This is a genomic window from Paenibacillus xylanilyticus (assembly GCF_013359935.1).
In the GTDB taxonomy this organism is placed as follows: Bacteria; Bacillota; Bacilli; order Paenibacillales; family Paenibacillaceae; genus Paenibacillus; species Paenibacillus xylanilyticus.
This window is the reverse complement of sequence record NZ_JABMCB010000178.1, coordinates 1-57,671: the sequence shown is the minus strand read 5'-3', so window position 1 is coordinate 57,671 and position 57,671 is coordinate 1. Positions and strand designations below refer to the sequence as shown.

The following is a 57,671-nucleotide window of genomic DNA, read 5'->3' as shown; positions in this document are numbered from 1 at the left end:
TTAATCTCATCGAAAAAACCTCCTGAAAACTAATGGTATTAGTAATATAACTAATGGGATTAGTTTTTGCAAGATCTTTGGGAAAATAAAAATATTTGAGGGAATGCACTTCTTTACAAAAAAAGCGTTTTCAAAATGATGATTACCGATTATAATGATGACGTAAGCCCTTTCATATGTCTATCTTTTTTGGAGCCATTCGCGATTGCGATTGGCTCACTTTTTTGTTCATTTTGAATAGAAACACGAAGGGTTTCGTATAATGACCTTGTTCTTTTCAAGTCCACAAGTACTGATGTAGCAGGGAAATCAGGCTATAGAAGTCCTGAAGAGCAGAAGTTGACAAACATAACTGTTATTCCTATAATAACAGTTGAACTTACCTTGGTTGAAGCACATCGGTGATTGCTGCCGGGAAAGGGAGTAAGTGATGAACAGTGAATTTACCATTGCCGTCCATTGTCTTGTCTTTCTGTCCATGAAGGATGAATGCATGGCGAACAGTGAAGACTTGTCCCAGAGTGTGGGTACACATCCGGCGAGAGTACGCAAGGTCCTTAGTGTGCTCCGAAAGAATGGTTATCTGACCACGAAGGAAGGCGCTCACGGCGGATACTTGCTCAGTCGGCCGAGCGATGAGATTAAGCTTGGGGAACTGTACCGATTGGTTGCGGGCGGCTCGCTTGGCCCCAATTGGTGTTCCGGAGAGTCGGGCTCCAATTGTATCGTCTCCTCTAACATGCAGGATGTCATGGGGAGCATTTACGATGGCGGTGAGGAAGCGCTGACTTCCTATTTCGACAGTATATCGATTGAGGATGTGAAGCATCGTATCGGAGATGGGGGAGCATGCTCTTCGTCCAAGAATGAATTGTCGTCGAACGGTTAATTGGCATGGACGTTGTCCCGGTGAAATGAGATTCATGGATGTTTCAGAAGATTCCGGGCATAACGTGAACACAGATGGGTGCGATCGTCTGCGCTGATGTTATTTTCGGAAGGTGGGTACCTCGTAGAGATCACTTGATATGGCCTTGCGAACATAAAATGAAATCATAGGAATGGCAAGATATAATAAAAAAACATTTGGGGAGTGGAATGAATGTCCAGTATTGAAAACAATGAAACACTGCGCGTGATTAACGAACGTCATTCAGTCAAGAAATACGAAGCCGGTTTTGTTATGCCAGAGGAGGATCTCACAGCAATCCTGACTGCAGCTTCCGAAGCGCCGTCGGCATGGAACCTGCAGCACTGGAAATTCCTCGTGATTGAATCCGAGGCGGATAAGGCAAAATTGCTGCCGATCGCCTATGGCCAAAGTCAAATCACAGACAGCTCCGTTACGATCGCCGTACTCGGAGACCTCGAAGCCAATCGCAATGCCGTGATCTATGATCAGGCTGTCGAAGCAGGCCACTTAAAGCCTGAAATTCGCGACGCATTGGTTGGCCAAATCAACGGTGCTTATCAAAGCCCGCAAATAGCTCGTGATGAAGCCATCCGCAACGCTTCTTTTGCTTCGCAAAACATTATGCTGGCTGCACGTTCCCTTGGCTATGATACATGCCCAATGGGTGGTTATAACCCGCAGCAACTGATCGAAACATTCAACATTCCTGCACGCTACATACCTACATTGTTAATCACGGTAGGTAAAGCAGCACAACCAGCTCGTCCGGCGGGTCGTTTCCCGTTGTCTGACGTAGTGGTTAGAGGCTCTTTCTAAAAGAAAACCTTGTATTCGTCTAAGGTATAGACTTAATATAAACAGCCGCATGTTCCTTCGGGGAGCATGCGGCTGTTTGCTATGGAAGGCGAGGAAGGGTTTCATGGCTCAGGCGAGCAATCTTCAATGCTTTCCGTTGACTTTATGTTCTACTTTTCAGGTGTTTCCGGGATCTTCGGTGCGTTAAAATTTTCCATATACTCAATGGCGTTGTACATCATGACCGCAGCTTCTGCACGGGTAATGGTTTTCTTCGGATTGAAGCTGCCGTCCGCATCGAGCGTATTGATTTTTAGTACCAAAGAACGCTGAATGGCGCCCTGATATTCAGGAGTAAGCTCCTGTTCATCTGTAATATCCACCGGTTTGATGTTAATCATCGGCAGACCGCCTTTGGCTTCAATGCCCTGCATCAGGAAGAGGGTGAATTGTTCACGCGTCAGTTCCTTGGCTGGATCAATGTCCTCAGCCATTTGAATTCCATTATACTGGGCACGAACGAAGGCATCACTGTACCATACGCCGTCCTTGACGTTGCTGAAGGTATCACTCGGGAGCGGCTGTTTGACAAAACGGATTGCATCCAGGTTCAGATCGAGTCCATCTGCAATAAGCTGTACTCCTTGCGCGGTATTTAATTGCTGTTCCGGCTTGAACAAGCTTTGGCTCACTCCCTTGATCAATCCGTCCTGATGCAGGGCTTCTATTTTGTCGCCCCCCGCAATACCCTGAACGTCAGTAAATCCAGCTTGAGCAGCGCTAATCGGGCCAGCACTCAGAGAGAGAGTGAGCAGTGCTCCGGCAGTTAAAGTGGCTATCATATTTTTGTTCATGTTGGAGTCGCCTCACTTTTCCAGGGGATTTCCCTTTGTATAAAAGCTATTTGCCCCTATAGACGACCCCTATCTTCAAAAGGTTGCTTCAATTTTCCAATGAATTTAGATTGAATCTCAGGTAACAGGGGCTGCCGATCTAACCTTTGGTTTTGTTGCGATATTCTGTGGGCGAACGTCCCATCATTTTGCTGAACAAGCGAGAGAAATAGTAGGGATCCTTGAACCCCAGCTCCGAACTGATTTGTTTAACGGTCCAATCGGTAAAATCAAGATAACGGCAGGAATGCTGGATTTTGAGTCGCAGAAAATAATCGATGGGTGAATGTCCGGTTGCCTGTTTGAACAACTGTGAATAATGGGGTGCCGATAATTGGGCCTGTGCGGCAAGCTCTTTCAAAGTCACTGCGCGCTCCAGGTGCTCCATCATATACTGGACAGACTGTTCTGCCGCCCGTTTGCTGCTGACCATAATGACACCTGTGCTCTGACCATAGGCCAGCATTCCGAGCATGTAGCCCATAATCTGCGAGGCATATGTCATGGCTTGCAGGGAGTACCCGGTTTCCAGTGCATCATAACATTCATGGAACAGCTCCAGCCATTTGGGGGCCTTGGAAGGGGGGATGGCCGAAATTTTGCTCGACATCAGCGGTTCGATGTATGTGAGCGCTTGTTCACCGCGCAGATGAATCCAATAGATGCTCCAGGGTTCAGCCGCATTAGCCCCGTATACATGGGGCATATGTGCAGGCAATATAACCAGGTCACCTGCATGTACAACATGGGGTTTGCTGCCATCTAATTCGTACCATCCGGTTCCTTGAACGCAATACATCAGAATATGGGAGGCACATCCTTCAGGCCGATCCCGGTAGTGGTGATCCGCTTCATGAAAATATCCGATATCGGTAACATATAGCCCTGAAGTGACAGGGTATCTTGCGGCTTCTGCAAGTAGAGGATCAGGCAGTACAATGAGTTTTTGCATAGGGAATCCAACGGATTTGCGCAGTGTGGTTATTCGCTTGTAAGGTCTCATACTTGTATTATGGTGAGGGAGGTTGGGCGAGTCAATGATAGATCTGCAAGCGTTCACAAAATCATCATGGTATTCATGGTGCAGCGTATAATCGAGTGAAGCAGAAGCCGATGAATTGGGTAAGTACATCATAGTGGAGCCGACAATCCAGAGTATGCATCATAGTGAAGCGGACAATCTAGAGTGTGCGTCGAATCATGAAGCAAGATAGACATAGAATTATATGAGATGAAGGAGAGATGAGAGATATGGAACCAACAGTAACCAATGAAACATTTTTCTATACAGGAACTTATGCGTCAGCGGATCAACCAGGTATCGTTCTGTGTGCGCTGGATGCAGATACAGGCGAGATGAGGATCGTCAGTCACACAGAGGGTGTGGACAATCCATCGTATCTCGCATTATGTCCGGATGCTGACTGCTTGTACGCCGCGAGTGAGACCGATGAGGGAGAGGTATTGGTATATCGCAGGGATGCGGCAACGAGTGAACTGCATCTGATGGATCGCAAGCTGACCAAAGGGGCTTCTCCCTGCTATGTATCAGTCACGAATGATGGTAAATGGGTTCTGACTTCGAACTACAGCAGCGGAAGTGTGAACGTCTTCCCGGTAGGGGATCAAGGAACGCTTGAAGAGATGAGCGCACTCGTTGAACATACCGGTAGAGGGAAGAATGATGATCGTCAGGAAGGACCTCATGCTCATTCCATACAGCCGGACCCGTCCGGACAGTATGCCGTCGTATGTGACCTTGGTCTGGATCAGATCATCGTTTACCGGATGGAAGAAGGGCGTCTGGTGACACACCGTGAGACGAATCAGCCTCCTGGTTCCGGCCCGAGACATTTGGTTTTCCATCCAAGCGGGAAGTGGGCATATGTCGTTAACGAGCTGAACAACACGGTTTCCGCATTCATGTATGATGAGCGGAGAGGCGAATTCAATACGCTGCAGCATATCTCCACACTGCCTGAAGGGCATTCGGGAGAAGGAACGGCTGCAGATATTCGGGTATCCCCTTGTGGCCGCTTCCTGTATGCTTCGAACCGCGGCGATGACAGTATCGTGCTGTATCATATTGATCAGGAATCCGGGAAATTGGAAGCCGTGGAGTGGACTTCGACGATCGGTCAGACACCTCGTAACTTCAATTTGCTGCCAGGTGGCATCCTGCTCGTGGCGAATCAGGATAGCAACAACATTGTTGCGTTCCAGATCAATGAGGAAGATGGGCGTCTGACGCACAATGGATTCAAGCTTGAAGTGTCCCGTCCGGTATGCATTACCCCTGTGGTATAAACGCAGCATGGAAGATTAGTTTGATATGAAAAGGATTAACCTCAAGGTCATGCATGGATCCGATTCCTGCATGGCCTTGCCATTTTTTAAATGGAAACATCCTAAAGGAATTTCTGATCTGTATTATAAAATTACTAATTTAGACCTATAGATGGGATTATATGTTTAATTTAAAATAAATGTATTAAAGCGCTTACATAAAGATGACGCTATTGGGACAACGGGCTTACCAATCTATTTGGGGAGGCTTCTATTCTATGTTAAATCGATCATGGAGACGTGCCTTACGGACAGCGGGAATATCCCTGCTGAGCTCAGCGATGTTGATTACTTCGTTTGGGTTGGGTAACGCCCCTGTAACTCAGGCGGCGGGTACGCGTCAGATGGAGTTTCTGGACCGTGGGGTGGTTGCGGTGAAGACGGGCACAGGTGTATTTGTCAGTTGGCGTCTTCTGGGTACGGAAGGATCCAACGTTTCGTTCAATGTGTATAGGGATGGAACCAAAGTAAACGCATCACCCGTAACCAACAGCACGAATCTTCAGGATGCAAGCGGGACAAGCAGTTCCAAATATACGGTTCGAGCCGTAGTAAACGGAACCGAACAAGCTGCTTCGGCGGCAGCCAGCGTTTGGGGTAACAACTACCTGTCTGTACCCCTCAGTGTACCAGCTGGCGGGACTACACCGGATGGAGTAGCGTACACGTACAGCGCCAATGATGCCAGTGCAGGCGATCTCGACGGAGACGGTGAGTATGAATTGATCGTGAAGTGGGACCCTTCCAACGCCAAGGATAATTCCCAGAGCGGCTATACCGGGGAAGTATTTATCGATGCCTATAAATTGAACGGGACACGCTTATGGCGGATCAGTCTCGGCAAAAATATCCGCGCTGGTGCTCATTACACCCAGTTCATGGTGTATGACCTGGATGGAGACGGTAAAGCCGAGGTGGCGATGAAAACGGCTGATGGCAGCAAGGATGGTACGGGCGCGGTTATCGGCGATGCCAGCAAGGATTACCGCAACTCAAGCGGTTATGTTTTATCCGGGCCCGAGTTCCTGACCATCTTCAATGGTCAGACGGGCAAAGCCCTCTCCACGGTGAACTATGAACCGGCGCGTGGAAATGTTTCCGATTGGGGAGACAATTATGGCAACCGGGTAGATCGTTTTCTTGCAGCGATTGCCTATTTGGATGGAGAACGTCCAAGTCTGGTTATGGCACGTGGATATTACACGCGTACGGTGCTCGTCGCCTACAACTGGCGGAACGGGCAGCTGACGAAGCAGTGGACATTTGATTCCAACACGTCCGGGAACTCGGGTTATGCCGGGCAGGGCAACCATAATCTGAGTGTGGCAGACGTGGATGGCGATGGCAAAGATGAGATCATTTACGGTGCAATGGCAGTGGATGATAACGGAAAGGGATTATACACGACAGGACTCAAACATGGGGACGCGATGCATCTGAGTGATCTGGACCCGGATCGTGCGGGGCTTGAAGTATTCCAGGTCCATGAGACACCATCCAATGCGGGAGTTGAATTCCGTGATGCACGTACAGGGCAGCTGATCTGGGGCATACCAACAACGAAGGATATCGGACGCGGCATGGCAGCGGATATTGATCCAAGGTACAAAGGTGCCGAAGTTTGGGCAGACGGCGGATTGTATACGGCCAAAGGACAGAAGATTGGGACAACCTTGCCTTCATCCACGAATTTTGGCATCTGGTGGGATGGGGATCTGCTGCGGGAGCTGCTGGACAGCAACCGAATCGACAAATGGGACTATGCGAACAGTAAAACCGTTAATCTGCTGACGGCCTCAGGTGTTTCCTCCAATAATGGAACGAAGTCTACACCGAATCTGCAGGCTGACCTGTTCGGGGATTGGAGAGAGGAAGTGGTTTGGCGTACTAATGATAGCTCTGCTCTGCGGATCTACACCACAACGGCGGTTACGGATAAACGCATCTACACCCTGATGCATGACCCGGTGTACCGGCTGGGTATTGCTTGGCAAAATGTGGCATACAACCAACCGCCGCACACTGGTTTTTATTTGGGAGAGGGCATGAGTACACCTCCGGCACCCAATATTCATTATGCAGGCAGATAAGAGAAAAGAGAAAAGAGAAAAGAGTGATCCATGGCAGGCACGGAAGGGCAGGGCAGGTAGCTATTCAAGATAAGTTATTTTGCTGACAGGGAGGACAACGGCATTCGTCTGTTGTTCTTTTTTTTGCCTACTGCAAATCGTCTGTGAATTCGGTAGAAATCGGAAAAAACGTTTGACAGGGCAATGGGCTGCCCTTATGATATGCATATAACTTACTAAACAGGTAGGAATAATAAAAATGATTGCTTTAACCATTGCGGAAGCGGTCATTTACAGTCAGATGAGAGCAACCTGAACAGAATAACGTTCTAACCGTATGGACGGAGGAACACCGCAGCACATCATCTCTGGATGAAGCATGCACGACCGAGTGTCGGCATGACTTTGTGAGGGAGAAGTGTGCGGGTGGTTCCTCCGTCTTTTGTTTTTTTTCGGTGCGTTCCATGCTGTTCAGCCTGCCTGAGGTAGTCATTGCAGATCCATTCTGGGGGGGAGTGTTGTTTATGAAAAAGAGAATTCATAAGGGTATTCTGGTTGGTCTGGCACTGGTGTTAACAGGGGTACTGGCGGCATGCGGGGCAGAAAGTGGTGGCTCCAATGCGGCTGGAACATCAGGGGGGCAGGACAGTGGTAAAGAAGGTGTAAAAGCCATCGAGCTGCTGAATGTGTCCTATGATCCGACGCGGGAGCTGTATGAGCAGTATAACAAGGCGTTTGCAGCGTATTGGCAAAAAGAGAAAGGCCAGGAAGTGACGTTCAAGCAGTCGCACGGCGGTTCAGGCAAACAGAGTCGTTCCGTGATTGACGGTTTGGATGCGGATATCGTTACGCTGGCATTGGGATATGATATCGATGCAATCGAAGATAAAGGGCTGATCAATGCGGGTTGGCAGGATAAATATGAGCATAACAGCTCCCCGTATACCTCAACCATTGTATTCTTGGTGCGCAAGGGCAACCCGAAAGGCATCAAGGACTGGGATGATCTTATCAAGGGGGATACCCAGGTAATTACTCCGAACCCGAAGACCTCCGGCGGAGCACGTTGGAACTACCTGGCGGCATGGGGATATGCGCTGAAGAAGAACAACAATGACGAGGAGAAGGCAAAGGAATTCGTTGGTGAACTCTTCAAGCATGCACCTGTACTTGATTCCGGGGCACGCGGGTCTACGACAACGTTTGTAGAGCGTGGGATCGGTGATGTGCTGCTTGCCTGGGAGAATGAAGCTTTTTTATCGGTAAAAGAACTGGGTCCGGACAAATTCGATATCGTTGTGCCTTCCGTTAGTATATTGGCTGAACCTCCGGTTGCGATTGTGGACAAAAATGCAGACAAAAAGGGCAGCCGTGAAGTGGCAGACGCCTATCTGAAATACCTGTATAGCGAAGAGGGGCAGACGATTGCCGCGGAGAATTATTATCGCCCAACGCTGGATAGTGTGAAGGAGAAATTCAAAGACCAGTTCCCGGAGGTTGAATTGTTTACCCTGAAGGATGTATTCGGCACATGGCGGGATACCCAGGCCAAACATTTTAATGACGGTGGGATTTTTGATCAGATTTACGTTCCAGGCAGCTAATGCTTGATACAAACAAAGCGCACGACCATGTAAGCGGCCAACCAGCCCTACCGGCTGAAGGCAGAGAGGATGAACGTCCATGAGCAAGTTGATGGTGGCCCGAAGACGCACACTGCCGGGTTTTGGATTAACCATGGGGTACAGTGTGTTCTACCTGAGCCTGGTTGTACTTATTCCACTGGCAGCGCTGATCTTCAACTCCACGGGACTGACGTGGGCCACGCTGATTGAAACGGCAAGTAACCCTCGGGTGATTGCTTCTTTCAAGGTCAGCTTCCTGACTGCAGGCACGGCTGCCTTGATTAATCTGGTCCTTGGGCTGCTCCTGGCTTGGGTGCTGGTCCGGTATGAGTTTCCAGGCAAGCGTCTGTTTGACGCGGTAATTGACCTGCCATTTGCATTGCCTACTGCAGTGGCGGGTGTTGCTCTTACGGCACTGTATGCAGGGAATGGCTGGATTGGGCAGCTTGTGGAGCCCCTGGGCATCAAGCTGGCCTATTCGCAGGCAGGTATTACCCTGGCGCTGATGTTTATCGGCATCCCGTTTGTTGTACGTACGGTGCAGCCGATTTTGGAGGAGCTGGAGGCAGAGGTGGAAGAGGCTGCGGCTACGCTGGGAGCGGGAAGGTGGCGAATCTTTCGGACCATTTTGCTTCCCGACCTGATCCCGCCGCTGCTGACCGGATTTGCGCTGGCGTTCGCCCGAGGTATAGGTGAATATGGTTCGGTCGTGTTTATTTCGGGCAACATGCCGATGAAAACGGAGATTGCACCTCTGCTGATTATGGCGAAGCTGGAGCAGTTCGATTACGCGGGAGCTACGGCTGTAGCTCTGCTGCTGCTGCTGGTTTCTTTTGTCCTGCTGCTGGTGATCAACTCTCTTCAGCGATGGAGCAGGAAGGCAGGCCGGGCCTAGATTAACGTAGGCTAACCTATATATAAGTTGAACTTAATATTTACACCATAACGGGTTGGACAGAAAAATCTGGAGAAGCGGAGCGTTCGCCTAAAAGCTTTCTGAAAGAAAGCTACTTCGGAAGCATACGCTATCCCCGGATTTCTCCCTTTTTAGGAGTGGTTCATAAAAATCAGGGGATAACAGCGATCGGAAGATGTTCTGGCCGTGCAGTGGTCCAGTGTAAAATCGTTAGTTCAACTTATATAAACCAAAAGGAGGAACAGATTATGGCGGGTTCCGTTCCATTAACGCCTGCCCCCCGCGTGCGAAGCGGGCCGGAGAGAAACCGGGCAACTACGGAGGCTCCATGGGTCAAATGGCTTCTGATTGGACTGGCAAGTCTGGTGCTGCTTTGGCTTCTCATTTTGCCATTAATTATGGTGATGATGGAAGCACTGAAACAGGGGTGGGGCGTGTACATCGCAGCTCTTACTGAACCGGATGCCATGTCGGCGTTGAAGCTCACACTGCTGGTTGCGGCAATTACCGTACCGCTGAATACGATATTTGGTGTAGCTGCTGCGTGGGTCATTACCAAGTTCCAGTTCAAGGGAAAGGGACTCATGATCACGCTGATTGATCTACCCTTTTCGATCTCGCCTGTTGTGGGCGGGTTGATCTTTGTGCTGGTATTTGGTTCAAATGGCTGGTTTGGACCGTGGCTTGCAGAGCATGATATCAAAATTATTTTTGCCTTGCCCGGCATTGTGATTGCGACGTTGTTTATTACCTTTCCCTTCGTTGCGAGGGAACTCATTCCGTTAATGGAGGATCAGGGTACGCGGGAGGAGGAAGCAGCCGTTACACTCGGAGCTTCCGGCTGGCGAATCTTCTGGAATGTCACATTGCCCAACATCAAATGGGGTCTGCTGTATGGCATCATTCTGTGTAATGCCCGTGCGATGGGCGAGTTCGGAGCCGTATCTGTGGTCTCGGGACATATTCGCGGAGAGACGAATACATTGCCGCTCCATGTCGAGATTTTGTATAACGAGTATCAGTTCTCGGCATCATTTGCTGTCGCCTCCCTGCTGCTGATCCTGGCTTTGGCTACGTTGCTGCTCAAGAGCTGGCTGGGACATAGAACAGTTTCAGAGAAGTGACCGAGAGCTTGAAAACGGGAGCCAATCCAACTTTTTCGGGCGAGCTGCTGAGGTCTTGAAAATTCAGTTAGGTTTCTTGGAAATACAGATTGACAGCTACTGGAAGCCCTGCTAATGTATAAACCAAGTATATGGGTTGGATAAGAATGAATTATAATTCGAACGAATGATGAAGTGTTAATATTATAGTGGGCAGCAGCCCGGGAAGAGGAGGCGGCTCAATATGGCTAAGCCGTTAAAAGTGGATGAGGTTTGGATGGATCGAATTGCCGGACAACTGAATGACATGGAGTTTGGCTCGCTTCACATCGTTGTACATGAAGGTCAGATTGTGCAGATGGAGCGGACGGAACGCAAGCGATTTGAAAACACGCCCTCTGGCAGCGCCTCCAAATCCGGCAGCACTCCACGAAGTACCTCACCCCGTTCTTTGCGCGGATCCAATGCGAACGCCAAGGGGTAGAGAGTGAGGCGGGATCAGGGAGCAGGGATGGTGGCAGAGAATGTCTTGGTGTGAATTACCCATATATTTTCCGAAACACAAACGTACGCTTTCAGAAAACCATGGGAAGTTCATGCTTATAATACCGCCAACCTATTGCGCGGGACTTGTCTCCATATGGCCGTTATACCATTCATTTGCTTCAGTCAGCACCTGTTCACCACCTGCTTCGAGGAAGTCCTTCACGAAGGTATCAAAACTCCCGACAGGCTGATCGCCGGTGATGATGGAAATGTATGCCCTGTCTCTCATGCTGATTAACTCCGTTGAATATTGAATCAGGGCAGGGGTTGCTACCTGCAGCTGATTATAAATACCGTTTTCCGTCAGTCCCTCAGATGCAGCCCACTGCTCCCGTTTGCCGGAGGGTACACCTGGAACAGTCATGCCAATATTGGAGCCGATCATATTGGTGTAATTCTCCATACGGTTATATGGGGGGAGAATATGAAACTCCCCTGAAGATGCAGTGCTCCAGTCCCAGTGCTTGCCTTGAAGTCCATGCTCCATTTGGATCTGCTCCAGCGGATCGGAGTTGGCACTGACATAGTCGAGTATTTCAAGAATTTTTTCCAGTTTACCAGGCTCGTTCGCCGCATCCGCTCCAATCGTAATAAAACTCATCAGCAGATTGTAACCTTTTGAGCCGCTGAGTCCATCAGGCCCTGTAACAGGAGGACCGAATTCAATGCTTGCGGATGCGTTCTTCTGTAGGAGTTCATGAACGTTAAACATGGCTCCTACGGGGATTTCTTCGCCCCTTTCATTGAGGATGCTATAATCTCCGTCTTGAGTCCAATGATAATAATTCCCCATGGAGGTCATCCCAATTTTGCCTTTAATAAAAGCATGAGACAAATGCTTATAGCCCCCTTTATTTTCTCCAGTTATAAACTCAGGGTCGATAATCCCGTCCTGATACCACTTTTGCAGATAAGCCAAGGCTTGCTTCATCTCAGGCTCCAAAGCGCCGATCACGAGTTGGTTATCTTTTTCATTAAAATACAGCTGTTCGGTAAAAACGGACTGTCCAAAGGCGCCAAACACGACATTCAAACCCTCTTTGGATAACCCATACGTATCCTCTTTCCCATTTCCGTCAGGGTCACCTTTGGCAAAAGCATACATGACCGTTTCGAATTCCTCTAATGTTGTCGGAATATCCAGTCCGAGTTGCTCCAGCCAGTCTTTTCGATATACGACAGGGGTCCGGTAGATGTTGGTCTGATTGACGACCGGAACTCCATATAAGGCACCGTCTATTTTTCCGTACTCCAAGTAACGTGAATCATAATCACGGATTCGCTTTACAATGTTAGGTGCATGTTCTTCAAGTACGTCCTGGGGAATTTCTGCTAACACCCCTTGCATTTGATATTTAAGCAAATCTTGTGGCTGCCTGATCCGGAACAGATCCGGTATGTTCCCTTGAGCAAGCTCTAGGTCCAACAGATCCTCATAGCGCTTGTTCTCAAGGTTCCACACTTCCAGATTGACATCAAAAAGATCCTCAATATATGCAATCATCTCTGCATCCTCAGGAACAGGCGCATTTTGATGCATTGTCCAGGACATGGTGTAACGTGGCTCGGTCTCCTTCTCAGAGTTCTCCACATGATTCGGCAGCTGTACTTGTGGACCTTGTTCCCCTATATCGGCACAGCCGCTTATGAATACGATGAGGACAAGGGATGTAATAAATAGACATAGAGCTCTCGAAAGGTTGGGGTTCATAGCAGCTCCTTCTCATGTTTGAATTTCTGGATAATGTCCAATGACGTGATGACTTATCGGCGCATCAATGCATCAGGCTGCGCATGAAGTTTTTCGGCGTGCAGCCGTGAATTTCTTTGAACTTCTTGATGAAATAAGCGGGCGTACGGTAACCGACTGTACTCGCGACCTGTTCGATGGTAAATTCTCGTTGTGCAATGAGTTCCCGTGCACGTTCCATTCTCTGATTCGTAACATATTCGGAATAGGTGATACCGGTTTCTTCCTTGAAAATCTTACTGAGATATTTGGGGCTGATAAACACTTGTTCAGACACATGATCCAGGGTGAGGTCACCCGAAAGATGCTCGCGGATATAGGCTTTAACGGCCGAGATCGTGTCAACGCTTCTTACCTCGCTTCGCTTCTCCATATGCGTAACAAACTCGGTTACGAGATGAATCAGCCATTCCGAATACCGGTCGATATTGTAGAGCGATGAATACTGCTTGTACAAATTCATTGAGCTGGCCTCAGCGGGCTGCCAACGCACCTGACTGATGCAGTCAGCGTAAATGGAAATCATTTTTAACAAAATAATGTGACTGTATTCGGCTGAATACATGCCTTCCTTGATGGTTGATACCACGTCCTGAATGGCCAGGATCGTACCATCCACATCACGGGACTGCAATTTCCTTTCAACGTTTGCAAGGTACGAGTCTGGTATTTCCAAGGTGCTGGTTTCCCGGTTCAGAAGATCAAGATCCTGTATGGCAGACAGAGCCGGAAAGAAATAGCTGTATTTAATTAGGATGTTGGCCTCATGGTAGCTTGTATGAATCTTCGTGAAATGGTCTACCCAACCGCCTAATGATAATGCAAATTCGAGATCGAATTTGCTTTTCCCCTCAGCGTGAATAGATCCCACAATGTGATCGGTGAGAGGTTCCCCAGGCTGGTTGGTACAGATGATCACCGCTATTTTATGATCCTGCAATTCCTCTGCCAGCAGCCTAGTTTCATCGATATTTGTTATCTCCAGCTGCTGGATGATCGTGTACAACGTATGCTGCAGCTGTCGCGGCTGAAGTTTTTTCCACTTTTCACTCACGGGGTCAATGACGATACAGCGGAAGCGGGAGTATGCCATTGAAATTTGAACCGATTGCAGCTGCTCAGCAAGCTCCTCCGGTGTGAATCGGTTATGTAACATATTCAGCATGATACTGTGCTTAATCATTCTGTGATTGGCCTGCAGGGTTTCCTCAAGACTATCGACTTTACTGGACAGACTGTTGATCGCTGTATCGATAAACCGGTATTCGTCCTGCTTTAAGCTGGTTGGGCTATCCATCCGGCTCTTAATATTGTTCAGGAGTCGCTTCAAAGGGCTATAGTTGGCAGCTGTAAAGATGGACGACATGGCAATCCCGACCGCAACAGCGAGTAAGCAAAGAATGACCGAGACCTCCTTCAAGCTGTCCAGTTTATAATAGAAGTTTTTATTGGGTGTAGTCGTGTAAATCCTCCATCCAGTGCCTTTAAATTGATCTTGGGAGATGACATAAGAGCCATGGTCAATTATAGGCGAAAAGCTCCCGTCCGAAGAATGATCAGAAAGCAGCGACTGAACCGGATTCTCTGTATTCGAGCTGCCCAGCAAGGATTTATCCGCTGCAGAAATAACGATTCCATCCCGATCGATGATAAATGTACTTTCATAGTCAGCAGGAAGCATATTTTTAATGATCTGACTTATCGCAGATTCTTTGATATCAATGGCAATCATGACCTTACTGTCTTGTCCTGAAGATTGAAATGGGTAACTGTGGACATAGGAGATTAGAGAGTTCATGTTGTTTGGTTCAGGTGATTGGATATAAACATCCTGAGGAACCATGCGAGTCTGCATCCATAAAGAATTCCCTTCGGTCTCTTTCATCGCAACAATCCAATCGGCCATATTAGCCTCACTGGAGGATGAACTCTCATAGAGCAGGAGTCCGTGTACAGATGAGATCATGAAATGATTCTCCGTATCGTACAAATGAATGGCTTGGATCAGGTCGGAATAATTTTGGACCTGTTTTTTGAGTAACTGCTCAATGTCCAGAATTTTGCCATGGTTTCCTTGTAATCGATCCAGATCAATATTGACAGAGCTGCCCAATGCCAGGGACAGATAGACCTGATTCACCTTCTGGATGACGGAACTTTCTATGTAATTGACGGTATTTTTGAGCGAAAGCTGCTTGGCGTTTCTAATCTCTTTGCTGTATTGATTGGAGAAGAAGAGATACAGGATTGAACCGAAAAGAAGCGCGATCACGAGGACGATGGCAAGATAGGAAAGAACCATCCTAAATCTCACGGACTGGAAGTATTTGCGCATCCTTTTTCCTCCTTCACAATGGGTTTCTGGACAACTTCATCATTATATAATAGGCCGAGGATGAGAATTCATGTTGATCGAAATTTAACAAAATCAGTCCTGAAAATTTACCTTCAGTTAATGAAAATTTACAAACAACTACAGTCTAGATGACTAATGTGATATTCACTCTATTTTTCTTGGAAAAAGAGCTTCAAATCGTACGATTTTGATATAAAACGGAATTTGTTCTATAGATTCAAGACTCCCCCGAATGCTACAGTAACGGCAGATCAGACATCTGAATGGAGACTTTCTCATCAGTTGCTGGTGCAATCGAAAAAATAATTAACGATAATGGGAGCGTGTCTTGCAGGCTATGAGAAAACCACTAAAAAAATCACTCGCATTACTTCTAATGTTGTCTATGGTGAGCCCGACGTTTGCCGATCAGAGTTATGCAGCCAATTCGAATATTCAGTTCTCTGATATTAAGGGACACTGGGCAGAAGCAAACATTCAGGCTTGGGGTGATAAAGGACTGATTCAAGGTTATTTGGATCGTTCCTTCAAACCGAACAACTTCATTACGAGAGCAGAATTTATGAATTTGGTGAATGGTGCTTTTGGATATACAGGACAAGCTACAATTAACTTTAACGATGTTTCTGAGAATGCATGGTATTACCAGACTGTTTCCGCAGCTAATGCGGCTGGATATATGGATGGCTATGCGGATCAAACGATGAAGCCTCAAAATCCGATCACACGTCAAGAAGCGGCAAAGATTATAGTTGAAATTCTCAACCTGGAACTGAATGAGGAAGCTGCGAATGCCTTCAGTGATTCTTCTTCTATTGCGGAATGGAGCAAAGGAGCTGTAGGTGGAGCTGCAGCGGCAGAAATTATAGCTGGATATGCAGATGGAAGCTTCAAACCTCTTCAATCGATCACTCGTGCAGAAGCCGTAAGTGCACTTGTGAATGCTCTGGAAATGGACGCCAATACGGATGCTAAACCATCTAAGCCAAAGGGAACAACAAGCGTGCTGAATGTTGAAGCCCCTGCCGAAGAGGCACGTTTATCTGCAGTCAAGGATGGAGCCAATGCGGAAGACAGCACGTTGAAAAATATCGCGGCAACGAATCCGTTTATTGATATTTTGGACGGTTTTGAACAAGTCTGGTCCATGAACCAGTCGGATTGGAGAGATGGGACAGCAGCAACGAAGCCGGGAGCAAAGGGAGAGGTTGCCAAGTATGGAGATGGACCGACCCCTTATTATGATGGCTTTAAAAATGATCCAAAAACAGCCGTCGCAGACCAGAAAACATTTGCGAACGAAGAGATCCGTAATAAGGCGACTTGGGTGGCTAATATCAAATATGTAGAAGATGTTACGCAAAATCGCACGGATGAAGAAGCGTTAGCCGCCTATTATGATGATCAAAGAGATAAGATCTACAGTATGATGGAAGCTTTCGGGCCGCTGGCCAACACATATGTAGACATCGTCAAGCCAACGACAAGTGTCGAAAGAGATATCAATGAGATGGATGTTGTATTGACGGAAGAAACGGCGGAAGATCAAAGCCAGGGAATTGGAAGTGATTGGGCGAAGACGGAGCTTGCAGACATGGTAGCTCTGGTGGATTTGGTTCGATTCAAAATCCCTTCCTCCTCTAATCCTTCGAAATACTTCTACTCGTCTCCAAGACCGTGGAGAATGAATTCAAAAGGAGAAGTGAAAGAGGTAGTCGATGAGAATGGTTTGGCCGTGTGGGAAACTTTAGGTAAAGGTGAAGTAACAGAAGAGCCTTTGGCTTCAGGAGGAACCAAAACAACGGGAGAAAAGCATTTCCAACAATACGAAAGCAACGTTGAAATTATTCCTGCATTAAGCTATGTAAGGAGAATAGCGGAGGATGGACGAGGAAAGGACGGAGCATATCCAAGCGGACATACGAGTGCTTCGTACTTATCAGTACTTCCTTTTGCCTACGCTACACCAGAACGATTCTCTGAATTCTTAACAAGAGCAGCCCAAATGGGTGAAAATCGAATTGTAACGGGGATGCACTCGCCGCTTGATGTGATCGGTGCAAGAATACAGGCTACAGCCATGACTGCCTATGCATTCAATAAGAAAGAGAACCAGGAATTGATGGAAAAGGCATATGAAAATGCTGGAGAGGTATTTGGAGCACTAGCACAGGAAGAAAATATGAGTTTGTATGAATATGCACACACAGTAACAGAGGATTATACGTTCAAAAGTGCATATGATGAAAAGAAATGGGAAGATCATGATGCGAATAAAGCCTTCTACAGAGAAAAGCTCACGTATGGTCTGCCGCAAACAGGAATCAAAGGTTTAGCTCCCGTGGTACCGCAAGGTGCAGAGGCTCTATTAAAAACACGTCAGCCTTATTTGACCGATGAGCAGCGCAGAGAAGTATTGTATACCACATCCATTGACTCCGGTTATCCGGTACTGGACGAATCAAAAGGTTGGGGCAGACTGGATTTAGTGACGGCAGCGGATGGCTACGGTGCATTCTTGGACAACGTAACCGTGAATATGGATGCTTCCAAAGGGCGCTTTAATGCAGAGGATTGGTGGAGAAACGACATCTCCGGCAGTGGAATGCTGACGAAAAAGGGAACAGGAACACTTACAATGACAGGGAGCAACAGTTACACAGGCGGAACTTTGCTGCAAGCAGGAACACTGGTGGCTGAGTCTGCAACTGCCTTTGGTCAGGGTGATCTTTATGTGGAAAATGGAACGGTTGTCGTTAATGCAGATGGCGCATTAAAATTAAATAGAAACTTTACCATGGACAGTGGAACGTTGGAACTGGTTATGGACGATGATCACAGTCAAATTCATGTTGGCAAAAAGCTGTATCTCGATGGAGGAAGCCTACATCTGGACTTGTCCAACGATAAGATTGAAGGTTCCAAAGATATCACGTTGATTACGGCTAATGCAATCCAAGGTGAATTCGATCAAGTAACTGCGGATGGTTATGACGTTCAAGTCACTTACGAAAGGGATCGTATCATTGCACATGTTGTAGCAAAATAAAATAAAGTGCTGAACTACGTTGTAGTTCAGCACTTTTTGCATGCGATATGCGTAAGTTATTCGCCGGTATAGGCACCAGATTTACGTAATGGCTTCACTTCAATCTCCGTAGAGAGTTCCTTCGTTGGTTCGAGCTCGGCATGTCCTGCGTAAGGGCGATCACTTCGAGGGCGGGTTCCGGTAAGCCTGAAACCCGAAATGAACAGGACGAGCTGTAATCCCAAGGCATAGGGAGCAGCCTCAAGACCAATCAGATGGAGCAGCGAGCACAGCGCAATCAGCAAGGAGAGCATTCTGGTTACTGTACCTCGTGTACCCCGGCGCGGGCTGGCCCAGAGCAGATAACCATACATTATGGTGATCATCAGGGAAACCACACGTAACCACGGCAGCGTGTTCTCCCATGATTCGACGGAAACGTCCAACAGTCGCTGACGGAACATGAGATCAGCGAGCAGAAACCATGCAGCTGCCAGTGCGGCCGGTTCAGCTGCAGGCCGAAGGATCGTCCAGATTGCTTTGCCCCAATGATCGTCTTGGGTATTTTGGCCGAGTTCATCTGATAATGCTGTACACTCTCGTTCCAATGCTTTGTGCATCAGTGCGAGTCTGGCAGGATCATGATCCTTGATGCAGTCCCGGATCTGATCCTGTAACGGAGAGGAGAGGCAAGCTGCCGATTTGCAGGCCAACATGGCAGTTAACAGTTCATTATGTTCGTTTTCTGACCATTCATATTTTCGATTTTCATGAATGGTAAGTTGTCCCAAAAGGGTTGTGCTTATGTATAATGTATCTCGTATCCTGTGCATTCGCCTTTCATGGCTGCGACGAACTTCAGTGGCAGACCATATGTATATGACCAGGAGCAAAGCCAAGACTCCAAGCAGCACAGTTTCAGCGCCTGGGCGAGATGCTAGATCTTCCATCCAACGTGGAAACACACTTGTTCCTCCTTTGCGCGAACTTGACGTATCTTTGAAACACGCTTCACGTAAGCTTTCTCTCACTATTACACAGGAAGTAGATGAATTCAAGCAGAAAGGGGCACAATTCAATGGAGCATGTAAATATTGAACACACACCACCTGCAGCAGAGGAGTATCTTGCCTTGCGGCAGATTGCTGGCCTTAGTCCGATGAGCAGACAGGGGGCAGAGATTGGGCTGCCGAACAGTCTGTTTGCTGTATGTTTGCGGGAAGAGAAGGGGCTTGTAGGAATGGGCCGGGTCATTGGCGATGGCGGCTGCTTCTTTCAGGTGGTGGATATCGCTGTACACCCGGAATACCAGGGCAGGGGGTATGGCAAATTAATCATGGGCGAGATCATGGATTATTTACGTAGGCATGTGCCTGCTCGTGGTCTGGTTAGTCTGCTCGCTGATGTTCCTGCAGATCGCTTATACTCCCAATTTGGCTTCGTTTATACTAGTCCGAAATCAGAAGGCATGTGGTGGAGACAAGGGGAATAGGTGATAAGAAATCTGGGTCAAACCTATTTAAATAAAACAAGTCTTGGGTATGTGAAATAGCCTGAGCACACTCCATCTATTATTTAACTCTTCAACCTTTGGTTTCCCAAAGGTTATTTTTGCTTTACATCCATTATTATACAGTTATAATATGATGTAAATACAATTTACGATTTACAAATTACAATAATCTCAATATAAGCAACAGAATGGAGGAGACCGAAGTTGGACAAAGACCAGCGGACTCAATTTAATCGAATGGTAGAACGATCCATGGATCAAGCGAGCAAAAATCTTTCGGGAACTAAAGGGGTTGTCTCCGTGAGATTAAGTCAGGAAGAAATTGATATTATTGATCAGCTTGTATTCCTTGAACTGGCCAAAAACCGTTCAGATGCAACGGCGATGTTAATCAGGGAAGGAATTCGGGCACATCAATCGTTATTGAGCGAGATTCAGGAGTATACCGCAGAACTTGAGCGGGTAAAGGCCAAAATGCAACAGTCCATTCGCAATTCAGGGTTGTTGACACGTCTGCAAAGTGAAACTGGAAGCGAGATTAAGGGAAAAGGAGAGGGAACGGATGAAACAAACGAAAAATGAAATCCATAACGACAGTTACGGATCCATTCTGCGCATTCCATCCTTTTGTGTACTTCTTGTAGGCAGACTGATATCCGGTGCAGGCCAGATTCTATTTTCTATGGCTACGATGTGGTATATTCTTCAGCTGACCGAGTCTGCACTCGCAGCAGCGCTGATTCCTATGTTACCTTACTTTATCTATGCTTTCCTGGGTATACCTCTCGCTACGATCAGTGATCGGCTGCCCAAGAAGCAGCTCTTAATCTGGACAGATATACTGAGAGCCTGCGTGGCTTGCATATTGGCGCTTTTATTCATGAGTGGTCAGATGGTACCGTGGCATATCTATGCTGCCAATTTGCTCATTGCCATTCTTGGATTTTTGTTCAATCCGGCAACCCAGACCGTCATCCCCGCCATTCTGCCCAACCCATCGAAACAGCTGGCACCAGCCAATGCACTCCTTAACTCATCTTCCAAAACGATTGAATTGCTTGGATATGCTATAGGTGGCATACTCGTAGCGTTCATCTCTGTTCAGTCGATCCTGTTCATCTACGCGCTCACCTTTCTCGTCTCTTCTCTCTCCATTGTCTTTATTCATATCCCGGTGACCAAAGTAGTGAAACAAAAAGGAATCTCCGGCTTTATGAGGGACAGTATACAAGGGATTACCTTTTTGTTCTCGCGTAAAATTCTGGCCTGCTGCATCATTTTTGGAGCTATTATCAACTTCGCTGGCGCGCCTCTGCACATCTTTACTCCGATCTTTGCCAACATGGTGCTTCATGCCGGACCGCAAGGGTACGGTCTTCTCCAATCCGCTTTTGCTGCCGGCAGTATTGCAGGCTCTCTGCTCAGTGGGAAGTATGCCAAACGGCTTTCGCTCGCCCGATGGTTTCTGATCAGTTATCTGATCTCGGGAGCAAGCTTGTTACTTATGCCCATGTTTCCTAATCTGTACATCGCTATTGCCTGTTCGTTCCTGTTAATGCTGGGGCTTGCCCTCGTTAATGTACCTTTGGTTACCTCGATTCTTCTATCCACACCGGAGGAAAAGAGAGGGCGTGTCATGAACAGCATGGGGGTCTTAATGAGTGGCATCAGCAATCCACTCGGTTTATTGCTGGGAGGGTGGTTCATTGAAACGTATAATCCATCCTGGGTGTACATGGGGATCGGTGTATTTGTAGTGATTATGGGCTTGACCAGCCTGTTCGTACGTCCTTTTCGAGAGGAGCAGGGTACACATAGCAGGACACAGAAAGCTTCCATCTCGTCAGAAGTTTAATTTCATATTTTTCCTTTTTAAATAGAAATGATATCACAGGATTGCGAAGAGTAAATGGGCAGGGAGAGTGTATGCATATAAGGACCAAGTGGTTCAAAGTGCGGAGTGGGTACATACGTCATATCCCTATCCAGTCATGGACAAGCAGGGGGATCTCATTGGGGTGTCCATTCCTTCAGAGCAGGGATTTACAGCGGGGGGGTTGAAACAGGGCGAGAATTCTGTGCATGAATTGCCCTCGATTGGTGAAGGGTTCTCTGAACTGGTTCGCGTTCAGATTGATACGGATGCACAGAAAATCCTCTGTGAAGGCATAACCTGTGGCAGATGGCATTATGTGCAGTATGTATTGCAGGAGAAGAAAGAAGTATTACAGCTTCGAGACTATCCAGGGACGCTGACACAGGCTGTGCTCAGCAGGGACAAGCAGGGACTGGTGGGCAAATACGAGTTTATCGCGATCGACCCGGTACCCGCTCTGTTTCGGTTCCAAGATCAAACCCGTGCCATCATTCGGATTCAAGGGGATGAGCAGGAAGCTGTAAATAGCTTCCGCAATATTGGGGAGTCGGAGATGAAATATGGAGAAACGTACTATAGATCTGAGATCATACCTTATTTGGATATGCATCCAAAGGGCGCGGAACAAGCCGTTATTTATCTGCATGGAGGGCCGCATAACTGCCTGTTCGACAGCTATAGTCCGGTAATGAAACGGTTATCCGAGGCTGGCATACGGGTGATTGGTATCAACTATCCGGGCAGCTCCGGCTTCGATTCCGAATACAGGAGTCGCAATGAGAACGACTGGGGCGGCGTGGATGCAGAGGTGGTCCGGTTTATCCGGGAAGAGGTGTTACCCGCTTATTCAGACGTAGCTCTGTATGGAGTCAGTTATGGAGCTTATCTTGCATTGCTTGCTGCGGGCAGAGACCCAGTCCTGTGGAGTGCCGTGGTGGCCTGTGCTCCTTTTACGGATTTGGGCAAGCTGTATGAAGGGAGAGGGGCAAAGCTCAGGTCTTTTTTGCAAAAAGAGATCGGTGTACTGCTTGAGAATGAATCCGCCTTGAGGAGCCGAAGCCCGATAACATACGCTTCTGCGTTAAGCGGAATCGATGTCCTGATCATTCACGGCCAGGCAGATCAGCTCTGTCCGGTGGAACAGACGGTACGGTTATATCAGGAAATACGGGAATACAAGCTGGCGTTGGGCGAACCATCAGGCAGACTGGAACTTCATATCATTGATGATTTAGAGCATGAAATGTATTCGGAACGGTTCTGGGCACAGAAAGCGGTCGAATTTATGACCTTTGCCAAGGTGGGTCAGGCAAAATAGAAGTAAGCTGCCGAGGCCGCGTATGCGGCTTTTTTGGGTGGTTCGCGTTTCTTTTACTGAACGGAAAAGGAGTTGTGGTTACTTATTTGAATACAGCATGTATAGGGGAATGGGCAGTTGAGCCAGACTCGTGGTTTACAAGTAGCTACATACGGTTTAAGATGGCGTGAGCCGTTTAAGGTATATAACAATGGGATTAAGTATTACAATAACGGTATAATGACTGGATGACATCTACTGAAAAGAGGGATTGCATATGAAAGTAGCGATTTTTGGAGCAACCGGAGCAATTGGAAAGACGATACTTTGGGAGCTGATGGACCGTGGGCATGAGGTGACTGCGATTGTGCGGGATCCGTCCAAAGTTGAAATGGTTCACGAACGTTTGCGTGTGGAAAAGGGAGATTTGCTGAATCCGGATCAAGTGGCTGATTTTACAGCGGGTCAGGAAGCTGTTGTGAGTGCCTATGGACCGAAATTCGGGGAAGAGGAAGAACTGCTGGAAGTTACACGTTCGCTGATTGAGGGTGTTCGCCGCGGCAAAGCGAGCCGTCTGGTTGTCGTTGGCGGAGCCGGCAGTTTGCTAACCGATTCCGGTGAGATGCTGATGGATACACCGGGGTTCCCGGAAGAAGTCAGAACACTCGCTAAGGCCCATCTGGACGCCTATGGTTTGATTGAGGAATCGGATATTCATTGGACTTATATGAGTCCTGCTGCAACGATCACTTCTGGACCGCGGACAGGCCATTTCCGTATCGGCATGAACCGTTTGGTGACAGATGATCTGGGAGAGAGCACGATTTCGGTGGGTGACTTTGCCGCAGCATTGGTGGACGAACTGGATGATCCGCAATTTATTGGTTCGCGTTTTACGGTAGCCTATTAAGGGAACATTTTACCTCGAGCCAGAAGAATCGAGTGATGCAACAAGCTGAACTGGAACGAACACTGGGGAGGGATAGACGTTGTTTATCGTCACCGCTGAACAGATGAGGGCAGTAGATGAGCACACCATCCACAAGCTGGGTATTCCTGCTGCGAGCCTGATGGAGAACGCGGGCAGGGCCATAGCGGAGGAAGTCATCGCCTTGTGCCGGGAAGAGGGAATGGGCAGCAAGGCTGCTGACCGGAAGGGACATCGGGAGCCGGGAAAAGCTGAACGGGCACACACCGGGCCCGGTGATCTGCAAGGTTATGGGGGCGACATCATCGCCGATCCGGCGCTGGTGATGGCGCGCCCCGGAGATCAGCATTGGTACATGCTGATTGGCAAGGGCAATAATGGCGGTGACGGGCTGGTTGCGGCCCGCCATTTGCTTGAGGCGGGGCTCGGCGTGACGTTGGTCTACGCCGAGGGGCCCGAGTCACTGCGGGGCGAAGCCGCAGTGCAGCGGGATGCCGCTGCGCAGCTCGGCATCCCTGCCCTGGTCCACGGGCGTGAAGCCGTGGACTTCAGCCGGTGCACAGGCATCGTGGATGCGCTGCTGGGCACCGGCTCGCGGGGGGCGCCGCTGGGAGCGTACGCGGCGCTGATTGAAGCGGTGAACGACAGCGGCAAGCCGGTCGTGTCCGCGGATGTGCCAAGCGGGCTGAATGCCGACACCGGGGAGGTATACGAGCCCTGCATTCAGGCCCGGGTGACTGTATGCCTTGCGCTGTTGAAGCGCGGGCTTGTGCAGTACCCGGGCGCGTCAGCCGCGGGGCGCATCGTGGTGCGCTCCATCGGCATTCCTGCGCGGCTTGTGCCAGAGCATGGTCCCTCCGTCCGGCTGCTGACTGAGGAAGTGCTGCGCAGCTCCCTGCACGTGGACACAGACCGCCTCCGGGCACCAGACGGCCACAAGGGAACCTACGGCCACGTACTGCTGGCTGCAGGCAGCCTGCCGATGAGCGGCGCTGGCCTGCTCTCGGCCAAGGCCGCGCTGCGCGCCGGGTGCGGGCTTGCTACATGGGCGCTGCCCGCGGCTCTGCTGCCGCATATCATCGGCAGCGTGCCCGAGCTCATGCTCGCTGTCGCTGCAGAGGGCGACAGCGGCGAATGGAACGCGGCTTCCGCGGACGCCGTGCTGCGTCTCGCGGAGAGCCGCGACGTCATCGCGACCGGACCGGGCCTCGGCCGCTTCGAGGGCGACACCGGCTGGCTGCGCCGCCTGTGGCAGCAGACGGATCGTCCGCTCGTTATCGATGCGGACGCCCTCAACATGCTCGCAGACGCTGGCAGAGCCGGGCCTCGCGACTGGGGCCAGCGAAGTGCGGCGACCATCCTGACGCCGCACCCCGGAGAGATGGGCCGGCTGCTGGGCATGCCGACCCCCGAAGTGCAGCGTGACCGGATTGGACACGCTGCACGATACGCCCGCGAGCAGGGCGTGACCCTTGTGCTCAAGGGAGCACGAACGGTCATCGCAACGCCTTCCGGCGAGGCGTACATCAACACCACCGGGCACGCCGGCATGGCGACTGGCGGTGCCGGAGACGTCTTGACCGGCATCATCGCCGGTCTGCTCGCCCAAGGACTCAGCGCGGAGCAAGCCGCCGCGTTTGGTGTATATCTGCACGGCCAGGCGGCAGAGCAGGCTGCGCTGCGGCGTGGAGATCCGGCGTCCCTGCTGGCGGGAGACATCATCGACGCGCTCTAACGGGGTTCTGTCGAGAATTTTATCCTATGAAGGATAAGTCCGATCAATACGCTCCGTTATCAAAAAACCTCCGTTTCTCTCATAACAAGAGAAATGGAGGTTTTTTATGCTCTGAAATGTTCGTCCCATCAGTTATAGACGGAAACGCTGCAGCTCCTGATGCATTTCCTCACTGATATCTCGCAGCGATTTAACCTTGCTGCTGGCCTCTTCGAATGAACGCTGCTGCTCAGCCGTTGAAGCCGTAATCTCTTCACTGCTGGCTGCCGACTGTTCCGTAATGGCACTTATGTTTTCGATGGCCTGCTGTACTTGGGTACTCAGCTGGCTTGATTGCTGCATGTCTTCAGCAAGCTGGTTGATGCCTGTGCTAATTTGTTCCACGCTGTCACGAATGGCAGAGAAGGAGTCCCGGGTTTGCCCAGTCGCCTGCTCTTGTTCCGCGAAGAGCTGCATGCTCTGTGCCACAGAACCTTTCACCTTATCCATGGCGCTTGTGATCTCACCTACGGCTGCATAGATGTGCTGGACGGATTGTGCGGACTGTTCTGCGAGCTTGTTGACTTCTCCTGCCACAACGGCAAAACCTCGACCGGCTTCTCCCGCTCGAGCGGCTTCAATGGAAGCGTTCAGGGACAGTAGCGTTGTCTGCTTGGCGATCTCCGACACATAGCCGGTCATGGTTGTAATGCGGGCCGCGCTTTCCTCCAGCTCCAGCACCGTTTGTTCAACCTCCGACATGGCTGTCCGATTCACTTCAGCCAGACGCAGCTGCTCTTGAATGGCTGTGTGTCCTTCTTGAACCGTGTTCAAAACCTCATTGCCATGAATCGCTGATTGGGAGGTGGCATGAAGGTTACTCTCGAAGGTCTGCTGCATTTTGTCCACGACCATAACGGTTTCACTCAAGTCCTCCGCAATTTTCTGGCTGCCAATCGACAGCTCTTCTGTCGTCCGGGAGACTTGCTGCACAATGGCTTGCATGGTGTCATTGCCACGATCGATGTCCTGAGCCATTCCATCTACCCGTTTTCCGGCGTGGTCAATCGATTGAATGATGTTACGGATGTTATTTGTCATGAGACGGAAGGAGCGGTTCAGCTCATCCAGTTCATCCTTGCCCCGGGTTTCGGGCAGCTGCTGGGTAAGGTCACCGTCTGCGATCTGTCCGGCAGCTTCCTTCAGCACCCGGATACGTTTGGCTAACTTCCGTGAAGTATACATATTGAACAGCATGGCTGCGACGAGCAGGAAGGCAGCGCCGCCCAGCGCAATTTGCCAGGTCTGCTGGATATCCTGCTCCAGATGGATCGTGTACTGGTCATATCGTTCCTTGGTTATTTCATCGAGCATGTAAATATCATTCTGAATGCCTTGAACACGTGTGCTGTATCGCTTGGCTTCCGAACTGTCCAGGGCCGTCATTGCTTCAGTGGCACCCTGGTCCAGGGCAGTCAGTTTCGTTTGGATGGACCCGATCAGCTGAAGCTGTTTATCGGTTTCCAGCAAGCCTTCGGTAAGCTGCTGAATCATCGTTTTTCCTTCGTCCAATAAACGGAGTACGGCATCCTGATTGCCTGCCGTCATGGAGAAAGAGAACACATCCAGCGCCTGCTGGGTCTGAATTTGATTGGCTTTAAGTTCACTGACCTTAAGCATGGCAGGTACCAGGTTTTGATTTTTGGCATTAATGCCCAACAGCTGATAAATGATATAGGCTACCAGTACGAGACATAAAAGTAATGAAATTAACGCATTAATGATCAGTTTGCCTTGCAATTTCATAAGCGTATCTCCTCTGATCCGTTGAATTATGGTTCAAGCGTAATTTTGGTTTTGCTGGATATGATCTGTGCTTTCAAGTCTTCGAAGGTTTGCTGCTGTTCCTCACTGAGTGTGATGTTATGTAGAGCGGTCAGACCTACGGCATCTTCAGCCAGTCCCTCAATCATGGTTTTCTCCGGGAAAGAGTGATTATTTTTAGTGAACGTGTTAACGGCGTTATAGATGGATACATTGACATTTTTCAGCATGGACGTGAGGATTGCTTTTTCCGCCAAAAAGAACTGATCGGTATCCACGCCAATGGCGTATTTTCCTAATTTCTGGATTTCTGTAAGTGAGCCTACCCCAGTGAGGCCTGCTGCAACATAAATGACATCCGTACCTTGTTCCTGAATCATCTGTGCGGCCAGTTCCTCACCGAGCTTTGAATTCCCAAAGTCTCCAGCGTAAACGACATGAACAGTTGCATCGGGATTAACGGCATGAACTCCCTGTTCAAAGCCCTGCTGGAAATCGCGAAGAAGGGGAATCTCCATTCCACCCAAAAAGCCTACGTGATCGTCTTTGGTCGCAAAGCCGGCAATCATACCAGCAAGATAGCTGCCTTCTTCACTGCGGAATGACATGGAAGTCACGTTGGGCAGCTCCGAGTGACCATCGACAATAAGGAATTGCTGATCCGGATATTTCTGAGCGACCTTCTCCAGGTCAGGCAGAAGGGTGTCGCTAAGGCCGATAATCAAATCCACACCCTGTTGTGCGAATTGCTCAAATGCAGTTTGGGTGGTTAAGTCGTCCCCGGGTTCCTTATAGTCAAACAAAATCGTGTTCTCATTTCTGGCCTGAACCAGTCCTTCAAAAGCAGCATCATTAAATGAACGGTCGCCAAGGCCGACCTCGGTAAGAACAATGCCCACTTTGGTCCGCTGGTCAGCTGGAGTTTCGTTTTCTGTGGATGAACATGCTCCCAGCATCAAAACCATTAAAACCAAAATCACGGTCAATACAACTTGAGTGCCCCTTTTTGTTTTCATGTGTAATACCCTCATTTCTATATAAGTAGTGATGTGTGAGGTGAGCCTTTTGCCCCATATTTATGTCGGCCAGAAGAAGGGTCGATATTATGGTTAATGATGAAAATTTACGAAAATCTTAATTGATTTCATGAATTATACATTGTTGTTACAAATGCTGGTGGAATTCAGAGCAATGTGTGCCGTATCCCATACCGATCTCCTAACCAAAACAGGCAAAGAAATGATCCATGTGAGGATCTCTTCTTTGCCTGTTTTGTATGATTAAAATATAAGGTGAGGACAGCAGCGATTACCATCCTCTATATATCAACGGTTACTCTCCTGCTGCCGAAGCACATGAACAGCATGTGATTGCTTCTGTCCGCACACTGCCCAAACCCCGTTTTACTGGATCACCATGCAGCAATCGATCCGTCTGCCCGGCTTTCGGTGCCTGCGCATAATACTCCACTGCCTCGGTCACGCCATATAATTTGGCCGCGCCCAAACATGGATGGGTCGAGAGCAACCTGAATATCATGCCCTTTACGGGCAAGTGCTTGTGCAATATGCTGCGGGAAGCCGGTCTCCACCAGTATTGTTTTGCTTTTTGTCCATTGCCACCGCGGAGAATCCAGTGCTGCCTGGGGATTCAAGTGAAAGTCCACCGTATTCATGACGACCTGCACATGGCCTTGCGGCTGCATGAAACCACCCATGACCCCAAATGGCCCGACTGCCTCATCTCCGCGCGTAAGAAATCCCGGAATGATCGTATGATATGTCCGTTTGCCTGGCTCCAGCGCGTTTGCCTGGTCCGGATCAAGCGAGAAATTATGACCTCGATTCTGCAGAGCGATGCCTGTTCCGGGGACAACCAGCCCGGAGCCGAAGCCCATATAATTACTTTGAATGAAGGAAACCATATTGCCTTCCCCGTCTGCCGTCGCCAGATAGACGGTTCCACTTGCCCGCGGATCTCCTGCCTCAGGGGAACGTGCTGCATCACCAATTAGCTTGCGCCGCTCTTCCGCATACGCTTCGGACAGAAGCTCCTCTACGGTAACGCCCATTTTCCGCTCTTCGGTAATATACTTCTCTCCGTCGGCAAATGCGAGCTTCATTGCTTCCATCTGTCTGTGGTACGCGATTACGGATTCCTTTTCTTCAAAATCAAAGCCCTTTAGCAGATTGAGCGCTGCCAGGGCAATCAGGCCCTGACCGTTCGGCGGAATCTCCCAGACATCATAGCCGCGATAGGAGACCGAGATCGGATCGACCCATTCGGGCTGAAATGCTGCCAGATCGTCTTTGGTCAGGTAGCCGCCATGCTCTGCCATAAACGAATGAATGCGCTCTGCCAGCTCTCCTTCATAAAAGTCGCGCGCGCTGCTCTCGCCGATTCGGCGCAGCGTAGCCGCGTGATCCGGCGAACGCCACATCTCGCCCGCAGCTGGGACACGCCCGCCTGGAGCGAATGTCTCAAACCACGCACGCCCGGCAGCTGCATCGCCCTGGCGTGCATAAATGTCCGCTGCCCGTGCCCAGTGGCGGGCCAGCCCCGGCGCAAGCGGATAACCTTCCTCCGCGTAGCGGACAGCCGGTTCCAGTGCTTCCGCCAGCGTGAGCCGCCCGAAGCGGCGGCTCAGCTCAGCCCAACCTGCCGGTGCGCCAGGCACCGTCACCGGGATGACCCCAAGCTTCGGCATCTCCGAATGGCCTGCCGCCTTGAGCGCCTTAATGGATATGCCCTGAGGCGCAGGACCGCTGGCATTCAGGCCGTGCAGCTTGCCCCCGGTCCAGACGAGGGCAAAGGCATCGCCCCCGATGCCGTTGGACGTTGGCTCCAGCACGGTGAGTGCAGCAGCGGTTGCAATGGCGGCATCAATGGCATTGCCGCCCTTTTTTAACACATCCAGCCCTGCTTGTGCTGCGAGAGGCTGCGAAGTGGCGACGACGCCCTTTTTGGCATAAACAGGCACGCGATAAGAAGGATACGGTTGATAGAGTGGATCGTAGTTCATCAGACGGCTCAGCTCCTTGTCCCAAGATGTCAGGTTCCGGTTTGACCGGTTCGTATACTCCTAACCCTCATTCGGAACGAGGCAGCCAATCTCCTGCTGAACTTGCCAAATCCAACCTGACATAAGCGAACAAGCGGGATGGACACATTTTTTTGGTGCCCGATTGCTTAATCACTACGCGTTCTGTTAGGTGGTCACCATATCGCCGCCGTTTACATGAATGCATTCACCGGTTACATAAGAGGAGTCGCGCGAGGCGAGATAGACATAGGCGGCAGCCAGTTCATACGGCTGGCCTGCACGCCCCATCGGCGTTTCTGTTCCGAATACCTGTACATCTTCGGCAGAGAAGCTGGAGGGAATGAGCGGCGTCCAGATGGGTCCGGGAGCTACGCAATTGACCCGGATTCCCTGAGATGCGAGCGATTTGGCGAGTACACGAGTCAGCGAGACAACAGCCCCTTTGGTGGAGGAGTAGTCGATCAGCTGCACATTGCCTTTATAGGCTGTAATGGAAGCGGTGTTGATGATGGAAGCCCCTTTGCACATATGCGGGAGAGCAGACTGGATCAGAAAAAAATAGGAAAATACATTCGTCTGAAACGTATGGTAGAGCTGTTCCTCCGTAATGTCGACAATACTTGGCTGCACATACTGCACTGCGTGATTATTGACCAGAATATCAATTTTCCCGAAGGTCTCCATCGTCGTACGGATGACAGCATCACAGTTTTTCTTCAGCCGAAGATCAATCTCAATGAGCAGACAGCGCTGTCCCAGCTCTACAATGCGATTACGAGTCCACTCGGCGTCTGTCCGTTCATATAGATAAGCAATGACAACATCGGCACCTTCCTTGGCAAAAGCAATAGCTGCTGCTCTGCCGATTCCGCTGTCCCCGCCAGTGATGATGGCCACTTTGCCGTCCAGTTTGCAGCTGCCGATATAGGCGGGGTCCTCACTGATGGGTTCAGGCACCATGAGCGTTTCCAGACCTGGCTGCTGGTCCTGATGCTGGGGTGGGAATGCCAGTTTTTGCTCTTTGCAGACCGTCTTTTCACCGTAAAAAGGGTAGACAGGATTCATTCGCTTTACATCCTCCTCGAACATTCATTGATACGCCTAAACTATGCATTCGCCCAGAAGAACGTGCGGCTGAGGAAAGAAGTCATTTGTTTTTTGAATAGGAAATATACCATAATAAGGATGTGGGTGAACAAAATAATGGAGGTGTCAGGAGTCCAATGAATATTCAAGGAATCAATCATCTGTGCTTTTCCGTATCCAATCTGGAACGGTCCATTACCTTCTATGAACAGGCTCTCGGTGCCCGAATTCAGGTGAAGGGACGCAAGCTCGCGTATTTCGATCTGGCAGGTCTCTGGATTGCTTTGAATCAGGAGGAGGATGTTATTCGCAATTATACGGAACGAACCTATACACATATTGCATTCACGGTAAAAGAAGAGGAGTTCGACGCATCTGTACAGCAGCTGCGAGCTGCCGGGGCGGATATTCTTCCTGGCAGAGCACGCGATCCTAGAGATGCACGCTCGGTTTATTTTAGCGATCCCGATGGTCATCTGTTTGAACTGCACACAGGTACCATGAAGCAAAGGCTGGATTATTATCGTGAAGATAAACCTCACATGACCTTTTATACGTAACATGTTAGAACCTGTATTGGGAAACCTGACATAACCATTGTGTAAACACTGGAATTTCCTGTAATATGAACAAATGGGCCCTTAATTTACCATTGTTAAATACTTTTGTTCATTCTCAAGGAGGTTTGTCATGATTCAGTTTCCCAAACCGGATGTAGAGCAATATTTCCAAACGTATCGAATTTCGCACTTTGCTGTATCGGCTGACGAGAAACGTTTATTTTTTGACAGCAATCTGAACGGTGAACCAAATATCTGGGCTATGGATTTACCAGGTGGATACCCGTATCCATTGACGTATTTGAACCAGAGCAGTCAGTTTATCAAACCCGACCCGAAAGGACGTCACATCCTTACGGCGTTTGATCGGGACGGCGACGAAAATTATCACCTATATGCGCTTAAACCGGAAGGCGGCGTGCCGCTGCAGATCGTATCGGCAGAGCCGAATGACCGCTGTTATTTCTCTGAGTTGTCCAAGGACGGACAGCGCCTTTATTACGTGACCAGTGCGGGTAACCCGAATTATCTGAATTCACGCCGAATTGACCTGGAGACGGGTGAAGATGTGCTTTTATACAGCGGGGAAGAGGTAACAAGCCACTTGATGGCGGTAAGTCCCAATGAGAAGAGCTTTGTTATTTTGAAAGTGTATTCCAATACGTATCAGACGGCACATCTGCATCGGGATGGTGAGGTGGAGCTGATTCTGCCCGTCTCGGGGCGTCAGAGTCAGGTGACGGATGTCCTGTTTGCAGATGATGATCGGCTTCTGATGGTTACCAATGATAATGAAGCTTATTCCTATGTGGCCGAGTACCGAATGGATACCCGCGAGTTCCGACCTTTGTGCAAAATCGATGGCGAGGACGTGGAGATGATCCGCTGGCATGAGGCATCGGAGACGCTGTATTTCTGGACGCTCACAGGTACGGAGAATCGGATGTATATGCTGGGCAAAGATGCGGAGCAACCGCGTCGTCTGGATATGCCATTGGACACGGTAGAACACACGCACTTAACCAAAGCTGGTAATGTGTACATCCTTGGTCGGGGAGCAATTCAGCCGCATAATATTTATCGTCTGTCTGCTGGCGGCGATTCCTGGGAAGCCCTGACTGCCAACCGGGTAACAGGGCTTGATCCGAGTGATTTGGTTTATCCTGAAGTGATTCGGTATAAGTCATATGACGGGCTGGAAATCGAGGCTCTCTTCTTCAAGGCCAAGCCGGATCAAGCCAATGGTTACACAGTGTTTTGGCCGCATGGCGGGCCACAGGCTTCGGAAGCGAAGTTTTTCCGGCCCATGTTCCAGCTGATGCTGGCCCAGGGCTACCATATCTTCGCACCAAACTTCCGAGGCAGCACAGGGTATGGTGCAGAGTTCGTGAAAATGGTGGAGAGAGACTGGGGCGAGGGACCAAGGCTCGACTGTGTTGCCGGAATTCACTGGCTGTTTGATCAGGGCATCTCTTCGGCAGATCGCCTGTTTGTCGTGGGAGGCAGTTACGGCGGGTATATGACTCTGCTGCTTGCAGGTCGTCATCCGGAATTGTTCCGTGCAGCAGTCGATATCTTTGGGCCAAGCAACCTGTTTACGTTTCTGGAATCAGTACCGGAGGATTGGAAACCGATGATGGATAACTGGCTGGGGGACCCGGTCCGCGACCGTGAGCGGCTAACGAAAGATTCACCGATCACTTATCTCGATCAGATGGTGAACCCGATGCTGGTTATTCAAGGAGCGAATGATCCACGGGTCGTAAAAGCTGAATCGGATCAGATTGTGGCGGCGCTGCAGGACAAAGGCGTTGATGTGGAATATATCGTTCTGGATGATGAGGGACATGGCTTCTCCAGAAGAGCGAATGAGGTCCTGGTTTATCGGCGAATGCTGGAGTTTTTGCAAAAGCATCAGGAAGCAGCGGTTCCTCAAGCTTAAACGATTGATAAAGAACCAGTTTAATGGAATCGAAATGAAAACAAAACGGCCGAATGAGAGAGAGATCTCTCCCATTCGGCCGTTTTTTTTGGTGTCATGGATTTTCATTGTGCTGAGATACGTGTGGTTTTATTCGAGCAGTTCAAGCACCGAGTCCACATATTGCTGTGCCCAGGCCGCAAAAGGCAAATCTGCTTCCCACGTGACCCGATTGGTTGCTTTGGCTTCGCCCCATAACAAGATACGCTGATACAGCAGATGTATCCCTAGGCGGGCAGCAAATTGTTTACATCGTTCCTCATCGTTTGCGCAGACCACTTCCCGGTAGCTGAATAGAAAGCGTTTAGCAAGTTCAGGCTGATTTTTTTGTATGTACATGGCTGTCATTTTGGTGAGATCTGCTGTACCGTCTCCAAAATACGAGGTAGTAAAATCTAACAGGCCGCTAATTCGCCAATCGGAGGCATGATCGCCTTCCTTTTGAATAACAAAGTTCTCTACCTTGAAATCTCCCATAACAAATCCAGGAACAGGCATGGCCTGGAACGCGGTTTCTGCATTCATGAGCTGCTTATCCACCCACTCGATATCCTCATCCGTGATGACAGAGTACTTCTGCGCGTCCAGCAGCCAGTGACGGATAGTTCCGTACAGCCAGTCAAGATAAGTTCCGGCAAATGGAACGATCCGTTCCGCTACAGGGTCATATTCACCAGCATCCGGCACTTTCCATCGATGTAGTTCAATCAGGCTATGTGCGAGCATGGTGGCAATCTCTTCGTGCTCATCCTGTCCGAGTGCAGTCTGGACTGCTGGATCATACAGGTGTTTTCCCGGTAAACGAGGCATGATCGCGTAGCTCCAACCCAGCAAGTCCGTGTCTTTTTGCAGCAGGTAGGGGACGGGGACAGGAATAGTGGTGTGCTCCGATAGCTGTTCAACGAAAAATTGTTCTTCCAGAAGCTGTCCAACATACAATGGATTGCCTTTCAGAATGTATTCCCCTTGAGAAGTGCGGACAAGCAGTGTCTGTCCCATTACTCCCTCGTCGGTTCGTTTATACTCCTCAAGGGTTCCCAGGTCGAATTCATGTAGTGCCTCCTGCAGTGAAGAGAATGCAACGTCGCCAAGTTTGTTGGTTGCAAAATAAATTCGGGTTGTCATAAGGGCCTCCTGCGTTTTTAGTCCTCATCCTCTTCTTCCAGGTCGAACGCTTCCTCATCTACCAGTCCACGGATAAATGCTTCAAAGTTGGGTGCCAGGTAGGTTATCTCATAATCATCCTCCTGGTCAACATGTACAACGCATGGCTCGCCTTGCGGACCACAGAAACGATAATCAAGCATAACGACGTCATGACCCGCAGATGGACAATCACAGATCACAATGCCCAGATCAGGGTATCCCCAATCCTCAATCATAAAGCGACTTCCCATATCTCCAGTAAGAGAATAGGACTTCACGTTTCCAATGCCTAGAATGCTAGTAATGGCAATATGATCCTCTGCCCACGAAGTGGCTTCCTCTGTAGGGAAAACGGTACGTGCAGGAACACCGCCGTTTTGAGTGTTCATTAATTGAATATAGGAAGCAGGCAATTTGTAGCCCAGTTCCTGCTCGGTAGAGACAATTTCGTTCTCAGCAAAAGGCGGGGATACATAACTGCTCAGCGCATAGTCACTCTGCTCCCAAAATGTGGAGGGATGATAGGAGCCTGAAGCAGCTCTAAGATGGTTCTGCATCCCGCTTTGTTCCCACTCAGCCAGTTTTTCTTGATGGCGCTGCCGATCACGCTGCATTTTTGCAGCTTTGGGACGCGTCCACTTCAAAAAATCGAGTGTTGATTCGTCATAAGGCTGAAGCCGATCAGCCTGTTCAAAGGCTTGCAATGCCAGATCATACAAGGCCATATGATAATAGGCATAACCCAGTCGGAACTGCCACAGGGGATCCCATTTGCCTTGCTCTTCAATGGATTGGAGCTGCTGAGTGGCCTCACGGTAAAGTGCTCTATTGTTATATGCTCTCGCAAGATGACCTGTCAGGTCGTAATCCCGATCAGATACGGGAATCTGTTCAATACGTTCAACAATGAGACCGAACTGATCCTGCTCATGCCAGGAGTTCAATTGATCCAACAGTTCTTGTTCCATACGATGCCTCATTTCAATAGAAAAATATGAACCTCTTCCATTATATCCTAGAAGTTTCAGCAATGGGGCAGAGGGTACAAAACGTAACAAAAACACTCCCGTGAAGGGAGTGTTTTATAAGATATGCTGTTTTCTGCACCGTATGATTAAACTTACAAATCGTCAAATCCGTTGTCGTCGCCGACTTTACCATAGTTGCGGGACTTAGCTTCGAAGAAGTCTGTTTTGGTAGCATTGAGTGCTTCATCGGAGAAAGGTTTGATCCAAGGCATGCAGTTAACATCCACACCTTCGTATGCTTTATCCATGCCCATCAGACGCAGGCGTTTGTTGGCGATGTACTTGATGTAATCTTCCAGCTCGTTCAGATCGATACCACGGACATTGCTGAGTGTGTAATGTGCCCAGTTGGTTTCCAGCTCCACGGCACGGTCGATGGTTTTGTAGACATAGTCCATGTTCTCAGGTGTGTTCAGCTCTGGGAAATCAACAAGCAGCTGTTTGAACACTTCAGCGAAGAAGTAGCAGTGCTGATTCTCGTCACGCTGGATATAAGAAATCATTTGGCTGGTTGCCATCATCTTCTGGTCACGGGCCAGGTTGTAGAAGAAGGCGAATGTGCTGTAGAAGAAAATACCTTCGAGCACCAGATCGGCTACCATGGCCTGGAAGAATGTCTGTGGTGATGGCTCATCCCGGAAGCTTTGATAGATATCAGCAATGAACCGGTTACGGTCGAGCAGTACAGGATCATGTTTCCAATATTCAAAGATCTCTTTTTGCTCCCGATCAGACACGATGGAGGACAGAACGTAAGAATACGATTGGTTATGAACCACTTCCTGTTGTCCAATGATCGCCGAGATTGCTTCGAGCGAAGAATCGGTAAAGTAACGTTTTACGTCACCCACAAACATCGTTTGCATGGAATCAAGTACGGCCAGCAGGGAGATGTTGATTTTGAATGTACGCTGTTCTTCCGGATCCAGTTGGGCGAATTGGGATGCATCCTTGGACATTGGAATTTCATCTGCGATCCAGTGGTTGAGCAGCAGTACTTTGTAAAGCTTGTACATATGAGGCATGCGAATGTCATTCCAGTTCAGGATCCCGGAGCATTCACCTTCAATAATTCGGGTGGATTGGTTAGGCGCTTCGGTATTGAAAATTTTCTGTACTTGCATATTCCGTTCACTCCTTAAATTAAAACTTTTTATGTCAGGTGAAGTAATAAGGCATCTATATCAACATCGGTTGGATGCTGTGATCGTATTTTGGGCAAAAAAGTACCAGGGCAACGCCATTTTGCAATCAAAACAGGATGCCCTGGTGGTCATCGTGAAACTAATAATATATCGATCAGCTTGCGCAGGAGTCACATTCTTCAATGGTCAATGCACGGCTGCGAACGTAATAAGTCGATTTCAGACCTGCTCTCCAAGCGTGCAGGTGTAGTTCCAGGAACTCCGTTGCCTTGATATCAGGACGAACGTACAGGTTGAAGCTTTGTCCCTGATCGACGTGACGTTGGCGGGCAGCAGCCATGTTGATGGAAGCATGCTGGTCCACCAGGAAGGCCGTTTTGTAGTACCAGATTGTTTTGTCCGACAGATCCGGTGCCGGGTTGGCAATCTTGTATGTTGTTTTCTCTTCATAGGACAACAATTCGTAGAGCGGGTCGATACTAGCTGTAGAACCGGCAATGATGGATGTTGATCCATTTGGAGCGATCGCGAACAACCAGGCGTTACGCACACCATTTTGCTGAACTTCGGCTTGCAGCTCTTTCCATTGTTCGGTAGTTACGAATTCGCCTACGCGCTCACCCGTGGTGTAATCCCGCTGCTCGAAGTATTTACCGCTTTCCCAGTCGGAACCTTTGAACTTCGGATAGTGTCCTTTTTCCTTGGACAGTTCCATGCTGGCTTTCACAAGCAGGTAGTTGATTTTTTCGTACAGGTTATCGTTATAGGTTACCGCTTCATCGGACTCCCAACGAATGCCTTCAAGGGCAAGCAGATGGTGAAGTCCGAATGTACCCAAACCTACGGCACGATACTGGCTGTTGGTATATTGGGCTTGCAGTACTTCAATGTTGTTGATGTCAATAACGTTGTCCAGCATGCGCACCTGAATCGGTACCAGACGCTCCAGTACGTTATGAGGCACGGCACGCGCCAAGTGAATGGAGTTCAGGTTGCAGACAACGAAGTCGCCAGGCACTTTGGAAATCACGATACGTGTTTGTCCATCTTTGGTTACGAGCTCTTCTTTTTCGACTACTGTAGCAGATTGGTTCTGCATAATTTCGGTACAGAGATTGGAAGAGTACACCATACCATGAGCACTGTTCGGGTTCGAACGGTTAACCGTATCGCGATAGAACATATAAGGCGTACCTGTTTCCAGCTGGGATTTCATTACGCGTTTCATTATGTCGATGGCTTGTACCGTAATTCGGGACAGCAGTGGGTGGTTCACAGCCTCTTCATATTTCTCGCGGAACGTGCCTTCACCGAAGGACTCATCATAGAAGTCTTCCAGTCCGAGTGGACGGCCGTTTTCATCTTTCCAGCCCATTACTTTTTTCGTTTCGTGCGGACAGAACAGGCTCCACTCACCACGGCTGGCTACGCGTTCCATGAACAGGTCAGGCAGACAAACGCCGTGGAATACGTCATGCGCACGCATCCGCTCGTCACCATTGTTCAGCTTCAGATCCAGGAAGGCCAGAATGTCTTTGTGGAAGACGTCCAGATATACAGCAATCGCACCTTTACGTGTTCCAAGCTGGTCTACGCTAACGGCTGTATTATTCAGTTGGCGGATCCAAGGGATAACGCCGGAACTTGTGTTTTTGTGACCACGGATATCCGAACCACGGGCTCTGACTTTACCGAGGTAAACGCCGATACCGCCGCCCATTTTGCTCAGTCTGGCTACATCCGTATTGGAATCGAAGATGCCTTCAAGCGAGTCATCCACGGTATCAATGAAGCAGCTGGAGAGTTGTCCGGCTACCTTTTTGCCCGCATTGGACATCGTTGGTGTTGCAGCCGTCATATACATGTTGCTCATTGCCCAATAGGCTTCCTTGACCAAATGCATCCGGTTCTCTTCAGGCTCCTGGTGCATCAGGTACATGGCAATAACCATGTAACGCTCTTGAGGCAGCTCCATTACTTTTCCATCAAAGTCGTGTGCGAGGTAGCGTTCTGCCAGTGTAAGCAAGCCGATGTAGTCAAAGAGCAGATCGTTGCGGTAATCGATACATTCTGCCAGTTCATCAATCTGTTCTTTGGTGTAGCATTCCAGCAATTCTTCACGGTAGATGCCTTTTTTCACCAGATCGACAAGGAGAGGATGGAACGCACCGTAAGGCTCGTCCGGGTACGATTTGTATCTGCGGTTAGTCGCCGCTTTTTTGTAAAGGGAAGTGAGCAGGGAACGTGCCGCTGCAAATTTCCAGTTCGGCTCCTCTTTGGTTACCAGTTCCAGGGCGCTCATCATAAAAGCGTTACTGATCTCGTCTCCGGTTACTTCGTCACGGCGAAGTTTGCTGTTAACCCCGCGTACCAAACGCTCCTTGTCCAGCATGTCCAGTCCATCCAGAATACGGTCGGCATATACCGAGATACGCATATCGTCAAAGGCAAGCTGGCGGTTGTTCGGCTTGATCACAACTTGTGGCATGAATATTCCTCGCTTTCGCATGTTTAAGAGATTAATTGGAGAAATTCTTATATAAAGAATTGAGTGTCTTCTTACGGTGAGTAAAATACAAATACATACGATGGACTGCGGTGGTGACAGTTTGCGCACGGAAAGACCCCGTAACATAGGAGCAGCTAAGAACATGATCATATAAAAAGCACTCTCCGCCTGACGGCCTGAAAATGCCCATGAATGCCTTGGCTTCCTGACAGTCGCAGGTATAAGATGTCGACCGAAAGGTGCTATTATGTAAGGTTGTGTGTCCATATCTAGTTGCGACTGTCATAGAGGCAACCGGGTGCAGTCCAAACAGCCCCGTTGGCCTCGGCGTCAGTTCTGTTTCGAGAAAGCGATTTACACCTACAGGGACGTGCCTTTGGAGGTGATTCCATCCTGTTTTTCGCGAGATTGCAGAAGATGACTTTCAGAAGTGGGGAAACGCTTTGTCACTACATTTTGTTGCTGTTACCATACTCTAACCCAACATCTTGTGTTTGTAAACAGGTTCAGCACACTAAAACGTAATTCCGAGTATACCATTTACGCCATGAATCCGCAAAGGAAAAGGACTGGAAGATTTGAAGATTATTCAAAAAAATTTTCGTTCGAAGGGAATGACGTCTTCACGTCAGTTTGAATTGTGACGCCTTCAACTGGTAAAATAAAAATAGCCAAATTTGCACTAAATATGAGCGGCAACGGTTAACTCACGGAGCCAAGGGAGGCGGAGCGGGATGGCAATAGCAGAAGTAACCGTAATTCCAATCGGAACGGGGACAACCAGTCTTAGCAGTTACGTGGCAGACATGCAAAACGTTTTGGAAAACCAGCGCGGTATTACATATCAGCTGACTTCAATGAGCACCATTATCGAAGGTCCGCTGAATGAGGTATTCACAGCCATTGCGGCTCTGCATGAAGCTCCGTTTCTATCGGGAGCCCAGCGAGTCTCCACATCCGTCAAGATTGACGATCGGCGGGACAAACCGGATGCTTCCAGCATACAGAAACTGCAATCCGTTCAGGACAAGCTGGCGTCCCGTGAGGCGCGTCCGAATTAGGTGACTGGGATGAAATGATTTGGAGTTTGATTTAATCTATAAGGCGTAAACTGCAAGCACCCATGAGGGGCTTGCAGTTTTTTATTTTTCTAACAATACAATTCAATCAATGAAGACAAAAGTTGGCTAAAGGATGAATACAGAAGATCGTTAACCATTTTGGGACAGCTGCCCATTTTTGTTCAGAGCCCGGTCTGGGAAAAGACTTCTGCATATAGTGAACTGTACCTCAAATCAAAGGAGGGTTTTACATGAGTGGAGTTGTAGGTGGATACGGCGGTGCATGGACATCGACTGGTGCCATTTTGGTTCTCTTCATCCTGTTGGTCATCATCACTAAATCTTTCTGGGTTTAATAGAATTATTGAGCCCCCAAATGCGAAATACTCTGTAAAGGAGGGTTCTCCATGAGCGAAGTCGGAGGCGCAGGATACGGCGGATGGACATCGACTGGAGCCATCTTGGTTCTGTTCATTCTTCTCGTAATCATCACTAAATCTTTCTGGGTATAATATAGCGAACTCTGCCGGTTACCCGGCGGGGTTTTTTTAGGTTATGGACAAGCTGGAAGCATAGCTCGGGCAGACACCAAATACAGAGACCAAAGGAGAGTATGGAGGCGAACGATCACGTCAGATATTATCGGGGATTCGCCCATTTTATCCAAATGAGGGCCATAGCCCGGTCCAGAAGTAGGCAAAGTACATAGCTTAGGGGTGTAGGCAAATGCTAAGGAGGAATGAACAATGAGCGAAGTTAAACCGAATTCACCGAACGGACAGGGACACGTATACGGACATATGGGAGGTCAAGATCACATGTATGGTTATCAATACACAGGTCACGAAATGTACGGTTATGGCTGCGGAACAATGCCGGTTGGATACGGGTACGGATACGGACATCACGCAAATCAGGCTCCGATCATGCATGGTTACCAACAGGGTTGTGGAACGTCTTATGGTCACGGTGGCGGAAGCTGGGGATCGATGGGCACCATTCTGGTTCTGTTCATCCTGCTCGTCATTATCTCCAAAACAATGTTTATCTAAAAAAGGCATTTCGGCAAGTTCTGGAGTTGTTCAAAAAATAATATGTAAGCAAACATGGAAAAGCACCCGGAACCCAATTCCGGGTGCTTGGTTCGTGTATGTTTTCAATCTTCTCAAGAATAAGTGACTTCCAAAACAACAAAAGCCCTACCTCTCTTTTGTCCTTGCGGCTCCGATGACCGCGCCAGTGTGAATGGGAAAATCTTGTGAAACTCTGTATACCGGGTCAATGTGAATCAGGTTCTTCAATCTCCATAGGTTAGTTGTACATATTCGCTGCGGTCGCAGCATGAAGAAAATATTCCGGGGTTAAAAGAAGATAGAAAATCAGTTGAGGTTTAATACCAACTTTAAGAGTATACCACAGTCTGTAAGTTTTTGCAAGATAAAGGAAGGCCAAAGGTTTTTATAATACAATTTGCGAAAGGCCTTCATATTTTTTCTTCTAGAAGGGAATCCACTTCAAATGATTTTGCGTAGGGAAGTCAGTGACTTCCTGCAATTCCTTCACTTCCTGGGGACAAGCTTCACATGTAGCCATGTGGGCTCAAATGCAACCACTTCCTCTCCTTCCAGTCCGCCTAGCACATACATCGGTGCCAGATTAGACCACTCCTCATGTCGTTCCATCATGGATGTATGCCCTCCCTTCCCACGTCCGGCTGCAAATCCAATATCGGAGAGCAGCTTCTGGAGCTGCTTCATTGTAAGCCTGACAAGGGGGATACTCCTCAAAATGCGGGAACCTTCCTGAGTCATAATGGCACCGGAGCTGTGTACTATACACTCTACTCGGTCAATGACTATGATACTGTAGCCATAACGTTGGAGCGGGACGCGATGGGCGACCAGCCGCGGGGGAGGATGATTCTGGCTGCCAAGATTAAAGGTTAATCAAAGCTCTATACATGAGACTGTTCCTCTGGGGCAGTCTTTTTGTTTTGCAATACGACTATAAATGGAGATATGCACATATTGTAATATGCCCGAGATGGATGATGAAGAAGTTCATTAATTTTTTTACACAGGTTAACCGATAAAAAATAAAGGCAATACCCTTAGTCTCCCCCTTACAATTAATCGGGAGAACTGGTTGCACATAGAGAGTGAGGGGTTTGGGTGGAAATATACCGTTCATTTATCTTTCGTCTGGTGCGCAATTATCTGGTCGGTTCACTCTCAGCCGTGTTTGTTATCGGCACAGTGATGATGGTAGCAACCCTGCAAATACCGAATATTCAATTTGTACTTCTGATTCTGATTGTGGTTGTTTCCCTTCTGTTTATGCTTGCAGCCGAAGGAGTTGCCTTGCGGAGGCAGTTAGGGCCAATCAGGAAATTTTTCGCTCAAGAGCGTCACGAACGGGCTGAATTGAGCCAAATGTATGAGAATATTCATCGTTTTCCTGGACGGACCATCTACCGGATCATGGGGCCGCATCTGTTGGGATTTTCGATACCCGCTGCAGGGCTGACGCTGTGGATGATATCGGCAGGTTGGTTGGAGTTCCCATCCAACTATGTTGCCGTGGCAGCTGCCTGTGCCATCCTGATCGCCATCATGCATGCACTAATTGAATATTTCCTGACCGTTCGGGCAGTTAGGCCGCTACTGATGGAGGCCCGCCGCAGAGGCAAACAGCAGTATGGCACCGAGCCATCACTGGGAGGGCGCGTGTTGGTATCGATTCAGCGAAAATTTCAGCTGAGTACAGCTCTAATCGGATTATTCCCGCTGTTTTTGTTCTTCCTGGCTACATTTATCCGGCTTCAGTATATGGATCATGAGTTTGCGAAAGAGTATATCCTGTGGGGTATCATCGTTGTCGTGTTGGGGGCTGGGTTTGCCCTTGTAGGCAGCTGGCTGCTGATCCGTGATGTGCGTGATCCGGTAGCGGAGCTAACCAAGGAGATGAACCGAATTCAGGAGGGGGATCTTGGAAGGAGAGCTCCTGACCTCTATGCGGATGAGTTCTCTGCACTGATATCCGGTTTTAATATGATGATTAACCGGCTTGAGATGAGGCAGGAACGCAATCGGCAGCTGCTGCAGAGCTATTTTTCCACACTGGCTGCTGCACTGGACGCGCGGGATAAGTACACTGCCGGGCATTCGATGCGTGTGGCCGAGTATTCCCTGATGATTGGCAAACTGAGTGGCATGAGTGAGGAACAAGCTGATTTGCTGTATAAATCTGCACTTTTGCATGACATTGGTAAAATCGGGGTACCCGATGAGGTTTTGTTCAAGGACGGTAAACTTAGTGAGGAAGAATTTGCAATTATTCAGACTCATCCGGTTCTGGGCGAGAGCATTTTGTTACAGGTTGAGCCCATGGATGCCATGGCTGACTTTTTGCCAGGAGTGAGGTCTCATCATGAACGATATGATGGGAAAGGATATCCCGATGGCAAGGCAGGTATGGATATTCCCCTCTTTGGACGTATCATTGCAGTGGCTGACGCCTTCGACGCCATGACATCCGATCGTCCGTACCGAAACGGCATGAGTCATGAGAAAGCGCTATCCATCCTGGAAGAAGGAAAAGGGACCCAGTGGGACCCTTATTTTGCAGGCTTGTTTATAGAGGAGTGGAGAAGGAGAGAACATCTCCACGGTTCATCGGAGCGAGGGGTCAGTTGATCCCCTCTGTCCACTTCGAACCTTTCCGGCGCCGCCGGTGTAAGGACAGTCCGGTGATGATGGTGAAGATGCATTCACCGAGGATGATAGCACCCAGAGCATCATAGATCACATGCTGTTTAATCAGCAGGGTGGACAGCACAATCAGCGTTGCCCCAGCGGCTACGAGCCATTTGACATAACGGCGGATGCTCTGTACCGAGAGGACCGCACGCATAACGAGATAGGAATGGAGTGCATGAATGCTCGGGAAGCAATTATAAGGGCGATCCTGGCTGTAGAGCCATCCTAGGACGGACGCACCAATTCCTGTTCCCGTGATTTCCGGTCGAGGAACAGAAGTTTGGAAGTTGAAATAAATCAGGTAGCAGATCCAGACACAGATGTTCATGGACAACAGTACACGATAATAGGTAAGTCTGTCTTTGGCACAGAGGTACGCGAGCACGCCAAATACAAACGGATACCAGCCCAGGTAAGGAAGGGACATGCCGGGTACGAAAGGGATAAGCCGGTCGATTGGTGAATTGAGGACGGCGAATCCGCGCTCAGGGCTGTTAAGAACATCATATAACAGTCCCATGACGGCCAAAGAAAGCATCAAGCTTAATGACAGCCAATAGGATTTACTTTTTAACGATTGCACAACAACGTTTCTCCTTTCACCCACACCCGTCAAGGAAGTGGATCACAGCAATAAAATTAAACAACACTATATTCTACTATGTTTTTAACACAAATTGAATCCGGATTTGTGTATTTTTGTGTATTTTTTTGACGAGCGAGGAATGTCGAAGGTTGTATGGGCATGATATGATAGACGTACATACGACTAATGATGTGTCTGCGAACAAAGCCGGGACAACAGGAGTGAGTGAATGCAATTTTCTAAGATGTTCGTATTAAATATGGGTATGCTTATAACCTTAGCCTATCTGGCTAGTGTGTTCTATAAATATATTGTGATACGTACTTCCACCCGATTTAAACAATGGAGCTCCGTGCTGGTCCTTATTTTTGCGGGCTGGGTTAGTACGGTATTTGGTTTTCAGCTAACGGATGAAGTCATTTTCGATCTTCGATTTGTTCCATTAATTATTGCCGTTCTGACCTTCAGGCAGTCTTATAGTTTGGTGATTATTGGTATCGGGATTGGGTTATTGCGATTAACCTTTGGGATTAATGAAGCTACGCTGGCGGGACTGGGGAATATGGCAATCCTGGGTGTATTATGTGCGGGATTAAATATATGGATGAGACGCAGTGACTACAGACTTGTTATCAAGGTCGTGCTCGTTACAGTTATCGTGAATGTTGTCAACAGTGTCAATATTGCTCTGCTTGGTGTCTTTCCTCCAACGTACTTTTTTGCCCATATTATGCCCTATACGCTTCCGTTAGGCATTGTACTTAGCCTTATTTTTGCATTTATTTTAAGGGATTTTCAAAATGAACAGAATCGGATTCTGCTTATTCAAAGTACGAACCGATTATTGTCCGTGCAGAAGGAAGAGCTGCAGAAGGCTCAAATTGTATTGGAGGAGCGAGCCAAGCAGCTGATGCTGGCTTCACAGTACAAGTCCGAATTTCTGGCCAACATGTCGCATGAGCTGCGTACACCGCTGAACAGTGTGATTAACTTTGCACAGATGATTAGTGAAAACAGTGACACGATGGAACAGGAGGATATTGTTCGGTTCGCAACGATGATTGACCATTCCGGTCAGGAACTGCTTACCCTGATTAATGATATTCTTGACTTGTCGAAAGTGGAGGCTGGCCGGCTGGAAATCGCATTTGAGGAAATCAGTGTGATGCAGCTTGCCGAGGACGTAATGAGCCACTTCCAGCTGGTGGCTGAGAAAAAGGGAATACAGCTGTTTATGCATAAGAACCCTAACGCACCGGAGACAGTGTGGTCTGATTCCCAACGCGTGCAGCAGATATTGCGCAATCTGATGTCCAACGCCATCAAATTTACGCATAAAGGGGCCGTGCAATTGACGGTGAGCACCGAAAAGTCGGACGAGCCCGGAAATTCGGGGAAATGGCTGGTTTTCTCGGTTAAAGATACAGGAATCGGGATTCCGGAGGACAAACACCACTCCATTTTTGAAGCTTTTCAACAAGCCGACGGGTCGATCAGCCGCCAATTTGGGGGCACAGGACTGGGTCTCTCCATCAGCCGGGATTTGGCACGTTTGCTGGATGGGTCGATCCAACTGGAAAGTGCTGAAGGCAAGGGAAGTACCTTCCGGCTGTACCTTCCGCTGAACCATGAAAAAATGAGTTGACAACCATCTTGCTGTGAGTAGAATTTGGGGTGATAACTAGCATCGGCCGGCATTCAAATCCCGGTCTAAGGAGTGTATCCCCATACAGAAGATGGTCAAAGTTAACCCTCCCTCGTTTACTGGCAAACCAAGGCGCAAGGGTTCGACACAACGCATCAATTTATCGATCGCAACATGGGAGGGTGTACCGGCAATTATATTGCAAACATTGCTGGGTGGACCATTCTTAACGGGATTTCTGCTCTATCTTGGGGCCGGGTCAAGACATATTGGTTTTGTGCTCGCCATAACAACGTTCGTAAATATTGCCCAGATTGGTGCAGCCTTCTGGATGCAGCGTATTCGCAGCCGGAAACGGATGCTGCTGCTGTTCGTCGGGCTACATCGCATCTTGTGGAGCGCAACAGGGCTAATTCCGTTCCTGTTTCCCAAGGAGTGGTGGGTAGGCGTTTATATTGGAATGTACACGGTTGCATTTATATCGAACACCATCGGGGGCATGATCTGGACTTCCCTGATTGGGGACCTCGTACATGCCAAGGTAAGGGGACGGTATTTCGGCATTCGAAACACGATTCTGAATGCGCTTGGAAGCGTATGCCTGTTTGTGGGAGGAATTGTTTTGGACCGCTTCCCGGGTGAAATGGGTTTCCTGCTTCTATTCATTCCGGTGTGGATCTGTGCAATAGCGAATATCGTCATCTATTTCTTTTATCCGGATGTTCCATTTGAACGTTCGACCGAGACGGTTTTCTGGCGGATGCTGAAGAAGCCGTTCCAGGATCGATCTTTTCTGAAGGCTGCACTATTCCTCGCGGCTTGGTTATTGATTCAAACCTTGATTGTTCCACTCTATTCTTACGTGATGCTCGACTTGCTTAACATTAATTATCAGATGGTTTCTTTAATAACGGTGGTGCAGACTATTGTCATGATGGCCGGATTCTATATCTGGGGTAATTTAAATGCACGATTCAGCAACAAAACCTTATTATTTTGGACACTGCCGATAATCGCACTCTCCTGCCTGTCCTGGGGCTTGATGTCGTTTATGCCCGTTTTGATAGCGCTCTTTTTGTCTCATATCTTTCTTGGTATAGGTGTCGGAGGGTTTAACCAACTCGCCTTTAACTTTACCATCGGGGATACACCGAAAAGTGAAAGGCCTATGTTTGTTGCTGTGTACTCGGCCTTAACTGGGGTGACCTCATTCCTCGGACCGCTGATTGGCGGTTGGTTATATGAGGAAATGGAGAAATGGCCGGAAGCAATGACATGGATGGCTACCTATGGGTTTCAGGTAGGTATAGGTATCGCCATGCTGCTTCTTGCTTTTACACTTGGACGGCGTGTGCTTCTAAGATCGTGATGGGAGAAGTGAAATGGAGGGATGAGTATGGGAATTCTCGAACGAAAAGCCATCGTGATCGGGGCCACTGGGCTGGTTGGCAGCATACTCGTTCACAGCTTGCTGCGCCAACCAGAATATGGATTGGTTCGTATTTTCGTCAGGCAGCAGCTGGAGCTTGAGCATCCGAAGCTTGAACAACATCTTGTGGATTGGGACCGACTGGAGGATGCCAAAGATTTGTTTAGGGGGATGGATGACTTGTACTGCTGTTTGGGGACAACGATCAAAAAGGCAGGCAGTCAGGAAAATTTCCGCAAAGTCGATTATCACTATCCTGTAGAGGCAGCAAAACTTGCGATTCATCAGGGGGCAACTCAAATGCTCGTCATTTCCTCCATGGGTGCAAGTGCGAGCTCGCGAGTGTTCTATAGTCGAACCAAAGGGGAGTTGGAGGAAGCTCTATCCTCGATTGGTTTTCGTTCTTTGCATATCTTTAGGCCTTCCCTGATTCTTGGTGACCGCAGCGAGACACGTATTGGAGAACAGCTTGCCGCTCACCTCATGAAGTTCCTGGATCGATGGATGAGGGGCAGAGCTGCCAAGTATCGTGCCATCCATGCTTCAACCATCGCACGTGCAATGATTAACATGGCACTTGTAAGAACCAAAGGTAACCATGTTTACTCCAATGAAGTGATTCATGTCCTTGGCACGGAGGATTCTTGAACAGTTTCTTGCCAGTAGGGGGTCATGGTATAATAGGCTTCAAAACTTGAGAACATGAAGGAGAACCAGCCCATGAAAAAACCAATCTCTACAGACCAGGCTCCAGGCGCTATAGGTCCATATAGCCAGGCTGTTGCTGCAGGCGATTTCATCTACACGTCCGGTCAGCTTGGCCTGAATCCCCAAACGGGAGAGTTCGGTGCAGATGTACAGGAACAGACTCGTTTGTCTTTAAGTAACGTAAAAGCGATTCTGGAAGCAGCAGGCACCAGTATGGATAAAGTCGTAAAAACGACGGTTTTCCTGAAAGACATGAACGACTTTGTGCCTGTGAATGAAGTGTACAGCACATTTTTCGAACAGCCTTATCCGGCACGCAGTGCGGTTGAAGTGGCTCGTCTGCCGAAGGATGCACTCGTGGAGATCGAAGTTATTGCCCTGAAGTAGAATTCTTTAAGGGGTAAAATACATAAAAGCCGATTCCAAGTCATACGACAGGGATCGGCTTTTTTCTTATGTTAGCGAGAGTATGTTTCGAGTTAATCCCGGTCCTGATTGCGGGCAAAGAAGAGCCATACAGCATAGATCGCCAGTACAATCGCAATGATAATCGCCGTATAATAGACGGAGGAAACATCCTTCTGCTTAAGTGCGATAGCGATGTATGCCCACGTAAACACAAGTGGGTAGATGCTGTCCCGATAAGGGAAACTGACCAATACCGCCAGCACAAGACCTACAATTAGCATGATCACGGTCCAGGCCGGTTCGCTGATACCAAAACCATCCCACCCGATTTTGTATAATAGAACAGCCGCATTAATAATGGTTGCCACACTGACCCAGCCCAGATAGATGCTAAACGGCAGCTTAACCAGCCAAATCTCTGCTGTAGTCGGGAGGGTGATGGCCCGTGTTTTGAGATACAGCATAATGAGGGACAACAGAAGCAATACAATGATAAGCAGGGCGAGACCGATCTGGAGGTTCTGAAAAGCGAATATCCATGCTACGTTAAAGGCGCAGCTTGCAAGAAACCAGTAACCGAGCCGGGTGATGGAATCCCTTTTCCACGATGACGGAAGAAACTGATAGACCACAAAGCCTGCAAGCAGCAGATAGATTAATCCCCAGATTGAGAAAGCGTACCCTGAGGGTGTAAGCAGCACCGGATACATATCGGAAACTTCCTTGTTGGTTCTTCCGCCGATCGGAAGCGAATTCGACAGGTAGTTCACCACGATCACAGCGATAAAGCCAATCGCGTTTAACCATTTGTACGGATTGTTACGAGACATTGTACATCCTCCTTGGTTTACGAGAAATGAATGAACCACGGGTCAGTCTACAATGAATATACCCAGTTCTTCCACATTCTAATAAGGGACCGCAAAAAATTCACAGGATCCGTTGTATGTTTCTGCGCTTTCCGCTACCGGATTCACATTCAGTCCAATGTACGCTGAAGGAAAGAGGAATATACCCCATAAGGAGGATGAGGATTGTTTACAAGAGAAACGATGGAGAAGCAACAAACATGGTTTTATGTCGCAACGCTTTTTATAGGTGCCGCAATCGGGCTGGGAAACGCTGAATGGGGGTCTGCGCTGCATTATACCGTTTCACCTGTGCTGGCCATTCTGCTATACAGCATGTTTGCTCAGATTCCTTTTTTGCAGTTGAAACAATCCTGGTCCAACGTAAGATTTATTGGAGCTGTACTGACAGCCAATTTTATCATTGTGCCTGTGGTCGTATGGTTACTGACATGGCTATTTCCGCAATCACCGGCGGTTCTAATCGGCGTTTATCTGGTGTTGCTAACCCCGTGCATTGATTATGTTATTGTGTTTACGCAGCTTGGCCGGGGGAATGAAAAACTCATGCTGGCTGTAACGCCAATTCTGTTCGTTGTACAGATGGTACTACTGCCGGTTTATCTATGGTTAATGACCGGAAAGGAAGCAGCAGAGTTGATGAGGGTGGGACCCTTTGCGGAGGCTTTCCTGTTTCTTATTGTTATACCGCTGCTGCTGGCAATCCTTACACAAGTCTTGTCGAGGGGAAAAGCTGGAGGAGAACAGTTAATGAATGCAACGGCCTGGCTGCCTGTTCCCATGATGGCTTTGGCTTTGGTGGTAGTGGTTGCATCACAGATCGGCAAGGTGTACACAGATTTTGCTATTGTTGTGAATGTTATTCCGATCTACATAGCTTTTCTTATAGTGATGCCGTTCCTGTCACGCTTGGTTGCACTACTGTTCCGATTAGATATCGGTGCGGGACGAGCGCTGATCTTCAGCTCGGCAACCCGCAATTCACTCGTTGTGCTGCCGCTTGCCTTTGCGCTCCCCGGAGAATGGGCTACAATAGCTGCCGCAGCCATCGTAACCCAAACCATTGTCGAATTGGCAGGGGAGTTGATCTACATTCGTTTGGTGCCATCATTCTTCATGAGAGATACATGAGATATGATTCAGGGAAATACTCCGTTAATATGGAGAGGTAGCTATCTGTTCAAGTTCGCGGGTCACTTCCTCGATGGATTTGCGCGTGTCGATCTCAAACGTCGATCCGGCACGCAGCAGCGGCTCTACCGTATGCACATAATGAATAATCTCTTCCCGTTCAGCCTGAGTCTTTCCGTAAGGATTGTTGTGACGGGAAGAGACTCGTTCCAAAATAACGTCAAGTGGTGCACTTAATAAGACAATTGCATCAAACATGGAATAAAACTTTCCTTGGTTGGATACGGTGCCGGAAAGGAATAGCGTCCCTTCGTTATGGCCCATAAGAAGTGCCATGATCCGATCTTCATTCCATAACCAACCGGTGCCATCTAAGTTTTCACTCCATTCCCCGTAATCGGTATCCACCACACGATGCCCTTTCCGGGCCAGTTCAGTCAGAGCCGTTGATTTCCCTGTGCCCGACATGCCTGTAATCAGAATAACCCTTTTCATTTTGCTAGGAATTCGCCTCCGTTAACGATTTACGGTATTCACCGGGTGTTATGCCTTCCATCTTTTTAAACACCTTACTGAAATATTTCTCATCCTGGTATCCGACCATCTCCGAGATTTTGACGATTCGCAGTGAAGGGTTCTGCAGGAGCAGTTTGGCATTGTTAATTCGCAGTTTTCCCAGATATTCCGACCAGTTCAACCCGAATTGCTGTTTAAATTTACGTGATATATATTCACGACTGAGATAAAAGCGTGCAGCGATCTGCTGCAGGGACAGATCCTCCTGATAATGGGCATCCGTATAACGTGCGATGTCAGTCATCGGATCAGGGCTGGCGTGAGGAGTGAATGTGAGAGCTTTCCCGGCTGCGAGTAAACGCTGTTCCAGCAACGACCGAAGGAGAGACAAGGACAACAGTCCTTCGGAGTCAAATGGCAGCTCGGCAAACGGGAAGGAATGTTCCTCCGCTACCTCTTCTTCATTCGCTGGCGGAGAGTCGGCTGCATCATCAAGCCAGCGCCCAAGCATCCATTCCATTTCTTCCATCCACTGATGAACCTGTTCCGCAGTGACGACCTGAAGCTGCGTGATGGGATCGATCCATTCTGCTACAGCAGCGGCTACACTGGAGACACGCCCGCTCATCGCAGCGAGCCGCATGGGTTCTTCAAAAGTGGTTAAACGCATGCCCTTGTTCCCGGACAACGTTTCCAATGAATCATGGAATCTTGGAGCGTTCTGGAGAACATTGCGCCGCCATAACCGGAGGCTTGCCTCCTGATAGGCAGCTGCGATTCCCGAGGGATACGTTTCACAGGCAGAGATGCCAAAATGAAGACGGCGCTGAATGGTTTGCTGTAATCCATCGTTTACCTTTTCCAGCAGGGGCTGAAGAGCGGAACAATTTCCCCAATGCAGCAGTACCACTTCATCGGTCTGATCCAAATGGCGGAAGGCCACGCCTTCTTCAGGTGTGGATAACATCTCGGCACAGATATTCAGTACAGAGAATACAAGCAGATCAGGATGACTGCGGTATTTTGCCAGACAATCCGCATCCAAATGAGACAGGCTGGTGACTGCAATATTGCATCTTCCAGCCTTTAAAGGAAGATTCAGCTCATCCCGCAGCCGCTGAATCTGGGCATGGCTATTGCCACGTCCAACCACAAGCTCTGTAAGCAGCCTGTCGTGATAATGGGGGCGCATGCGGTTGACCACAATGGACTGGCGTGTTGCCTGCAAACGGACGGATTCTTCTTCCTGCCAGGCGTTCACCGCCTTGGACAAGGAAGCATTCAGTTCATCCGCTTCCACTGGCTTGAGCAGATAATCCATGCCCCCGTATCGAATGGCATGCCTGACAAGCTCAAAATCATCGTATCCGCTGATCACCAGTACCTTGCTATGCGGAGCATGAACCGATATCCATTCCAGCAGGGCCATGCCATCCTGACCAGGCATGCGCATATCACTGAGGACAATTTCCGGTTGATGGTAAGAGATTGCTGTGGCGGCTTCATGACCGTCTGCTGCTTCAAGAAGGGTATCAATCCCTAGTTTATCCCAGTGCCCAAGCAGGCGGATGGCATCGCGGACGTGCTTTTCATCATCGACTATAAGTGCTTTCATGTTGTTCACTCCCCCGCGTAAATTTTAAGCTTGATGATGACACCACTCGTCTCCAAATTGCGGATCTCCAGGATAGCCATATGATCCGGTGGCGAGTTCAGTTGAAGCCTGCGCATCACATTCCGAAGGCCGATGGACTCTGATTCGACCGGATCATGAGTAGGAAAACCGGAAGAGGTATGAACCATGCTCAGCCATCCCTGAATTTCGGATAGTTTATCCTCCGGAATGGGCGGGCCGTTATTCTCAAGCTGAATTTCAACCCAGTGATCTGATGTTTTGCGGCTGCTTATACGAATGTAACCTTTACCAGGCTGAACGTCCGCCCCATGTTTGAAGTAGTTCTCAATTAATGGCTGCAGGGTCATCCTCGGCATTTCAGTACGTAACGTATCGTCCGCAAAATCCAGCTGTACTTCAAGGCGGTCACCAAACCGCTCCTGTTGAAGTTCCAGATACAGCCGTGCATGCTCGGCTTCCTCCCGCAAGGTTACACAGGTTTGATCCCGCATGCTGTAACGCAGCATTTTGGACAGGGAAGAGAGGAGCACATACACTCGCTGCCCTTGATGCTGAAGGGCGAGTGTGCCTATGGATTGCAGCGTATTGTACAGAAAATGTGGATGGATCTGTGCCTGCAGCGCCTTAAGCTGATTGGTTTTATTCGCAATTTCCAGTCGGTATTCCCTTAAAATCAGATTGTTTACCGTATCCATCATATCCCGGAAATGACGGGCAAGTACACCGATCTCATCCCGGCTCGTTAGCCGAATATCCACATGCAGACGACCCGCCTGAATCTGATTCATATATCTCATTAATTGCTTGAGTGGCCCGGTGATGCGGATCGAGATGAACAGGGTGGCCACGATCACGAGCAGCAGAGCAGCGATGGCAATCATGGCGTTATTCCATGTCAGGGTGGTAGCCCTGGCATAGAGCGTTTCATTCGGAATCTGTTTAACAATGGTCCAATCGGCAAAAGTACTGCCCATCTGCTGGTAAACATACATGGAATGCTCCTGTTCAAAATCTCCTGCAGCGGTTGGACGCGTACCTGTACCGGCACCAGTGCGGGCTATGTTTAGCTTGGCGGTTGCTTCCTGTCGTAATTGGTCTGTTCCACTGATTTCAGAATGTCCCTGGTATATGATCTGGTTCTGACCATCCACGACATAGATTTGTTCCTTCTCCGGATCGTACAGTCTGCTGCAGATCGCTGCAATTGAATCCATGTTGAGGTCAATGGCGAGCACACCCAGACGCTCGGTGGATGGAACATCCTTGATTACACGATGCAAGGTGATTACTGTTCTTGCAGGGTCATCAGCGGAAGCAGCCTTGAATCCATAAGTGTGACTCATATGTGCTGATTCAACCCATATATCCGGGCTTTCACCGCCTGTTTTTCCATGAAGGGAGTCGGAATAAGCCTGTTTGCGTTCCTCGCGCTTCGGAAAAGGGCTCATAATCAGCGTGGATTGGTTGGCTGCGAACGAGTGCAAGTATAGCTGGAACACATCCGGTACAGCTGAGCGGATGGTCTGCAGCGTTGTATACACCTCGGCCACCGCGCGGTAATCCCCAGGGATTTTCGCCAAGTTGCGCAAAAAGTTGGGGTCACTGTATACCGCCAGCGAAGCACGTGCCACATTATCCACATAGTTGTTGAGATTGGTGGATGCCTGGTAGATGAGGCGTTTGTTCTCGGCAACGGCCTGTTCGCGCAGGGCTGTTTTGGTCTGAATGAACGTCATGCTGATGGAGGCCAGCAGTGGAAGTGTGGTTGCAATGAGCATAAAAGCGATTAACTTGGTGCGTATGCTGTAGTATTTTGACATCAGGACACCCCTTCTGGTTGCAGGTTAAGAAAGGACAATATTTTACACCCAACTGTTCACAAGGGTCGGTGTTTCCCAGGGCAAGATTGGGGTTTAATAGAAAAAGAGACCAATTCCATCCATCTATAGAAGGGGAGAACGATATGAAGCATCGCAAATCTTCACAGCTGTTACAGCAGCTCGTGTTCGTGGGTCCCTCCATCGTGTTTTTTATTCTCATCATCGTGGTCCCTTTCCTGCTGGGAATGTATTACTCCTTTACAGACTGGAACGGGGTGTCGGAGAATATTAATTGGGTAGGGTTCGACAACTTCCTGCATATTTTTGCGAATGATCCCAAGTTCCAAACGGCGTTTTGGTTCACGGTACGTTTCACGGTGGTTGGTGTGGTATTAACCAATGTCATTGGTTTTTTCCTGGCGTACTTTCTGACCAAACCGCTTAAGACGAGAAACATTCTGCGCACGATCTTTTTTATGCCTAACGTGATCGGTGGACTGTTGCTCGGCTTTATCTGGCAGTTCATATTTGTGAAAGGGTTTTCAGCAGTTGGCGATGTAACCGGGTGGTCCTTCTTCAACCTCCCTTGGCTGGGAGACGAACCGACCGCCTTCTGGGGAATCGTGATTGTATTTGTCTGGCAGACGGCAGGATATCTGATGGTAATCTACATCTCTTCCTTGACCAATGTATCACCGGATCTGCTGGAAGCCGCTGAGATTGATGGAGCAAGCCGCTGGCAGGTACTGCGGAGCATCATTCTACCGCTCATTATGCCGGGGGTAACGATCTGCCTCTTCCTGGCGATCTCCTGGTCATTCAAAATGTTCGATCTCAATCTGTCCCTGACCAAAGGTGGGCCGTTTGGATCGACGGAGTCCGTAGCACTCAACATTTACAACGAGGCATTTGTGAATAACCGCTACGGTATTGGTACGGCGAAAGCACTCATTTTCTTCGTGATTGTTGCGATCATTACGATGATCCAGGTACGTCTGACGAAGAGCAAGGAGGTAGAGGCATAGATGGAAACGACAAAAAACTACCGCTTCAGTACGATCATAACCGAGATTATTATGGTGCTGATTGGACTCCTGTTCCTGGTTCCGTTCTACTTCCTGTTTGTCAATTCGGTCAAAACGTTTGGTGACCTGCTTACGAACTCGGCTGCCTGGCCGGAAGTGTTTCAGTGGGGCAACTATGCAAACGCCTGGGAGAAAATAAAATTCCCTTCGGCACTGATGAACTCGCTTATCGTCACGGTGGTCAGCAACTTGCTGCTCGTGTTGATCAGCTCCATGGCTGCCTACCGGATGGTTCGCAGTGATACCCGCTTCAACCGGATTTTGTTCGGCATGTTCATTGCCGCGATGGTGATTCCGTTCCAGTCTATCATGATTCCGCTCGTTACGGTAACCAGTAATCTTGGCCTGATCGACAGTCTGGGCGGACTAATCATCTGTTATCTCGGATTTGGTGCACCCATGTCGGTGTTCCTGTTCCACGGGTTCGTTAAATCGGTCCCGGTTGAGATCGAGGAAGCGGCACGAGTGGATGGCAGTTCCGTTTACGGAGTGTTCTTCCGGATTGTATTCCCGCTCATGAAGCCGATGTATGTTACGGTCATTATCCTGAACACGCTCTGGATCTGGAATGACTACCTGCTGCCATCCCTGATTTTGCAAAGCTCAAACTTGCGTACGATCCCGATTGCGACCTTTGCGCTATTCGGTCAATATACGAAGCAATGGGATTTGGCACTGCCTGCTCTCGTGCTGGGCATCATGCCAATCATTATCTTTTTCCTGCTAATGCAGAAGTACATCATTCAGGGGATTACGGCTGGCTCCGTTAAAGGATAGGTGCGAGGGGCGGGTCGCTCCGGGATCATGTGCACTTCCGATCGCTGTTGCTCCCCGGTGGCCTGAATAATTGAAGTAGAGGAAGCCACCGGGTATCAAAGGCGAGCGCTCCGCTTCTCCAGTGCAACATGATCCCTCCGCTCCCACCTCGCATAGAGGGTGGAAAGGGAGTCATGCCCTCATGATCTGGGCCTGACTCTAGGTAAATAGGGCAAGTCAAAAGCAACGAGGGGCGAGGGGCGCTCCGGGATC

At 48.9% G+C, this 57,671-nt stretch carries 50 protein-coding genes (1 of these 50 running past the window's edge); 30 read left to right on the top strand and 20 right to left on the bottom strand.

Going from position 1 to position 57,671, the window contains the following annotated elements; translation table 11 throughout:
• A protein-coding gene (locus tag HP552_RS12540; protein WP_175395800.1) for an MBL fold metallo-hydrolase crosses the window boundary here: on the bottom strand, positions 1–10 show its start. It extends 716 nt beyond the left edge of the window; 10 of the gene's 726 nt are visible here — the first part of the coding sequence; it begins with the start codon at positions 8–10; its stop codon lies beyond the left edge, outside the window.
• A 420-nt stretch (positions 11–430) separates the two neighbouring features.
• Here HP552_RS12540 and HP552_RS12535 point away from each other — a divergent pair, with 420 nt between their 5' ends.
• Positions 431–889, top strand: coding sequence for an Rrf2 family transcriptional regulator (locus tag HP552_RS12535; protein WP_175395799.1), 459 nt, complete (start codon positions 431–433; stop codon positions 887–889).
• A gap of 213 nt (positions 890–1,102) precedes the next feature.
• Complete coding sequence (locus tag HP552_RS12530) at positions 1,103–1,729, top strand: nitroreductase family protein (RefSeq protein ID WP_175395798.1); 627 nt, start codon at positions 1,103–1,105, stop codon at positions 1,727–1,729.
• A gap of 149 nt (positions 1,730–1,878) precedes the next feature.
• Here HP552_RS12530 and HP552_RS12525 read toward each other — a convergent pair whose 3' ends face one another.
• Together HP552_RS12525 and HP552_RS12520 are read right to left on the bottom strand one after the other, a co-directional pair.
• The gene (locus HP552_RS12525) at positions 1,879–2,562 is read right to left on the bottom strand and encodes an S-layer homology domain-containing protein (RefSeq protein ID WP_175395797.1); all 684 of its coding nucleotides are present in this window, start codon (positions 2,560–2,562) and stop codon (positions 1,879–1,881) included.
• Between the two features lie 139 nt (positions 2,563–2,701).
• Positions 2,702–3,736, bottom strand: a complete 1,035-nt coding sequence (locus HP552_RS12520) for an AraC family transcriptional regulator (protein WP_246310860.1) — start codon at positions 3,734–3,736, stop codon at positions 2,702–2,704.
• A 116-nt stretch (positions 3,737–3,852) separates the two neighbouring features.
• On the opposite strand from HP552_RS12520, the gene HP552_RS12515 reads away from it, so the two are divergent.
• From HP552_RS12515 to HP552_RS12490, 6 genes are all read left to right on the top strand, one after another.
• Entirely contained in the window at positions 3,853–4,908 is a 1,056-nt protein-coding gene (locus tag HP552_RS12515) for a lactonase family protein (RefSeq protein ID WP_175395796.1), read from the top strand.
• Positions 4,909–5,228: 320 nt separating this feature from the next.
• The gene (locus HP552_RS12510) at positions 5,229–7,037 is read left to right on the top strand and encodes a rhamnogalacturonan lyase (RefSeq protein WP_217506410.1); all 1,809 of its coding nucleotides are present in this window, start codon (positions 5,229–5,231) and stop codon (positions 7,035–7,037) included.
• Positions 7,038–7,540: 503 nt separating this feature from the next.
• Positions 7,541–8,620, top strand: a complete 1,080-nt coding sequence (locus HP552_RS12505) for a sulfate ABC transporter substrate-binding protein (protein ID WP_175395794.1) — start codon at positions 7,541–7,543, stop codon at positions 8,618–8,620.
• A gap of 79 nt (positions 8,621–8,699) precedes the next feature.
• Entirely contained in the window at positions 8,700–9,536 is an 837-nt protein-coding gene (gene cysT / locus HP552_RS12500; RefSeq protein ID WP_175395793.1) for a sulfate ABC transporter permease subunit CysT, read from the top strand.
• A gap of 269 nt (positions 9,537–9,805) precedes the next feature.
• Complete coding sequence (cysW, locus tag HP552_RS12495) at positions 9,806–10,681, top strand: sulfate ABC transporter permease subunit CysW (protein WP_175395792.1); 876 nt, start codon at positions 9,806–9,808, stop codon at positions 10,679–10,681.
• Positions 10,682–10,904: 223 nt separating this feature from the next.
• Complete coding sequence (locus HP552_RS12490; RefSeq protein ID WP_175395791.1) at positions 10,905–11,144, top strand: YezD family protein; 240 nt, start codon at positions 10,905–10,907, stop codon at positions 11,142–11,144.
• 132 nt (positions 11,145–11,276) lie between these two features.
• Here the strand turns inward: HP552_RS12490 and HP552_RS12485 are convergent, their stop codons facing one another.
• Together HP552_RS12485 and HP552_RS12480 are read right to left on the bottom strand one after the other, a co-directional pair.
• Positions 11,277–12,917 (bottom strand): extracellular solute-binding protein, encoded by a 1,641-nt coding sequence (locus HP552_RS12485; RefSeq protein WP_175395790.1) that lies wholly within the window; start codon positions 12,915–12,917, stop codon positions 11,277–11,279.
• A 64-nt stretch (positions 12,918–12,981) separates the two neighbouring features.
• Positions 12,982–15,291 carry an AraC family transcriptional regulator gene (locus HP552_RS12480; RefSeq protein WP_175395789.1) on the bottom strand — a complete coding sequence of 770 codons (2,310 nt, stop codon included), beginning with the start codon at positions 15,289–15,291 and terminating at the stop codon, positions 12,982–12,984.
• Positions 15,292–15,649: 358 nt separating this feature from the next.
• Between HP552_RS12480 and HP552_RS35375 the strand changes: the two genes are divergently transcribed.
• On the top strand, positions 15,650–18,361 hold the full coding sequence (locus HP552_RS35375; RefSeq protein ID WP_175395788.1) for an S-layer homology domain-containing protein: 2,712 nt from the start codon (positions 15,650–15,652) through the stop codon (positions 18,359–18,361).
• A gap of 56 nt (positions 18,362–18,417) precedes the next feature.
• On the opposite strand, the gene HP552_RS12470 is transcribed toward HP552_RS35375, so the two are convergent.
• On the bottom strand, positions 18,418–19,305 hold the full coding sequence (locus tag HP552_RS12470; RefSeq protein ID WP_175395787.1) for a hypothetical protein: 888 nt from the start codon (positions 19,303–19,305) through the stop codon (positions 18,418–18,420).
• Positions 19,306–19,418: 113 nt separating this feature from the next.
• Between HP552_RS12470 and HP552_RS12465 the strand changes: the two genes are divergently transcribed.
• The 6 genes from HP552_RS12465 (at position 19,419) to HP552_RS12440 (ending at position 25,689) form a co-directional block, all read left to right on the top strand.
• Positions 19,419–19,832, top strand: coding sequence for a GNAT family N-acetyltransferase (locus HP552_RS12465; protein ID WP_175395786.1), 414 nt, complete (start codon positions 19,419–19,421; stop codon positions 19,830–19,832).
• A 225-nt stretch (positions 19,833–20,057) separates the two neighbouring features.
• A complete protein-coding gene (locus tag HP552_RS12460; protein WP_175395785.1) occupies positions 20,058–20,435 on the top strand; it encodes a ribbon-helix-helix domain-containing protein in 378 nt (125 codons plus the stop codon).
• A complete protein-coding gene (locus HP552_RS12455) occupies positions 20,416–21,708 on the top strand; it encodes an MFS transporter (RefSeq protein WP_175395784.1) in 1,293 nt (430 codons plus the stop codon). Before HP552_RS12460 ends, HP552_RS12455 begins: the two co-directional genes overlap by 20 nt.
• 67 nt (positions 21,709–21,775) lie before the next feature.
• Complete coding sequence (locus HP552_RS35605; RefSeq protein WP_175395783.1) at positions 21,776–23,047, top strand: alpha/beta hydrolase family protein; 1,272 nt, start codon at positions 21,776–21,778, stop codon at positions 23,045–23,047.
• Between the two features lie 256 nt (positions 23,048–23,303).
• Entirely contained in the window at positions 23,304–23,936 is a 633-nt protein-coding gene (locus HP552_RS12445; protein WP_175395782.1) for an NAD(P)-dependent oxidoreductase, read from the top strand.
• Between the two features lie 79 nt (positions 23,937–24,015).
• Positions 24,016–25,689, top strand: a complete 1,674-nt coding sequence (locus HP552_RS12440; protein WP_175395781.1) for an NAD(P)H-hydrate dehydratase — start codon at positions 24,016–24,018, stop codon at positions 25,687–25,689.
• A gap of 132 nt (positions 25,690–25,821) precedes the next feature.
• Here HP552_RS12440 and HP552_RS12435 read toward each other — a convergent pair whose 3' ends face one another.
• From HP552_RS12435 to HP552_RS12420, 4 genes are all read right to left on the bottom strand, one after another.
• Positions 25,822–27,474: a methyl-accepting chemotaxis protein gene (locus HP552_RS12435; RefSeq protein WP_175395780.1), complete on the bottom strand. Its 1,653-nt coding sequence runs from the start codon at positions 27,472–27,474 to the stop codon at positions 25,822–25,824.
• Positions 27,475–27,500: 26 nt separating this feature from the next.
• Positions 27,501–28,508 carry a BMP family lipoprotein gene (locus HP552_RS12430; protein WP_175395779.1) on the bottom strand — a complete coding sequence of 336 codons (1,008 nt, stop codon included), beginning with the start codon at positions 28,506–28,508 and terminating at the stop codon, positions 27,501–27,503.
• 395 nt (positions 28,509–28,903) lie between these two features.
• The gene (locus HP552_RS12425) at positions 28,904–30,514 is read right to left on the bottom strand and encodes a gamma-glutamyltransferase family protein (protein WP_175395778.1); all 1,611 of its coding nucleotides are present in this window, start codon (positions 30,512–30,514) and stop codon (positions 28,904–28,906) included.
• A gap of 186 nt (positions 30,515–30,700) precedes the next feature.
• Positions 30,701–31,600 (bottom strand): glucose 1-dehydrogenase, encoded by a 900-nt coding sequence (locus tag HP552_RS12420; RefSeq protein ID WP_175395777.1) that lies wholly within the window; start codon positions 31,598–31,600, stop codon positions 30,701–30,703.
• 158 nt (positions 31,601–31,758) lie between these two features.
• Between HP552_RS12420 and fosB the strand changes: the two genes are divergently transcribed.
• On the top strand, positions 31,759–32,181 hold the full coding sequence (gene fosB / locus HP552_RS12415) for a metallothiol transferase FosB (protein ID WP_175395776.1): 423 nt from the start codon (positions 31,759–31,761) through the stop codon (positions 32,179–32,181).
• Between the two features lie 130 nt (positions 32,182–32,311).
• Positions 32,312–34,123: a S9 family peptidase gene (locus tag HP552_RS12410; RefSeq protein ID WP_175395775.1), complete on the top strand. Its 1,812-nt coding sequence runs from the start codon at positions 32,312–32,314 to the stop codon at positions 34,121–34,123.
• Between the two features lie 129 nt (positions 34,124–34,252).
• Here HP552_RS12410 and HP552_RS12405 read toward each other — a convergent pair whose 3' ends face one another.
• The 4 genes from HP552_RS12405 to HP552_RS12390 all read right to left on the bottom strand — a co-directional run bounded on the left by HP552_RS12405 (position 34,253) and on the right by HP552_RS12390 (position 39,969).
• Positions 34,253–35,287: a phosphotransferase family protein gene (locus HP552_RS12405; protein WP_175395774.1), complete on the bottom strand. Its 1,035-nt coding sequence runs from the start codon at positions 35,285–35,287 to the stop codon at positions 34,253–34,255.
• A 17-nt stretch (positions 35,288–35,304) separates the two neighbouring features.
• Positions 35,305–36,276 (bottom strand): SMI1/KNR4 family protein, encoded by a 972-nt coding sequence (locus HP552_RS12400; RefSeq protein ID WP_175395773.1) that lies wholly within the window; start codon positions 36,274–36,276, stop codon positions 35,305–35,307.
• Positions 36,277–36,428: 152 nt separating this feature from the next.
• Entirely contained in the window at positions 36,429–37,460 is a 1,032-nt protein-coding gene (locus tag HP552_RS12395; protein WP_095291792.1) for a ribonucleotide-diphosphate reductase subunit beta, read from the bottom strand.
• 175 nt (positions 37,461–37,635) lie between these two features.
• Positions 37,636–39,969, bottom strand: a complete 2,334-nt coding sequence (locus HP552_RS12390) for a ribonucleoside-diphosphate reductase subunit alpha (protein ID WP_175395772.1) — start codon at positions 39,967–39,969, stop codon at positions 37,636–37,638.
• Positions 39,970–40,724: 755 nt separating this feature from the next.
• Here HP552_RS12390 and HP552_RS12385 point away from each other — a divergent pair.
• The 4 genes from HP552_RS12385 (at position 40,725) to HP552_RS34990 (ending at position 42,103) form a co-directional block, all read left to right on the top strand.
• Positions 40,725–41,051, top strand: a complete 327-nt coding sequence (locus HP552_RS12385) for an MTH1187 family thiamine-binding protein (RefSeq protein ID WP_175395771.1) — start codon at positions 40,725–40,727, stop codon at positions 41,049–41,051.
• 251 nt (positions 41,052–41,302) lie between these two features.
• The gene (locus tag HP552_RS34690; protein WP_192262833.1) at positions 41,303–41,407 is read left to right on the top strand and encodes a sporulation protein YjcZ; all 105 of its coding nucleotides are present in this window, start codon (positions 41,303–41,305) and stop codon (positions 41,405–41,407) included.
• 51 nt (positions 41,408–41,458) lie between these two features.
• A complete protein-coding gene (locus tag HP552_RS34685; protein ID WP_217506405.1) occupies positions 41,459–41,563 on the top strand; it encodes a YjcZ family sporulation protein in 105 nt (34 codons plus the stop codon).
• A gap of 234 nt (positions 41,564–41,797) precedes the next feature.
• On the top strand, positions 41,798–42,103 hold the full coding sequence (locus HP552_RS34990; RefSeq protein WP_246310859.1) for a hypothetical protein: 306 nt from the start codon (positions 41,798–41,800) through the stop codon (positions 42,101–42,103).
• A gap of 507 nt (positions 42,104–42,610) precedes the next feature.
• Here HP552_RS34990 and HP552_RS35370 read toward each other — a convergent pair.
• Entirely contained in the window at positions 42,611–42,736 is a 126-nt protein-coding gene (locus HP552_RS35370) for a hypothetical protein (protein WP_281366038.1), read from the bottom strand.
• Positions 42,737–42,742: 6 nt separating this feature from the next.
• Here HP552_RS35370 and HP552_RS12375 point away from each other — a divergent pair, with 6 nt between their 5' ends.
• Both HP552_RS12375 and HP552_RS12370 read left to right on the top strand, forming a co-directional pair.
• Positions 42,743–42,997, top strand: coding sequence for a hypothetical protein (locus HP552_RS12375; RefSeq protein WP_175395770.1), 255 nt, complete (start codon positions 42,743–42,745; stop codon positions 42,995–42,997).
• A gap of 225 nt (positions 42,998–43,222) precedes the next feature.
• Complete coding sequence (locus HP552_RS12370) at positions 43,223–44,746, top strand: HD domain-containing phosphohydrolase (protein WP_175395769.1); 1,524 nt, start codon at positions 43,223–43,225, stop codon at positions 44,744–44,746.
• Here the strand turns inward: HP552_RS12370 and HP552_RS12365 are convergent.
• Positions 44,739–45,392: a phosphatase PAP2 family protein gene (locus HP552_RS12365; RefSeq protein WP_175395768.1), complete on the bottom strand. Its 654-nt coding sequence runs from the start codon at positions 45,390–45,392 to the stop codon at positions 44,739–44,741. The genes HP552_RS12370 and HP552_RS12365 overlap by 8 nt on opposite strands.
• Positions 45,393–45,624: 232 nt before the next feature.
• On the opposite strand from HP552_RS12365, the gene HP552_RS12360 reads away from it, so the two are divergent.
• The 4 genes from HP552_RS12360 (at position 45,625) to HP552_RS12345 (ending at position 49,564) form a co-directional block, all read left to right on the top strand.
• Entirely contained in the window at positions 45,625–47,040 is a 1,416-nt protein-coding gene (locus HP552_RS12360) for a sensor histidine kinase (RefSeq protein WP_175395767.1), read from the top strand.
• Between the two features lie 208 nt (positions 47,041–47,248).
• On the top strand, positions 47,249–48,409 hold the full coding sequence (locus HP552_RS12355) for an MFS transporter (protein WP_246310871.1): 1,161 nt from the start codon (positions 47,249–47,251) through the stop codon (positions 48,407–48,409).
• Between the two features lie 27 nt (positions 48,410–48,436).
• Positions 48,437–49,117 carry an oxidoreductase gene (locus HP552_RS12350; protein ID WP_175395765.1) on the top strand — a complete coding sequence of 227 codons (681 nt, stop codon included), beginning with the start codon at positions 48,437–48,439 and terminating at the stop codon, positions 49,115–49,117.
• A 72-nt stretch (positions 49,118–49,189) separates the two neighbouring features.
• Positions 49,190–49,564, top strand: coding sequence for a RidA family protein (locus HP552_RS12345; RefSeq protein WP_175395764.1), 375 nt, complete (start codon positions 49,190–49,192; stop codon positions 49,562–49,564).
• Positions 49,565–49,656: 92 nt separating this feature from the next.
• Here the strand turns inward: HP552_RS12345 and HP552_RS12340 are convergent, their stop codons facing one another.
• A complete protein-coding gene (locus tag HP552_RS12340; protein ID WP_175395763.1) occupies positions 49,657–50,415 on the bottom strand; it encodes a TspO/MBR family protein in 759 nt (252 codons plus the stop codon).
• 222 nt (positions 50,416–50,637) lie between these two features.
• Between HP552_RS12340 and HP552_RS12335 the strand changes: the two genes are divergently transcribed.
• On the top strand, positions 50,638–51,585 hold the full coding sequence (locus HP552_RS12335) for an arsenic resistance protein (RefSeq protein ID WP_175395940.1): 948 nt from the start codon (positions 50,638–50,640) through the stop codon (positions 51,583–51,585).
• Positions 51,586–51,609: 24 nt separating this feature from the next.
• Here HP552_RS12335 and HP552_RS12330 read toward each other — a convergent pair whose 3' ends face one another.
• The 3 genes from HP552_RS12330 to HP552_RS12320 are packed head-to-tail and all read right to left on the bottom strand — an operon-like array spanning position 51,610 to position 55,557.
• Positions 51,610–52,080 carry an ATP-binding protein gene (locus HP552_RS12330; protein WP_217506404.1) on the bottom strand — a complete coding sequence of 157 codons (471 nt, stop codon included), beginning with the start codon at positions 52,078–52,080 and terminating at the stop codon, positions 51,610–51,612.
• A gap of 4 nt (positions 52,081–52,084) precedes the next feature.
• Complete coding sequence (locus HP552_RS12325) at positions 52,085–53,716, bottom strand: response regulator (RefSeq protein WP_175395762.1); 1,632 nt, start codon at positions 53,714–53,716, stop codon at positions 52,085–52,087.
• A gap of 5 nt (positions 53,717–53,721) precedes the next feature.
• Entirely contained in the window at positions 53,722–55,557 is a 1,836-nt protein-coding gene (locus tag HP552_RS12320; protein ID WP_175395761.1) for a sensor histidine kinase, read from the bottom strand.
• A gap of 143 nt (positions 55,558–55,700) precedes the next feature.
• Here HP552_RS12320 and HP552_RS12315 point away from each other — a divergent pair, with 143 nt between their 5' ends.
• Positions 55,701–56,582 carry a carbohydrate ABC transporter permease gene (locus HP552_RS12315; RefSeq protein WP_175395760.1) on the top strand — a complete coding sequence of 294 codons (882 nt, stop codon included), beginning with the start codon at positions 55,701–55,703 and terminating at the stop codon, positions 56,580–56,582.
• The gene (locus tag HP552_RS12310; RefSeq protein WP_095291844.1) at positions 56,583–57,419 is read left to right on the top strand and encodes a carbohydrate ABC transporter permease; all 837 of its coding nucleotides are present in this window, start codon (positions 56,583–56,585) and stop codon (positions 57,417–57,419) included.
• The last annotated feature ends 252 nt before the right edge of the window (positions 57,420–57,671 follow it).

Bases quoted from the DNA above. Each gene is read 5' to 3' on its own strand.
- cysW (WP_175395792.1), top strand. From the start codon at position 9,806: ATGGCGGGTTCCGTTCCATTAACGCCTGCCCCCCGCGTGCGAAGCGGG.
- HP552_RS12425 (WP_175395778.1), bottom strand. From the start codon at position 30,514: ATGAACTACGATCCACTCTATCAACCGTATCCTTCTTATCGCGTGCCT.
- HP552_RS12405 (WP_175395774.1), bottom strand. From the start codon at position 35,287: ATGACAACCCGAATTTATTTTGCAACCAACAAACTTGGCGACGTTGCA.
- HP552_RS12490 (WP_175395791.1), top strand. From the start codon at position 10,905: ATGGCTAAGCCGTTAAAAGTGGATGAGGTTTGGATGGATCGAATTGCC.
- HP552_RS12420 (WP_175395777.1), bottom strand. From the start codon at position 31,600: ATGAATCCTGTCTACCCTTTTTACGGTGAAAAGACGGTCTGCAAAGAG.
- HP552_RS12330 (WP_217506404.1), bottom strand. From the start codon at position 52,080: ATGAAAAGGGTTATTCTGATTACAGGCATGTCGGGCACAGGGAAATCA.
- HP552_RS12350 (WP_175395765.1), top strand. From the start codon at position 48,437: ATGGGAATTCTCGAACGAAAAGCCATCGTGATCGGGGCCACTGGGCTG.
- HP552_RS12430 (WP_175395779.1), bottom strand. From the start codon at position 28,508: ATGAAAACAAAAAGGGGCACTCAAGTTGTATTGACCGTGATTTTGGTT.
- HP552_RS35370 (WP_281366038.1), bottom strand. From the start codon at position 42,736: ATGATGGAACGACATGAGGAGTGGTCTAATCTGGCACCGATGTATGTG.
- HP552_RS12315 (WP_175395760.1), top strand. From the start codon at position 55,701: ATGAAGCATCGCAAATCTTCACAGCTGTTACAGCAGCTCGTGTTCGTG.
- HP552_RS12410 (WP_175395775.1), top strand. From the start codon at position 32,312: ATGATTCAGTTTCCCAAACCGGATGTAGAGCAATATTTCCAAACGTAT.
- HP552_RS12390 (WP_175395772.1), bottom strand. From the start codon at position 39,969: ATGCCACAAGTTGTGATCAAGCCGAACAACCGCCAGCTTGCCTTTGAC.
- HP552_RS34690 (WP_192262833.1), top strand. From the start codon at position 41,303: ATGAGTGGAGTTGTAGGTGGATACGGCGGTGCATGGACATCGACTGGT.
- HP552_RS12530 (WP_175395798.1), top strand. From the start codon at position 1,103: ATGTCCAGTATTGAAAACAATGAAACACTGCGCGTGATTAACGAACGT.
- HP552_RS12480 (WP_175395789.1), bottom strand. From the start codon at position 15,291: ATGCGCAAATACTTCCAGTCCGTGAGATTTAGGATGGTTCTTTCCTAT.
- HP552_RS12485 (WP_175395790.1), bottom strand. From the start codon at position 12,917: ATGAACCCCAACCTTTCGAGAGCTCTATGTCTATTTATTACATCCCTT.
- HP552_RS12375 (WP_175395770.1), top strand. From the start codon at position 42,743: ATGCCCTCCCTTCCCACGTCCGGCTGCAAATCCAATATCGGAGAGCAG.
- HP552_RS12525 (WP_175395797.1), bottom strand. From the start codon at position 2,562: ATGAACAAAAATATGATAGCCACTTTAACTGCCGGAGCACTGCTCACT.
- HP552_RS12360 (WP_175395767.1), top strand. From the start codon at position 45,625: ATGCAATTTTCTAAGATGTTCGTATTAAATATGGGTATGCTTATAACC.
- HP552_RS12340 (WP_175395763.1), bottom strand. From the start codon at position 50,415: ATGTCTCGTAACAATCCGTACAAATGGTTAAACGCGATTGGCTTTATC.
- HP552_RS34990 (WP_246310859.1), top strand. From the start codon at position 41,798: ATGAGCGAAGTTAAACCGAATTCACCGAACGGACAGGGACACGTATAC.
- HP552_RS12510 (WP_217506410.1), top strand. From the start codon at position 5,229: ATGTTGATTACTTCGTTTGGGTTGGGTAACGCCCCTGTAACTCAGGCG.
- HP552_RS12345 (WP_175395764.1), top strand. From the start codon at position 49,190: ATGAAAAAACCAATCTCTACAGACCAGGCTCCAGGCGCTATAGGTCCA.
- HP552_RS12445 (WP_175395782.1), top strand. From the start codon at position 23,304: ATGAAAGTAGCGATTTTTGGAGCAACCGGAGCAATTGGAAAGACGATA.
- HP552_RS12320 (WP_175395761.1), bottom strand. From the start codon at position 55,557: ATGTCAAAATACTACAGCATACGCACCAAGTTAATCGCTTTTATGCTC.
- fosB (WP_175395776.1), top strand. From the start codon at position 31,759: ATGAATATTCAAGGAATCAATCATCTGTGCTTTTCCGTATCCAATCTG.
- HP552_RS12515 (WP_175395796.1), top strand. From the start codon at position 3,853: ATGGAACCAACAGTAACCAATGAAACATTTTTCTATACAGGAACTTAT.
- HP552_RS12310 (WP_095291844.1), top strand. From the start codon at position 56,583: ATGGAAACGACAAAAAACTACCGCTTCAGTACGATCATAACCGAGATT.
- HP552_RS12385 (WP_175395771.1), top strand. From the start codon at position 40,725: ATGGCAATAGCAGAAGTAACCGTAATTCCAATCGGAACGGGGACAACC.
- HP552_RS12335 (WP_175395940.1), top strand. From the start codon at position 50,638: ATGGAGAAGCAACAAACATGGTTTTATGTCGCAACGCTTTTTATAGGT.
- HP552_RS34685 (WP_217506405.1), top strand. From the start codon at position 41,459: ATGAGCGAAGTCGGAGGCGCAGGATACGGCGGATGGACATCGACTGGA.
- HP552_RS12455 (WP_175395784.1), top strand. From the start codon at position 20,416: ATGAAACAAACGAAAAATGAAATCCATAACGACAGTTACGGATCCATT.
- HP552_RS12395 (WP_095291792.1), bottom strand. From the start codon at position 37,460: ATGCAAGTACAGAAAATTTTCAATACCGAAGCGCCTAACCAATCCACC.
- HP552_RS12520 (WP_246310860.1), bottom strand. From the start codon at position 3,736: ATGATGTACTTACCCAATTCATCGGCTTCTGCTTCACTCGATTATACG.
- HP552_RS12325 (WP_175395762.1), bottom strand. From the start codon at position 53,716: ATGAAAGCACTTATAGTCGATGATGAAAAGCACGTCCGCGATGCCATC.
- HP552_RS12465 (WP_175395786.1), top strand. From the start codon at position 19,419: ATGGAGCATGTAAATATTGAACACACACCACCTGCAGCAGAGGAGTAT.
- HP552_RS12505 (WP_175395794.1), top strand. From the start codon at position 7,541: ATGAAAAAGAGAATTCATAAGGGTATTCTGGTTGGTCTGGCACTGGTG.
- HP552_RS12435 (WP_175395780.1), bottom strand. From the start codon at position 27,474: ATGAAATTGCAAGGCAAACTGATCATTAATGCGTTAATTTCATTACTT.
- HP552_RS12400 (WP_175395773.1), bottom strand. From the start codon at position 36,276: ATGGAACAAGAACTGTTGGATCAATTGAACTCCTGGCATGAGCAGGAT.
- cysT (WP_175395793.1), top strand. From the start codon at position 8,700: ATGAGCAAGTTGATGGTGGCCCGAAGACGCACACTGCCGGGTTTTGGA.
- HP552_RS35375 (WP_175395788.1), top strand. From the start codon at position 15,650: ATGAGAAAACCACTAAAAAAATCACTCGCATTACTTCTAATGTTGTCT.
- HP552_RS12535 (WP_175395799.1), top strand. From the start codon at position 431: ATGAACAGTGAATTTACCATTGCCGTCCATTGTCTTGTCTTTCTGTCC.